Here is a 53,365-nt window from a genome sequence, read left to right on the forward strand (position 1 = left end):
ATCGTCGCCTCCGGCCTGATATCCAGACCATAGCGTGCCGCTTCAGCTTCGGCCCGACGGACCATCTCCCTGACAGAGAGCCAGATTCCGATCTCACGCCAGCCAAGTGCCAGATTTTCAGCAACAGTGAAACGCGATACCAGTTTGAAGTGCTGGTGCACCATACCGATCCCGGCAGCAATAGCGGCTTCCGGCGTGTCAAAGCAGACACCATACCCGTCCAGAATAAGTTCGCCTTCATCAGGTTGATAAAGCCCTGTGACGATATTCATCAGGTGGATTTCCCTGCCCCGTTCTCGCCAAGCAGGGCATGGATCTCGCCGGGATAGAAATCTATCGAAACATCCTTGTTGGCGACAACACCAGGGAAATATTTGGCTATGCCGGCGAGAGTCAGAAGCGGTGGTGCACCTGCGGGCAGATCAGCCGGGCGTATCTCGCCCCCCCTAAGCAGATCAGACAAGTCCTGATACTCCCTCGACCTGCCAATTCCAGTGAAAGATCTCCCAATCCGTCATGATCCGTCCTGCAGCCACGCGAACCCGACCTTCTGAATCCCGGATCGGTCCCACAAAAGGAGACCAACCCTTCAGCATCCTGTCACGTACATTATCCGCTTCCCGCCGCACGTTCAGCGGCACGCGCGCCCCCCAGGCATCACGGTCCACACCATTGCCCAAGGTCAGAAATTTTCCTGCCGGACGCCACGAGCCTGCAAGGCGTGCTGCAATGATCTCACGATAATAAGGTTCAAAATCCAGCACCACCGAGCTGACATAAGCCTCAGGCCCGAACTGGCGCATATCGGTGTTCCACATCGCTGCCCAGACCTTGCGCTCCTGTGCGACACGCAGATAGCCAGGATCATCCATGATGCCGCACAGAAATTCACAGCCACTATCGATCAGCGCCGCCCCTGCGCTGCAGCTGCTTGGGGATCGAACCAGGAATTGATGGAAATAACGCGCATTGTTGCTTTAGGGTTGATCGAGCGCGCACCGAGGAGCGTCGCATTGGCACTGGCAATGACTGAAGAGGTTGGAAAAGAGGCCACGTACCCCAGACGCCCGTTGGGGCTCAGGCGCGCCGCTGCGATCCCGATCACGTAGCTCGCATACCAATGCGTGATGTAGTACCAGCCAAGATTGCCCGTCACGGTATTGCCGTTGCATTCCAGAAAACCGACATCAGGGGCCTGATCGGCAACGTCCCTGATGAAATCGCCATAAGTCGAAGTGGCAATGACCATCTGGGCCCCCTCCGCCACAAACTGGCGGAAAAGGCGCGTTGCATCGGCAGAGTAAGGTACGCTCTCGACATAAAGCGAGCGCATTTTCGGAAAAGAGGTTTTAAGTGCCTTTATGGCCTTGTCATGCATCTGCGACCAGCCGCCATCATTGACAGGACTGGTGTGACCAAAGGCCACCAGAAGTTCTTCTTCGGCAATCGGAGGAAAGCGCGATCCGGCTCGTGCCGAAACAGGCAGAGCCGCAAGCGGCGTAGCAGCAAGAAGAGCACGCCGAGTCAGGAGCGATTGTCGCTCCGGAGATACGGGACAATCTCCGGCAGGACGGTAAAACCGGGCCATTCTTTCTCCGTTCCGACAAAGCACTCTGTAGCGGGATACAAATTCGTACCGTTAGCGCAATTATGCACCAGATCTGCGTCAGGAAAAGCGCAAAATTCGACGAAATACCTTTGAAGCGCAGGTATGTTTCTTTTACTTTTTTTTGCAAAACCGACATAATGCAACCCCGGACCGACAGACCATACGGAGCATGCTCAAACGATACGTTCTCTCTATCGAGTTCTGGACCCGTTCAGGTAGAGACCTTCAGTCGTTGTGAGTTTCCGACGCGCTACAATCAGTGATCGTTCAGAAGGGCGACAGTCACATGATCAATCATGCTGTCCCCTCTCTCTTCATTTTCCGGCAGCCTGACAGGGTCAGAAGCATTTTGCAAAAAAAAGGTAATTCTCACCAGTTTATGCTGCAAATTATTGTTTTTTTGTATTATTTTCCACGATAGAGCCGGTTTTGTCAGCTGCAAAGATTGCAATGGAAAGCCTAATCGATGATCCTTGCATGACAGTCTATTTCGCAATGCCATTACAGGACCTTGTATTCCAATGAGCCATGATACCCCCTTGATTGGCATTCTCGTTATCGGCCTCGGGCTTGCCTTCATTCTCGGGACCATAGCGCAACGGATACGAATTTCTCCTCTGGTCGGCTACCTTCTGGCAGGAATTGCTGTCGGCCCTTTCACGCCCGGTTTCGTTGCTGACCAGCCTCTTGCCTCGGAACTCTCCGAGATTGGCATCATCCTGCTGATGTTTGGTGTCGGTCTCCACTTTTCGCTCAAGGACCTTATCTCCGTTCGGGCCATCGCTGTTCCAGGAGCCCTGATGCAGGTCGTGGCGTCAGTCACGATCGGTGCCGGCGTCGGCTGGATCCTCGGCATGTCCATTGGCGCCTGTATCATTTTTGGCATTGCCCTTAGCGTGGCCAGCACGGTCGTTCTTCTCAGAACGTTGCAGGAGCAACGTCTTATCGAGACCGAACGTGGCCGGCTTTCGGTCGGATGGCTGGTAATACAGGATCTGGTTACCGTTCTCGCCCTCGTCCTGCTGCCGCTCTTCACCCCCATAATGAAAAGCGGGTCGCACGAAGCCATCAATCTCGTCAGTCTCTCTCTTACTATAGCGCTGACTCTGGGCAAGGTTGTGGCGTTCATGGCCCTGATGCTCGTCATTGGCCGCCGGGTCATTCCGGCTATCCTGCATTATGTTGCCCATACCGGATCGCGTGAGCTCTTCCGCCTCGCGTTGCTTGCCCTGGCTCTCGGCGTTGCCTTCATTGCGACGGAGTGGTTCGATGTCAGTTTCGCGCTCGGCGCTTTCGTAGCGGGTATGGTGCTCAGTGAATCCGAGCTTTCCCATCGTGCTGCCGCCGAGACCTTGCCACTGCGAGACGCCTTTGCCGTATTATTCTTCATCTCGGTCGGCATGTTGTTCAACCCTCTGGTTCTGATCAGACAACCACTACCGTTACTGCTGACATTTCTCGTCATTCTCATCGGGACACCGCTTGCCGTCATCGCCATTCTCAAACTGCTGCGCCAGCCTTGGAATACCACGCTTTTCATCGCAAGCGGCCTCGCCCAGATTGGAGAGTTCTCGTTTATTCTGGCCGCACTCGGTATAAAAATGGGTGTGCTGGACAATCGTGCGCAGGATCTGATTCTGGGGGCTTCGATCCTGTCGATTCTCAGCAACCCGTTCATTCTTATCGTCACACAACGTATTGAGGCATGGATTACGCGCCACACGGCCTCTCCAGATGCATCCAGCGAAAATGAACCGGGCATTCTGCTTCCTCCGCCCACGCCCACGCATCTGGAAAACCATGCCGTCGTGGTTGGATGTGGCCGTGTTGGTCGTCTTGTAGTCGAAGGACTGCTTCAGAATGGCTGGCCGGTCCTGGTAGTGGAAACAGGCAAGCTTGCCGATTCTCTCGCGCTTGAAGGCACGATTGAGCTTCTGGTCGGAAATGCCGCTGAAGCTCGCACCCTCAAGGCCATGGCACTCGACAAGGCACGCCTGCTTATGGTCGCCATCCCGGAGCCTTTCGAAGCAGGACAGATTATTGCTCAGGCAAAAGCCATCAAGCCGGATCTGACGATCATCGCACGCGCTCATTTTGATAGCGCCGTTGAACACCTCAAGGAACTCGGTGCTGATCATGTTATCATGGGAGAACGCGAAATGGCGCTGGCCATGTTGGCTGTTACTTCAGATGATCTGCTATTTGATTCCTGCTCTCCGATAAACGACCGTCCCGCAGAATCCGGTGTCGATCCCCTTATCGCCTGAGATAACCCAAAACCTTTACTTGCCATCACGCAAGACAAGACTAAGTAAATATGGCAAATTATGTCAACTGTGTCTTTTCTGACATAGGCTCCTGTACTCATTATTATTGGCCCAGCATTTCACATCGCTGTCATATCTTACCCGTTAGACAGACCTCAACAGCGACATAGCTAACAGTCCTGCGCCACCCAACCTCAGGAAAGAACAGCCCGTTCTTCTCCTGCAGTACGCAGAATTGTAACGATATGTTTCCTGTTTCTGTTTATTTGCTTGGAAGATCGACAACATGTTCTCACGTATGGCGCTTCTTTGCGGTACGACTGCCCTCATGGTCTCGCTTCTGCCAGATGCTCAGGCAAAGGAAGCAAGGCATACATCAGGTCGGAGCGCAGGTCAGACAGCTCAGGACAATGCCGCGCACCAGCGCTCGGCAGAAAGCTCCGCCCCTTCAATGCTCGGCGCCACGGCTCCAACAGATGAGCGCATTGAAGTAACCGGGCATACTTACGGCGATGGTGTGACAAGACGTGCCTTCGGCGGAGGACTTATGACCCCGTCTGACAGCCCCAAATCCGTCTCTGCCGTGACACGTGACTTCATAGCAAAACAAAATCCGGCACTTAATCCCATGCAACTTATTGCCCTCCTGCCTGGGGCTAATGTGGCTGATACTGATTCTCTGGGCCTGACAGGCGGGAATCTTTCAGTGCGCGGCCTGACCGAATCACAGATGGGCTTTACCCTGGAAGGATTTCCGATCAACGATATCGGCAACTTTGCTGTCTATCCTCAACAGATTGCGGATTCAGAAAATCTCAAGACGGTGCGACTGGCTCAGGGATCGGCGGATCTCGACAGCCCTCACATCAGTTCCTCTGGTGGCGTGGTCGACATGTATATGATCGATCCCAAGAACAAGATGGGTGGAATGGTCGATATGACCTACGGCTCATTCAATGCGACACGCGGTTTTCTTCGCTTTGATACAGGCCGGATTGCTGACACAAATCTGCGTGCCTATTTCTCGTATTCACAGGCTCGTGAGGATCATTGGCGTGGTCCAGGCTGGGAAAACAAGAAACACGGCGAGATGAAGATCGTCAATGACTGGGGTGAAGGCAATCGTATCTCTCTTGCCGTAGTCGGCAACAATATCCAGAACAATGCCTATCCCAATGTCAGCAAAGCGAGTTGGGATAAATGGGGAACAGGTTTCAAGAATCCGGTCGGTTCCAGCGGTCTGTCAGCGACTGATCCGGACAACACTGTGTATGATGCGAATTACTACGTTCCATCCAAAGCCGGATCGATAAATTATTACAAGACACGCCCCAACCCTTTCACAAATATCTTCTCGTCAATGCCTTCAACATTCAAACTCAACGATCATCTTGTCCTGACTGAAACCCCCTATTTCTGGTATGGTTATGGTAATGGCGGCGGCGGGCGCTACGCTGACATGTCCAAGTTCGTATGGGGCAAACAGACTCTTGCAGGGACGGTTGACGGGGTCGGCAAGGGTATGCAGATGCTTTATAATCCTTCCTTGACCGAGACATATCGACCCGGCGCTACCACAAAGCTGACTCTGACGACCGGCATCAATCGTCTTATGATCGGCTATTGGTTTGAGTATGCCAAACAGCGTCAGACCGCCCCATGGAGCTTGCTGGGAGCAGACGGTACCCCCCTGAATCAATGGGGTGATTCGAATAATGTAATTCTCAGTAACGGTGATAAGGCACAGTATCGCAATACATTGACCATGACGCAGGTGCACACACCTTTCATCGGTGACAGCCTTGCACTCATGCACGGAAAACTGACCATTGATGCCGGTCTGAAATACGCCATTGTCAAACGCTCGGGTACGAATTATCTGCCTGATGTACGCAACAAATACGTATCGACGAATTACAATCAGGCCCTGCCAACTGCAGCCGTGCGATACAAGCTCAACGAGCACAATCAGGTTTTCGTCTCTGTTGCCACCAACTTTCGCATGCCACAGAACTACGCTCTTTATGATGCGGGAAGTTTCAACCAGAAAACCGGCGTGTATTCGACCCTTGCCAATCCTGACCAGAAAGCTGAAATTTCCATTTCAGAAGAAGCTGGCTGGCGCTATCAGGATAACCTGATTTCCACATCGATTACATATTTCCATTATAATTTTACCAATCGGCTTTATACGCAGTCCATCCAGGATGAGCTTACCGGGTCATTTTATTCAACCAACATCAATGCAGGTGGTATGCATTCAGACGGATTTGACGCAGAATTCGGCACTAGGCCCATTCACAATATCCGTCCTTATGTTTCGGTTGAATATCTCCACGCAGTCACGGACAGCAACCTGCCAGCAGGATCAGGAGCGGGAGCCGATTATGTGCGAAGCAAAGGCAAAAAAGCCCCTCAGGCCCCTGACTGGCAGGTTGGTCTCGGGCTTGATTATGACGACGGCAAGCGCTTTGCCAATTTCAACCTGAAATATGTAGCGCGCCAATACGCAACATTCATGAATGATCAGAGCATTCCAGGCTATGTGAGGATGAATATTGGCGTTGGTTACCGCTTCCCGAAAGTCAGCATATTCAAAAGTCCGGTCTTGCGTCTCAACTTGCAAAACATCAGCGATAACCGCTATCTGAACTGGGTCCAGTCACCTCAGGCCAATGCCAAGACAACAACAGGTGTCTTCGGCAATACAATTTCCGGTTCGGTCCCCACCTACAAAATCGCCTCACCTTTCGCCGCACTGGCAACAATTTCAAGTGATTTCTAAGGTATATTCCGAACACGTTCTTATCTGAGCAAACATAAGGTCGGGTAATGAAAGTATAATGTAAAAAGGGATCACAGCCTGCAAGCGGAGATCCCTCTTTATTTTTCCCTTGCAGATAACGGATTGAGAGGCAGGATTCCCGAAATCTATCCGTCTTTATTCCGAGCATTAGGGCAAGATCATATTGTCGTTATATAACGTTGTTCTCATATATTTTTGGGAAAAATCATAAGTAATTACTAAAAAATATTACAATATACACATTAAAAAACAGACTAATTCTTAGAGTTTTATATTCTTTCGACCGATCATCCCGTTTTATCCGGAAATGACTTAATGCATCAACGAGGAAATACCACTGATTTTATCTGCCAGAGAAGCAATCATATGCTTGATGTCATCAGGTACTTCCAATTGATCTGCGGCGATATTCAAACGTTCTACATCATTTTTTATCTCGACAATCAGTTCACGAATTTCTGCTTGGGTTCCGTCTTCATCATCATAATGGCGCATAGTATCCTCCCTTTGTAATAAGGGTGCGCGCAATCTCATTGCTTGTCTAGGGTCAGTACCCATTGATCAGATAGCAGAAATCTGGTTCAGGTTCTGCAAGGCGACTGAAGATGAGTGATCTGTTCTGGCTGACGAATAGCAGGATGGATCGTCTGCAGCGGTTCTTTCCCAAGAGCCACGGCAAACGTGGTGTCTTTCTCCCGCCCGAAGGAGAAGGCGTCATAAGTGCGCTGGCGGCATCCGGTTGCACCTCTCCGCAACGCATGAGTGCGGAAGAAGTAAGCAGGAACATAGGATCGGCGCTTCATGCCGGTCTCGCCATAGCGCAAGGCGACAACCGCGATCTCGACGTTCAGCGTCAGCGGCTTAAGCTAGCTGCTCAGGTCATGATGCAGGTATGGCGCTACCTAGACGTATTGGAAATCTGGGAAGAGACGGAAATTCTGACGCGATTACAGAATTTAGAAAGGGTGATGAGAAACAGAAAGCGCCCTGTCGTTGCTTAATCCGATACCTGCGCCACGATGAAGGCGCAGGTATGCCCCACTCTTGTCGGCCTTACGTTTCAGTTTGATACGTGACCTTGGCAGCTTTCATCGCGATACCAATATTGGAACTGCTCAGTTTCGAGGCGAATTCTGATAAGCCACGATCGCTGCAACGGAAATTTGGATAGTAAGCCAGCCAGATGACGTGCGGTGCGTGAGGGGTAAGGCTGCGTGGCCGTTAGTCCATCGTAGGCCTGCGCCGTCGGGGATATGCCACCCATCCAGTTTTCCTCGTAGGAAATTAAGTTCAGTGGTGGCGTTTGTTGCCGGATCCAAAGCGCGTATAGCTGAGACGAAGACACCGAGATCTCGCCGATCATCCAGAAAAGGACCTACAATGTCACATGGTCTCGAACAGCGGCTGTCGATCCACACTTGTTCTCTTGCCGGCACTCGGAAGACATGCTCATGGCCATGCCGTTCACTCGGCTCTATCGTCGTATTCTTTGTTGATAATCTTAAATCGGGCTCCTCAGAGATAGATGTAATCGGGGCTTTGGCGTTCATCGGAAGCGCGCCAGCGATAGCATTCAGCTAATGAATCAGCTGAACGGATCAATATTACCTTGCCTCGTCGTACCCTTGCCCGCTTGGATAGGCACGCCAGAGAAGAAAACGAGACACGCTCAGGTATGATTGCACGTCTTGCCTTACCGCCTGACATGCAAGGTGGCTTTAACTGGCGGCAAGCTAATGTTCTACCGCCGCAGGCCGCCCAGAAATGGCGCAGTCTGACGGGTCAATAAAAAGGGAAAAGACTCGCGAAAAGTGGCACGGATTTGGCACAGCTTGACACGATATAACTTGGCTTGAAACGTATCAGAATGAACCAAAACCCGGAACGCTTAATATCAAAAAACGGCGGATTTCTGCGGGTGAGGATGGTGGGTGCGACAGGGATTGAACCTGTGACCCCTGCCGTGTGAAGGCAGTGCTCTACCGCTGAGCTACGCACCCATCCTGCGGTGAAGCGTCTCTAGCAAAGGGCGAGAGACGCGACAAGGCGCAAAACCAAAAAAACGGATCAGAACCCGAACATATGGTCGAGAGAGAAGCCACCCACAGCATTTCTTTGGCCATGATAACCGAACAGACGGCAAGACATATCCCGGATCAGCACATAGCCGCCGATACCTGCTTCTGAGAGCTTCTCGCGCCGAAAATCTCATGCGGCCATACCATGAAGGAACCTGACGGGTTGATGCTGATCTTGCGTCTTTCAAGCTCGACACCCGTATTGGAATAAAGATGAAGAATGGTGTCTGAAGAATCAGTGCCTTCCACCGAAGCCGGATGGATAAGGCAGGAAAAACTTTCATGCCCCTCCTGCCCCAGTTTTAGAAAAAGGCGCGTGGTAAGGCCCGGTGGCGGGCCAGAATAGGATTGCGGCTCGGAGCGCCATGTCATGAGCGTGTTGAAAATATGACCGCCAAAACTGGTCTCAGCGGCGTGCCCGTTCACACGACTTTCGTAGCGCATCAGAGCATGCATCCAGCCATCGCCTTCACCTCCGTCCCGAAAATCATAGACAAGATCAGCGTGGCCGGCACGATCAGTCAGTTCGTGCAGAGAGATGGCCGTCTCATGGTTGCGCGGCAGATTACCGAGGAATTTCTGGGTCACAAGCGTGCCTGATTCATCGAAAACATCCAGTCGAAGGGGGAGACTGGATATTTTCTCTGACATCGGGTTGGGCTGAACAACACTGGTGAAATGCTCAGGATCAAGAATGGGAAACGGAAGAATAAAACCGCGTCCCATCGATTTCGGCAGTTTGCGTAAAGCCGGTTCTGGTGAAAGATCACGCCGCTCCACATTCAGATGCGCAATACGCGTCAACTTCCCTTGGGTGATCTCGTAGCGGGGCCTGACAAGATGGTTTCCCGAACGCAGCTCAAGCTGCGCGGGCCACGTGATTCCTGCCGCTAGAGCACCGACATCGAGCGCGCAGGTCGAAAATGGTCCCACAGCAACCGGTACGGCAAAATGCTTTTCTTCGCCCATCTGGTTGAGCGTGATGGCGCCTGCCGGAATTGGCGTCGCATGACTGTTCTGGATCCAGAGGACCAGCTTCTCACCCTCTCTTGGTGCCGGAAGGGTTGCAAAGCGCGGCGATGGCCAGGCATTGGCATCATGGGTAACAGAAAGACTCTGTTCACTGCCTTTGCCGTATGTGTCGAGCGCATATTTCACAACATCATGTCCGCGCGCACCCAGAATATGAATGAAAAGCTGGCCACAGAATGCCGGCAGATCGAAGCACTCACGTATGACGGCGCTGTCCACGACTATACCAGCAGGCGCATCTGGCACCTCTTCCTGCCACTCCGCCAGAATCATTCCCTTGTCGTCATAAAGACGCATCCAGTAGCGCACATCGACCGCGTCGTAATTACACCAGTAATTGGCAGTTACCAGACGCGTACTAAAACGGTCATCTTCCCGGAAGAACGCAAAATTTGTCGCGAAATTCAGCTTGTCCAGATAGTTTCGCGGGTTACTGAGCATCCAGTCAGGAAGTCTGGCAGGCTCAAGTGAGAGGATCTGTTGGTCAGAATGGGTTACACGCGCCAGACGTGAAAGCATTTTTTCATGTTCGAACGAGAGCGCGAGCACGATTTTTGCGCCGCTTTCAACCAGATCGGTCAATGCCAGCTTTTCACCACCAAGACCGTCAGGTTGACCGATCTGCTCACTATCATGGGTGTAGACACCCATATCGGGCTTCAGACCCGGGTAGAGTGCGACGAGAGTACGTAACCAGTTACCAGGGTCATAAACCGCGAAAGCGCCGCCTTCTCCCAGTGTCGTTTCCAGCCTCCTCAGGGCTTCACTTGCCACCGGATGGGCAAGCGCCTTGTAGAGGATGTTTCCGCCGCCCTGAGCGTCGAAGGTGATGATATCGAGCATGGTCGTCCTGTACCCGTTTCTTCGTTGCGGACCCCGCTCCCCTTACCGGAGTGCGAAACGCCGAATCATCTCATCTGCCCTCTGCCGGTATCGTCAAGCGCCGTAACTGGCCATGGTGCCCATTCGCCCCTGAAAGGTCTCACGCGATCGGCTTGGGCCAATGCAGCCACAAAGGCTGAAATCCGGCGTGACCTGCCAGGAAGATCGATAATCATCACGGGAACATCGGTGGCCGAAGCTTCGGAGATCATCGAAACGCTGTCGGTCGTCACAGCTATCGCATCCGCACAGGCGAGCAGCCCGTGATAGGGGTTTTCCCCCTCCCCGTCCCATATTCGGACCGGACAGGATGCAAGGCGATCTTTGAGTGTCTGCAAAGCCCCGGGGTCAGTACGCCGGGATGGTGTCATGGCAACAGAGACCGGAGCATTGTTCATGATCGCAATCAGCTGTGCCGCCAGTATTTCCGCCTCTCGAACCCCGAAGCTGAAACGACCATTGGCTCCGCCGATCAGCACGCTAAGCAGGGCCTTGCCCGGCACTGAGAGACGGGCCTGCCATTGCATTCGGGCCAGATCGAGCTTCGATCTAGTCACACCATGGAGGGCCGTACGGAGCGATATGATATTATCTCCCGAGATGAAGTCATGCACATTAGCTATGATCAGATCAAAACGGTCGGCTGCCATGCGCGGATTCTGGATCTGGACGAGCCTGAGGCCCGTCTTCTTTCGCAGTGCCGCAGCGACAGCGCCACCAGTGCCTCCCACACTCACTAGCATATCGGTGCCAGAAGGCAGCATGATCGGCGACGTGGCCCGGAGGGGATCAGGGCAGAACCGTGTGGGAATACGCCGCCAGACCCCTTCGATCCGAACAGGATGAAAGTGCCAGTCAAGTCCGGCACGTTCGACCAGACCGCTCGCCTGGGCGCGCATTCCGGCAAAATCTTCAGCAATGATGGCTACACTCATAACTGAACAATTCCTTCACTCGCAGAACTTTGGCAAGAAGCAGCCATGACTGATGCTCCCTCGACCATAACCGCCAATTTTGACCCTCTGATCATCGCCGGACTAAAGCAGATCGGCATTGAGAAACCCAATGATGTGCAGAACCGCGTCTGGCCAGAGGTACTGAATGGCAAGGATGTGCTTCTGATTGCCCAGACAGGATCAGGCAAAACGGCTGCCTATGCAGCACCGGCTTTTCAGCACCTTCTGGCATCAAAGGCCTCCCGTGAACCCGGCGCACCGAGAGTGCTGATTCTCGCGCCAACACGTGAACTCGTGACACAGATCGCCGGGGTCTGTCGTCAGATAGGCCGACGCCTTGCCTTCCGAACGCGCCTGCTCTGCGGTGGCCTGCCCAAGGACGCCCAGATTGATGCTCTGGCTGAGGGGGTCGATATTGCCGTTGCCACCCCGGGCCGTCTGATCGATCTGCTTATGAGCGGTGCATGCCGGCTGGATGCCACAACCCTGCTTGTGATTGATGAAGTCGACCAGATGCTTGATGAGGATTTTCTCACAGCCATGGACGAGATCATTCCTCATCTTCCTGATCAGCGCCAGGCCATGCTCTGCTCTGCAACATTGCCACCTGCAGGACGAGCTCTGGCAAACCGTCTCCTTTACAAGCCTGTCACGCTGGAATTTGCCAGCCAGACTGTAACACCGCGCCGGATCAAACAACGCGCCATGTTCGTCGAGGCCGAAGAGAAACTGGCGACTCTCACCCAGATATGCACCGAAACAAAAGGCCGTCAGATCGTGTTTCTACGCACGAAAGCCTCAGTCGATCAGACAGGGAAACATCTTCGCAAGGCAGGGTTGTCAATAGCGGTCCTGCACGGGGATCTGGCCCAGGGCGCGAGACAGAAGGCCGTTGATTCCTTGCGGGAAGGCAGAGCCAGATCCTGCTTACAACCGATGTCGCCGCGCGCGGGCTCGATATTGATGATGTCGCATTGGTCATCAATTACGATCTTCCCGAAAAAGCTGAGACCTACGTACATCGTATCGGTCGTACCGCTCGCGCCGGAAAGAGAGGGGCTGCCCTTGCCTTCTGCACACGGGACGAGCGCGTTTTGCTAAGGGCGATAGAGAAAGAGATTGGCTACCGTATCAGCGTTGTTTCCTGAGCGGATCGGGCCTTGAGATTTGTCATAACAGGGGTCTAAACTCCTCGTTATGATCCTTTCCAAGGCCGAACAGATGGATACCGTCGCGATACTGGAGAAACTCGTTTCGTTCGATACAACAAGCCGCAACGCAAATGTGGCGCTGGTCGAGTGGATCGAGTCCTGGCTTGATATGCATGGCGTATCCCACACACGCAGTCATGGTCCCGAAGACGGCAAGTGAACCTGCACGCCATTCTCGGGCCACAGGAAAGAGGTGGACTGGCTTTGTCTGGCCACATGGATTGTGTCCCCGTTGAAGGACAGGAGTGGTCACGTAATCCTTTCACCCTGACCGAGTTCAATGGGAAGCTGTATGCTCGTGGTGCTGCCGATATGAAAGGTTTTGTCGCGGCAATGCTGGCGGCCATTCCTTCTGTCAAGGCACAGACGCTGCAAAAGCCGCTGCACCTCTTTTTCACCTTTGATGAGGAAATTACCTGCAATGGGGCACGCTATCTGATCGAGGATGTAAAATCGCGTCAGCTGATGCCCGATATGTGCGTTATCGGTGAACCAACGCAGCTCTCTCCGGTCATAGCCCATAAGGGGCGGTTCACCATCCGTGTCGATATCAGGGGGCGGCCCGCGCATTCATCGCAACCTGCGCTTGGCGCCAATGCGCTGCATGCCATGGGCCGCGCTATTTCTGCTCTTGCAGACATGGCTGACGAATTCGAACGCAAAGGTCCTTATGTCAGCGGTTTTCAGCCAGAACATACAACTCTTCAGGTTGGACTGGCTCAAGGGGGCAGCATTCTCAACATCGTACCGGAGCAGGCAAGTTTCGAGGTGGAATGGCGTGCTGTCCCGGGCGAGAACAACGAGACCATTTTTGCAGGTATACGCCACCGCCTCGCCCCTATTGATGAGGCATTGCGTGCATCAGGAGCAGAATGCGGCCTGAGCTACTCAGCACTTGTCGATCTTCCTCCCCTCGCCCTTGATGCGCAATCGCCACTCGTTTCCCTGCTCCAGCAGATTACCGGCAAGAACAGCTCGGGCTATGTTTCCTACGGTACAGAGGCCGGAATCTATCAACAGGCTGGACTGCCGACGATCGTTTGCGGTCCAGGTGATATTGCCCAGGCTCATAAGCCGGATGAGTGGATCGAACGCGACCAGCTGGAACGCTGCGATACCATGATCAAACGTCTTATCCGTCAGGTGTGCCTTGCCTCATGAGCTGTGGGGCTTCACCACGCGATCATCACCCGATACGCAAGAAACGACAGCGTCTATCGCCTGTTCTTGCCTCACCCCGCCGTTTACCTGATTTTCCTGTTTTTATCGACCCTCCCGATCTCACTCCATGGGAGAATGGCAATAACGGTATTGCCGGGGTTATCGAACGCGATAGCGGTCGGCCGGGGCCGGAAATTACGGTTGTATCACTGATCCACGGGAATGAGTTCGCAGGTGCCTTGGCCATGGACCGGCTTCTGCGGGAAGATATTCGTCCAATTTGCGGCGTGATGCGATTTGTATTCGCCAACATAAACGCCTTCAGGCATTTTCAGCCGAATAATCCGACAGCGTCACGTTTTATCAGCGAAGACCTTAACCGGGTCTGGTCAGCAGACCGTCTCCATCAGCCATCCGGTTCCAGCGAGATGGAACGCGCTCTGGAACTGTTGCCGATCATCCAGCGTACCGACCTGCTGCTCGATCTGCACTCCATGCTATGGGATTCGACGCCGCTTTATATCTCGCCTTCAACCAGAAGCAGCATTGCGCTCGCAGAGATGCTCTCCTCACGTGAGGACACACAATTCCTGACTCTGACCGATTTGGGACATATGGGAGGATCGCGACTGATCGAACATGAACGTTTCATCAGTCCTGGCAAAAGCCGGGGAAGCGTTCTTCTTGAAGCAGGACAGCACTGGCAGCAGGAAACAGTCGAGACCAGCATCAGAGTGATCAGGCTGTTTGTTGAAAAAGCAGCCCATCTCTATTTCGATACCTCACGAGCAGAGCATGGCCTGACCTGTCATGCCACAGTGACAGACAATATTGTTGCGCGCAGTGCCAGCTTTGCCTTCACCAGACCGTACAAGGGAGGACATATTATCGAATCAGCCGGTACCGTCATCGCCACGGATGGCGATGACGAAATCTTTACGCCTTACGATCACTGCGTTCTCATCATGCCCAATCTCTGCGTCAGACGGGGTCAGCTCGCCGTGCGTCTGGCACGGCGTCTGTAAGAAGAACGCCTGTGATTTACCCTGTTTTTCAGGCGCCCGGATAGGCGACATCATAGATCGGAAAACGACGGCAGAGTGTCTTGACCTCTTCGTGCACGCGTTCTTCGACTGCATCCTGCTGATCCGTACCGAATGCACTCAGAACCTCATCGATCATGCGCGCAATCGTACGGAATTCTTCCTTGCCAAAGCCACGTGACGTCGCTGCCGGGCTGCCGAGACGAATACCGGAAGTAACGAAAGGCTTCTCGGGATCAAAGGGAATGGCATTCTTGTTGGCGGTGATACCGGCCCGTTCGAGAGCCGCTTCGGCAATCTTGCCGGTAACCTTTTTCGGACGCAGATCGACGAGTACGAGATGGCAATCGGTACCGCCGGTCACAATGTCGAAACCACGGGCAACGAGTTCTTCAGCCAGAACGCGCGCATTTTCTGCAACGGCTGTCTGGTAGGCCCTGAATTTTTCTCCCTGAGCTTCGCCAAAGGCAACAGCCTTTCCTGCAATGACATGCATGAGCGGACCACCCTGAAGACCAGGGAACACAGCCGAGTTTACTTTCCTGGCAATGTCCGGATCATTGGTCAGTACAATTCCGCCGCGTGGGCCGCGCAGGGTTTTGTGGGTGGTGCTGGTCACGATATGGGCGTGAGGCACAGGACTCGGAAACAGACCTGCAGCAACCAGTCCGGCAAAATGGGCCATATCGACCATGAGATAGGCCCCAACCTCGTCAGCGATGCGACGGAAGCGCGCAAAGTCGATATGACGTGGATAGGCAGAGCCACCGGCAACGATGATCGTCGGTTTATGCTCGCGTGCAAGACGCTCCATTTCCTCATAATCCAGTGTGCCATCCTCAGCGCGCACACCGTATTGAACAGCATTGAACCATTTGCCCGAATAGTTCGGAGCTGCGCCATGAGTCAGATGACCACCAGCAGCAAGGCTCATACCGAGCACGGTATCACCCGGCTTGCCAAGCGCCATGAAGGCGGCCTGATTGGCGTTTGCGCCTGAATGCGGCTGTACATTGGCAAACTCGACACCAAACAGTGCCTTGATGCGCTCAATCGCAAGATTTTCGACACGGTCCACATCGACGCAGCCGCCATAATAGCGCTTGCCCGGCAGGCCTTCAGCATATTTGTTGGTCAGGACCGAGCCCTGAGCTTCGAGTACGGCGAAAGACGTGATGTTTTCGGACGCGATCAGTTCAATCCCGTCCTGCTGACGTATCAGCTCTGCATTGAGGATTGCTGCAACCTCGGGATCGGCCTCGTTCAGACCGCGATGAAAGAAATTGTGCTGGGCAGACATGTTCTCGCGAATTGACATTCTTTTCTCTCCCAGAGGGGGCGCGCGGACGCATAAAATGGCGTATCACGAACGCCAATATCCCAGATTTCCCCCCACCGCCAACCCGTTTAGCACGGATAACCCCGTTTTAGAGGAAGACTGAATGGCCCAGCCCCTCGCCGCTCTGTGGCGGCGTAAACCGATTGCCAGTATCTCCGACACCTCCGCCGAACAGGGTATGAAGCGTGTGATCGGCCCGTTCTCTCTGATTGCATTAGGTGTCGGAACGACTGTCGGGGCCGGGCTCTTTTCATTGACTGGCATCGCCGCCGCCCATAATGCGGGGCCTGCGGTCATTCTCGCTTTCATTGTAGCTGCAATTGCCTGCGGATTTGCAGCCTTCTGCTATGCCGAGCTGGCAAGCATGATTCCAACGGCAGGCTCGGCGTATTCCTATGCCTATGCAACGCTTGGAGAGCTTGTTGCCTGGACAATCGGCTGGGATCTCGTTCTGGAATACACAGTCGGAGCCGCAGCCGTGGCATCGAGCTGGTCGAGCTATCTGGCTTCCATCCTTGGACAATGGAATCTTCATCCCGATCCAAGGTGGATGGCTTCACCCATGACAATGGTGACGTTAGCAGACGGCACCACGGCTCATGGCTGGATCAATCTGCCCGCCATGGCGGCAATCGTCTTCATTGTCATGCTCCTGTTGCGAGGAATCACCGAATCCACGCGTATCAACGCTGTTGTGGTGGTGCTCAAACTCGCCGTGGTCGGTGCTTTCATCCTGTTCTGCACCCCCTATATACAGAGTGCGCATTACACGCCTTTCATCCCTCCCAATACCGGGGAGTTCGGTCATTTCGGATTATCCGGGATCATGCGAGCTGCGGGGATGATCTTCTTTGCCTATCTTGGCTTTGATATCATTGCGACAACGGCACAGGAGGCCAAACAGCCCGAGCGCACAATGCCCATTGGCATATTGGGCAGTCTCGTGATCTGCACGATCATCTATATCGCCTTTGCCTTCGTCCTGACGGGTGTGGTGGATTATCGCCAGATGGAAAACGATGGCAGCCCTGTTGCGACCGCCATCGACGTTACCCATCTGTTCTGGCTCCAGGGAGCCCTGAAATTCAGCATCCTGTTCGGATATATCTCGGTGTTGATGGGCCTCATGATGGGCCAGGTGCGTGTTTTCTACGCTATGTCGCGTGACGGGCTCCTTCCCTCGGTTTTCGGCCGATTGAGCCCACGCACCCGGGCCCCTGCTTTTTCTCATCTGATCTTTCTTGTCGTCACATGCCTTCTCGCCGGGCTGGTGCCAATCTCGGTACTGGGCAACATGACCTCGATCGGTACGCTGCTGGCTTTCGTGCTTGTCTGTGTGGGTGTGCTGATCCTTCGTCTGCGTGAACCGGATCGTCCCAGGGCATTCAAGGCGCCAGGTGGCCTACTCATGCCAGTCTGCGGCATCATCAGCTGTGGTCTGGTCATGATGTCCCTCGATAACCTGACCTGGTTACGCCTGATCGTGTGGCTTGCAGCCGGGCTGGTTGTCTATGCCACCTATGGATACAAGAGAAGCAAACTCACAACAGGGGATATCTCTCGATGATCACCGGTGCTTATCCGCTCAGCCGTCCGCGCCGAAACCGCTTTGACGGGTTCACTCGCCGGCTGGTCGCTGAAACCACTCTGACAGTCGATAATCTTATCTGGCCCACCTTTGTCTGTGACGGCTCGAAGATACGTACCCAGGTCGGCTCCATGCCAGGCGTGGAACGAGTCAGTGTCGATCTGCTCGAGGATCATCTTGCTGAGGCTGTTTCACTGGGCATTCCGGCCGTAGCGATTTTCCCGATCACACCACCTGCCATACGCGATGCAAGAGGCAGCGAAGCCACAAACCCCGACAATCTGATGTGCCGTGCGACAAGAGAGATCAAACGACTCTATCCTGATCTCGGCGTGATCGGCGATGTAGCGCTTGATCCCTATACAGATCATGGTCACGACGGTCTGATAGAAAACGACTATGTCGTCAATGATGCCTCGGTTCAGCTTCTGGCTCGTCAGGCAGTCAATCAGGCGGCTGCAGGTGTCGATATCATCGCTCCTTCCGACATGATGGATGGACGCATTGGCGCCATCAGAGTGGCACTCGACGAGGCGGGATACGAAAACACCCGGATCATGTCCTATGCTGCCAAATACGCATCCGCGTTCTACGGACCATTCCGGGATGCGCTCGGTTCAGGCGGTTTGCTCAAAGGCGACAAAAAAACCTACCAGATGGATCCGGCAAACACCGACGAAGCCTTGAGAGAGGTCGCTCAGGACCTTCAGGAAGGTGCCGACATGGTCATGGTCAAGCCCGGCATGCCCTATCTTGATATCATCAGACGGGTTCGGGACAGCTTTGCCGTACCGACCTTTGCCTATCAGGTTTCCGGTGAATATGCGATGCTCATGGCAGCCATCCAGAATGGCTGGCTTGATCGCGACCGGGCCATTCTTGAAAGTCTTCTCGCCTTCAGACGCGCCGGATGCAACGGTGTACTGAGCTATTTTGCCGTAGACGCGGCACGACTTCTGTCACGAAGCGCATGATTTTCACCCGGCGGGATAAAGGCCGAAGCGCCTATGCTGCCGGGCTGGAAGCTGAACAGAAAAGCTGCGATTATCTTGTAGATAAAGGCTGTATCATTCTGGCCAGACGGTGCAGGACACCCTGCGGCGAGATCGATATCGTCGCCACATCGGCGACACGCCTGATTTTCGTTGAAGTAAAGCAGCGTCGCACTCTTGATGACGCGGCTTTTGCGCTCACGCCTGCGCAACAGAGACGGCTGGTGAGCGCTGCAGATTACCTTGTCCAGACCAGAGTTTCATGGCGGCGAAACGAAACACGCTTCGACGTCGCTCTTCATGATTCATCAGGACATATGCGTTGGCTGGCAGACGTGCTGCGAGCTCTTTAGATGCTTCAGAAAACGCGGGATTTCTCCTCGTTTCCGGAAGACCGGCAACGAGTGAGACAGGAAGAAAATTTCTCTCCCCCCCAAGAACCAGGGAGGCGCTTTTGATCAGCCGTGGCGACGAACGTGATGAGCCTTGCTGCTGACAGGAGCCTTTGCATGGTACACGACTGTATGAACCAGAGAATGACGTGAGGGCATAGCTGCATGATGGGCAGCAGCCTGATGGATTGTGACGCTGCGATGCGTATGGCTTGCTGCCGGACGATGATAAACAGGCGTAGCGGTCAGGGCATCAAGGGTAAGCTTTGAGGCTTCCCAGTCGGTGATCTCTCTCGCACTTGCACTGTGTGAAGCAAAGGAGGCTCCAGCAGCAACGACAGAAGTAACGAGCTTGAGAACCGAAAGACGCCGCATTTTTTATTCCCTCTGGATGTTCCGAGGGAGGTTAGGCAGGAGACACGCACCGCAACAAGAGGCCTAAAGCAGATTTTTTCAGTCGAAAATCCCGCGTTGCAATCCTGCCACAGTTTAGGTCAAAACGATGGCAGAACGCATTATTTATGGCGCGATTAAGGCAGAATCAGGCCACTTTTTTGGTGATATTCTTCTCTTCGAAGAGAGACTCCAGTTCACCGCTCTGGAACATGTCAGTTACAATATCGCAACCGCCAATAAACTCGCCCTTGACATAAAGCTGCGGCACTGTCGGCCACTGGGAAAAATCCTTGATACCCTGACGGATTTCGGGGCTGGCCAGAACATTGGCTGTTTCGAAATCAACGCCCATATGGCCGAGGATCTGAACAACTCGAGCCGAAAAACCGCATTGCGGGAACAGCTTGTCACCCTTCATGAAAAGCATGACAGGATTTGCATCAATAAGCTGCTGAATTTGCTGGAAAATGACTTCGGCCATGGTTCGCTCCTGTTCGCGAGAGTCGTACTGGGTCTATAATGCTTGATTATAGACCCAGCAAGTCTGGATTGTCAGGGAATTTGTGTCTTGAGAGCCAAAGCGTGAAGCTCTGTTCCCATACGCCCGCCAAACGCGTCATAAACCAGCTTGTGCTGACGCACTCGTGGCAGCCCCGCAAAGGCGGTGCTGGTCACGGTTGCTGCGTAATGATCGCCGTCTCCGGCAAGGTCCTGTATCTCGATCACAGCATCAGGCAGGGCTGCCTTGATTGTGCGTTCGATTTCCTCTGCACTCATGGGCATAAATCAGCGCTCCATCAGCTTGGGGAAAAATTCAGCATTCACTTCGCGCATACGTTCAGCTGAAAGCGACATACCATCCTTGAGTACCAGACTGGTACCACCGGTACGACCCAGATGACGCACAGGAACATGCGCCTTTTCCGCCGCATCGATCAGGGCGGCAGCATGCTTCGTGGCGATCACGTAGCATGCCTGGTCCTCACCGAAGTAATAGGCATGGAGCTCGTCCCGTAATGCGGCTTGTCGAGATGGCAGCCAACTCCGCTCGCCATGACCATTTCGGCAACAGCCACAAGCAGGCCACCATCGGCAATGTCGTGGCAGGCCTCGACACAGCCTTTCGCGATCATACTCCGCACAAAATCGCCGTTACGGCGCTCGGCATGGAGATCGACGATCGGAGGCGCACCCTCTTCACGATGGCAGATTTCGCGCAGCCAGAGTGACTGGCCGAGTTCACCGCGGATCTCACCAATCAGAACCAGCTCGGCATGGTCAGGCATACCAAGACCAATGGCCCTGGTTACGTCCTCGATCACACCGATCGCGCCTATTGCCGGAGTAGGCAGGATGGGCTGGCTCAGTCCGCTCGGATGGCTTGTCTGGTTGTAGAGTGACACATTCCCGCTCACGACCGGGAAATCAAGCGCACGGCAGGCTTCACCCATGCCCTTGATAGCATCAGCGAACTGACCCATGATTTCCGGCTTCTCGGGATTGCCGAAATTCAGGTTATCCGTCACGGCCAGAGGCAGAGCTCCTGTTGCCGTGATGTTACGCCATGCTTCAGCGACTGCCTGCGCACCACCGGCACGCGGATCAGCCTGACAGTAACGTGGCGTACAATCTGTCGTCATGGCCAGACCGCGCTTCGTTCCCTCCACACGTACAATGGCCGCATCGGCAGCACCGGGACGACGCGCCGTCTGACCACCGACACCACTGTCATACTGGTTCCATACCCAGGCGCGCGAGGCGAGATCGGGGCAACCCAGCAGAGTAAGCAGTGCATGTTCGATACCGGCCGGATCAGCTACCGTACCGAGACGTGCCGGTGGTTCGGCATGGGTCATCGGGCGATGATAAAGCGGTGCCTCATCAGCCAGCGGTGCAAGAGGAATATCCGCCTCGACCTTGCCAGATGCTTGACCGTGATATGCGCCGTGTCGGTAAGCACGCCTACGATCGCGAAATCGAGGTCCCATTTCTCGAAAATGGCACGTGCCACATCGGTACGGTCGGGCTTGAGCACCATGAGCATACGCTCCTGGCTCTCGGACAGCATCATTTCATAGGCGGTCATGCCGGTTTCGCGCTGCGGCACATGGTCGAGATCAAGCTCGATACCCACACCGCCCTTACCAGCCATTTCAACCGCTGACGAAGTCAGACCGGCAGCACCCATGTCCTGGATGGCCACGATCGCGTCGGTTGCCATCAGTTCGAGACAGGCCTCGATCAGCAGCTTCTCGGTGAACGGGTCACCTACCTGCACCGTCGGGCGCTTGGAGGCGGCATGTTCGTCGAATTCTGCCGAGGACATGGTGGCGCCATGAATGCCGTCACGACCGGTCTTGGAGCCGACATAGACCACCGGATTACCAATACCGGCAGCTGCGGAGAGAAAGATCTTGTCCTGAGAGGCAATGCCAACCGTCATGGCATTGACCAGAGGGTTACCGTTATAAGCCGGATGGAAATTGATCTCACCACCGACCGTCGGCACGCCCACGCAGTTACCGTAGCCGCCAATACCACGCACAACACCATCGATCACGCGCTGCGTAACGGGTAGCGACGGGTCGCCGAAGCGGAGTGCGTTCAGATTGGCGACCGGACGGGCCCCCATGGTGAACACATCACGCAGAATACCACCGACCCCGGTCGCTGCACCCTGATAGGGTTCGATGAAAGACGGATGGTTGTGGCTCTCCATCTTGAAGACAGCAGCAAGCCCGTCTCCGATATCAACCACACCGGCATTTTCGCCGGGACCGTGGATGACCCAGGGAGCCTTTGTCGGCAGCGTCTTGAGATGGACCCGTGACGATTTGTAGGAGCAATGCTCAGACCACATGACCGAAAAAATGCCAAGCTCGGTCAGGCTTGGCACACGGCCCATGATGTCGAGAACCTTCTGGTATTCCTCAGCGGAAAGACCGAAGCGCGCGGCGAGTTCAGCGTTGACGATCATGCTCATGCGACGAGACTCTTCACCAGACCCGAGAACAGTGGCACGCCATCTGTTGCACCAAGGTCGGGATCAACCAGGTTTTCAGGGTGCGGCATCAGCCCGCAGACACGCTTATTGGCACTCAGAACACCGGCAATGGAGCGCTGGCTGCCATTCGGGTTGCTGATACGGCTTTTTGCATCCAGCCCCCCCTTCGCGCAGACATAGCGAAAGGCCACGCGGCCCTCGCCCTCAAGACGATCAAGTTCGTCTTCCGCTGCCGTGTAGTTGCCATCACCATGAGCAAGCGGTGCCCGAAAGACATCGCCCTTTGCCCAGTCACGGGTAAAAGCCGTGTCGTTGTTCTCAACGCGGAGATAGCCATCCTGCGAGAGGAAGCGCATACCCGCATTGCGCAAAAGCGCGCCGGGCAGAAGCTGCGCTTCGGTCAAAATCTGGAAGCCATTACAAACGCCCAGCACATAACCGCCACGTTCGGCGAAAGCGCGCACCTCGCGCAAAATCGGCGAATGAGCTCCCATGGCGCCTGAACGCAGATAATCGCCAAAACTGAACCCGCCGGGAAGCACGATCAGATCGAGGTCAGGCAAAAACGTGTCGCGATGCCATAGCATGGTCGGCGCTTTGCCACTGACCAGACGCAGGGCCTGCTCCATATCGCGCTCACGGTTTGTACCCGGAAAGACGACAATACCGGCTTTCATCATTTACCCCCCTGCCCCGAGCATGGATAAGCTTCATGCAGCGCGGCAAAGACTGACTTGCCCACCGGGTATTTCAGAACATCCTGATGAGCTTTGAGCCAGGAGAGAACCTTGCCTCGCATGGCATCTGTCGTCTCGGCATCCGGAACACAGAAACCTGCCGTCGATGCTGCGTCGCCATTGCTTTTCGCATTCAGTGCGGAAAGCGCTCCAGAATCCGCCATGCCAGTGATATAGGCATCACACACCGCCTTGCCCTGCGGCTTGGAGCAGATCTGACCGAAACGCCCCGCCTGCATGGAAGAGAGACGATGCTCATCGGCCTGCGCCACACCGGCAAACGCGCCCATAGGCAATGCAAGTGCCATTGCCGTCAGGAGGGCTTTTTTCGGGCTCATCCAACAACCTCGACTGCAAAATCCTCGATAACAAGATTTGCCAGCAATTCACGAGCCATAGCCTCGCCCTGTGAAAGAGCCGCTGCACGATCGTCTGTCGCCAGATCGAGTTCAATGGTCTTGCCGACGCGCACTTCACCGACATTGGCAAAACCGAGCACATCGAGAGCATGGCCGATGGCCTTACCTTGGGGATCGAGCACGCCTTCCTTCAGCATGACATTGACGCGAATTTTCATTGCATGACCTCCGGTCCTTTAAGATCGCCATTCCCTGCTTCGGGCAGGATGCCCAGGCGGCGAGCCACTTCCTGATAGGCTTCCTCGACACGTCCCATATCCCGGCGGAAACGGTCCTTGTCGAGCTTCTCGCTCGTCTTGGTGTCCCACAGGCGACAGTTATCGGGAGAAATTTCATCGGCCAGAACGATGCGCATCTCATCATTTTCCCACAGCCGGCCAAACTCGAGCTTGAAATCAACAAGCTGGATGCCAATACCCTGGAACATGCCTGTGAGAAAATCGTTGGTACGCAGCGCATAAGCGTTGATCTCGTCGAGATCCTGCGCATTGGCCCAACCGAAAGCCGTAACGTGCTCTTCCGATACCATCGGGTCGTTGAGCGCATCGTTCTTGTAGTAATATTCCAGGATCGAGCGCGGCAGACGCGTGCCTTCCGCAAGGCCAAGGCGCTTGGCGATCGAACCCGCAGCTACATTGCGCACCACCACTTCGAGCGGAATGATCTCGACTTCACGGATCAGCTGTTCACGCATGTTGAGGCGACGGACAAAATGGGTTGGAATACCGATTTCATGCAGGCGCAGCATGAGGTGTTCGCTGATACGATTGTTCAGCACGCCCTTGCCGGTGATGATGCCCTTCTTCACGCCGTTTCCGGCAGAAGCATCGTCCTTGAAATACTGAACGAGTGTCCCTGGTTCAGGTCCCTCGAACAGGATCTTGGCTTTTCCTTCATAGAGCTGACGACGGCGTGCCATGACGATCTTTCAAAAAAGGTAAAACGGCGTTGCGACGCATATAGCAGCGCAGCCCCGCCGTTCATACCCATGATCGATCCGATCTGCCTCCGCAAAAGGAGGCGGTTTGTCTAGCGTGTCGAGACCTGCGCCTTGGCGTGGGCCACTGGCGCAAAAGTTCCGTCACGCAAGGAGGCTTCAAGCTGCTCCAATGAACGACCACGCGTTTCGGGCACATAACGTAGCACAAAGAAGAAGGAGAGAGCATTGACAGCAGCGAACAGCCAGAACGTTCCACCTGCACCCAGCGCCTTCACCATGCTGAGCGTGGTCAGCGAGATGATCAGATCAGCCCCCCAATGGCTGGCGGCGACAAGGCTCATACCCGTACCACGGCAGGAAAGGGGAAATACTTCAGCGCCAACCAGCCAGATCGCGACCGAAAGACTGCCGACATTGAACACGACATAGCCAACAACCGCAGCGGCCGTAACAAAAGCGCCCCAGCCATGGGTCTGCCCCGTAAAGAACATGAAACCGAGCAGGACGAGCGACACAACCGCCCCCGGGATCATACGGAGCATCAGGGTGCGACGCCCCCAGGCATCCACTGCCCAGCCACCGAATGCCACTGTACCGACCATGGAAACACCAACAGCGACAGAAGTCAGCAGTGCTGAAGACTGACCGAACCCGGCATCGGCAAAGATGGTCGGCGCATAATACATGACCGCATTGATACCGGTGAGCTGGCAAAGCAGCGCGATACCAACAGCAGCAATCGTCGCCGGACGGACCCAGGGCTTGAACACCTCGGAAAGCGGAGCTTTCTCGTCATGCTGGTCCTGGATGTCCTGCAGCTCACGATCTGCTTCGGCATCTGTCTTGCGAACGCTGCGCAGCACTTCGCGGGCACGCTCGAACTCACCCTGCATGGCCAGCCAGCGGGGGCTGTTGGGCAGGAAGAGCATGCCAACGAACAGGATAACCGCAGGAATAACACCGAGACCGAACATCAGGCGCCAGGAATAATCCTGCAGAAGATAGCCGGTGATAAAGGAAATTAACTGGCCAAAAGCAATCGCAAACTGGAAAGCGACCACAAGCGAACCACGACGTTCCGGCGGCGCAATCTCAGCGATGTAGATTGGCACGATCTGCGATGATGCGCCGATAGCCAGACCAAGAATGAGACGTGCAAAAGTCAGAACAGAGACAGTATGCGCGAAAGTGACGATAACTGTTCCGATCAGAAACAGCGTTGCCGCTGCGATAATCGTCCGGCGGCGACCAAGCCTGTCAGAGAGAGGGGCTGCCGAGATACAGCCAATCAGCGCGCCGAGAATAACCGCTGAAGTGACAATTTCGGCGCTCTCCGTCGTCAGCTGGAACTGTGGTGTGAGTTGCAGCAGGGCGGCGGAGATAATACCGGTATCATAACCAAACAGTAGGCCGCCAGTGGCGGCGATCACGGCAATAAAGTTGGTAAGGGCATGCCCTCGGGGACGTGATGTGGAAGCCATTACAGAGCCTTGGTTTTAGAACTCACCAGATATTCATCTGAGATTACAACCAGGTTACTTCCACACGACACTGGGACAACGTCAACACCCAATATGTGATCTTAACCAAAAATCTTGTTGAAAATGCGGTCTACGGCAACAAGATGGCGTGTGCAGTCCATTGCCTCATCCAGAATCTTGCCATCGACACGCCCCGCAACCTCCGGATCCTGATCAAGATTTTCGCGGAAACTCCGTCCGTCGGGCTCACCAAGCTTCGTCCAGGTCTCCATCGCATTCCGTTGCACGATACGATAGGCATCCTCACGTGAGATGCCCGAACGGGCCAGGGCAAGCAGCACCTCACCAGAATGGACCACGCCTCCAAGCGATTCGAGATTGGCCATCATGCGCTCGGGATAGACCACCAGCTTGTCCATCATGCCGGCAAGACGCATCAGCGCGAAATCGAGCCCAATCGTCGCATCAGGTCCGATATTACGCTCGACAGAAGAATGACTGATATCGCGCTCATGCCACAATGCCACGTTCTCAAGCGCAGGCACCACATGAGAGCGAACCAGACGCGCAAGACCCGTCAGATTTTCGGACAGAACCGGATTGCGCTTGTGAGGCATCGCCGAGCTGCCTTTCTGGCCCGGATGGAAGAATTCTTCCGCCTCGCGCACTTCGGAGCGCTGAAGATGACGCACTTCAACCGAAAGGCGCTCAATCCCGCTGGCGATCACACCAAGAGCACAGAAAAAGGCTGCATGACGATCACGCGGAATAACCTGTGTGGACACATCCTCTGCCACAAGCCCGAGACGCTCCGCCACAAATTCTTCCACACGCGGATCAACATGGGCATAGGTGCCGACCGCACCGGAAATCGCACAGATGGCAATCTCCTTGCGTGCGGCCAGAAGACGCTCGCGATTGCGGGCAAATTCTGCATAGTGCCCGGCAATTTTCAGTCCAAAGCTCGTAGGCTCGGCATGAATGGCATGGGAACGACCAATCGTGATGGTATTCTTGTGCGCATAAGCCTGCTTCTTGAGCGCGGCGAGAACATCGTCGATATCCTTCAGCAGCAGATCGGACGCCTGAACGAGCTGGACCGAAAAGCAGGTATCGAGAACGTCGGATGATGTCATGCCGAGATGAACGAAACGACTCTCAGGTCCGATCTTTTCGGCAAGCCATGTAAGAAACGCGATGACATCGTGACGGGTCACAGCTTCGATTTCGTCAATGCGCGCCACATCAGCATCCGAGAACGCTGCCATGGCAGCATCGCCACGCTCACGAATGACTTTGGCAGCCTCTTTTGGCATGTCGCCCAGTTCTGCCATCGCCTCACATGCCAGCGCCTCGATCTCGAACCAGATGCGATAGCGATTGGTGGGAGACCAGATGGCGGTCATTTCGGGACGGCTGTAACGAGGCACCATGGGCGTGCAAACTCCTTGATATGATCGACGCAACTCACAAGGACGGGTCGAGAGGAGGCCCCTCTTACCGCAAGATGAGCGCGCAGGACACTCTAGATCTGGATGGTATCTCCAGGCTGTGCGTGCTGCATGGCGAATTGCGCTTGGTCTGGGCTTTGACTAGCATCGGCCCTGCACGAAAAAACTGGAGGTTGATGTGGCGCCTGATCTTACCTGGCACGCCCTGATTGCGCTCGCACAGGTTATACTGATCGACATCACCCTCGCCGGGGATAACGCCGTTGTGATCGGCATGGTCGTGCGGGGACTGCCAGCCCAGCAAAGACGCAAGGCCATCATGGTTGGCGTTGTTGCGGCCGCACTCATACGTATTGTTCTGGCCCTTGTTGCCTCGCGCCTGCTCGCCGTTCTGGGTCTCACCCTCGCTGGTGGATTTTTGCTGCTCTGGGTTTGCTGGAAGATGTATCAGGAGCTACGCCACCCTGAGGAAATGACAGATGACGCCCAGAGTGGTTCTTTGTCGAAGGCGATTTTCCGTATCATCATAGCCGATCTCTCCATGAGCCTCGACAATGTGCTTGCCGTTGCCGGTGCCGCACTTGGTCACCCTTACGTGCTTGTGACTGGCCTGGCTTTCTCGGTCGTGCTGATGGGAGCAGCTGCGACGCTGGTGGCCAATCTGTTGAACCGTTACCAGTGGATCGCCTGGCTCGGCCTCGCCATCGTTGCTTTTGTTGCGTGCGAGCTGATTTACAAAGGCAGTATGGAGGTTGTGCATCATGTCGCGGGTTAAATCCTTTCTCCTGACCGGATCACTCATCCTGTTGGCCGGATGCAGCTCACAGGCCCAGGAGCAGAGCCAGCCTCCGGCATCTGAAGCCCTGAACCAGAATGACGCGGTACCCGAGACTCCTGGTGCCATCTCCAGGCCAGCTTCGGGTGATGTTGCCTCACGACTGGATCAGTGGCTTGCGCTCGTTCAGGCAGGGGCATCGCCAGGCGCACGCGCCTATGCCGATTTTCTTGATCAGACACCGAACTGGCCCGAGCGCGCGGTCATGATCGCGCGCTACCAGCAGGCCCTCGCTACCCGCACAAGCGATGCCGAGCTCCCGGAACTCTGCCCGAGAGAACCACTGACCAGCGTTCAGGCATTTATTCGCTGCGCCACGTTACTACCCGACGCATCCAGTCAGGCCAGACGCATCTGGCGCAATGGTGCCGACCGTGAAACGGATTCCAGCCTGATTCTTGCTGAGTACAGCACGTCTCTCACTCCTGAAGATCACTGGGCGCGTTTTCAGCGTCAGATCCGCACCCGCCAGTTCACGGCAGCCTCCCGGCAGGTTTCACTTCTTGCGCCACAACGTCAGGCGTTGGGTCGCGCACTGATCGCACTCCAGTCGAACGCACCCGATGCAGCTGCTCAGTTCGCCGCCCTGCCCCCATCACAGCGCGCAGAACCGCAGGTCATGATTGCGCGCCTCAGACAGCTGCGCCGCATCCCTGACCTCGAGACAGCCTATGCTCTCTGGCAGGAGGAAGGTTTCGCAGGACAGAAACGCGCACCATCTTCGGACTGGACGAATGAAAGGCTGGGTCTTGCGCGGGCCTTTCTTGTCCAGGGGTCTGTATCGCAGGCACGTATGCTTGCCGATGATACGACGCTAGCCACAAGTGCGACGCCACGCCTTGAAGCGTCGTTCCTGAGGGGCTGGATTGATCTGCGTTTTCTGAAAAATGCACCACAGGCCCGCAATGCATTCAGTGAATTGTCACGGCAAACCAGCCTGATCACAAAAAGCCGCGGGTACTACTGGCTGGGCAGAAGCTTTGCCGATACGGGCAACAGGGCGCAGGCGGATGAGGCCTATCGTCATGCAGGCTCAATGCCGACGACCTATTACGGGCAAATCGCCCTTGCTGCTCTGGCAGGCCGCGACGACACGCTTCTCCCTGGCGGAGGCGATATCCCCGGACTTGCTGCTGCACTGAGCCATATTCCTGTCCTGCAAAGCGGTCCTGTTTCTCGTGCTGACCTGATCGAGGCGGGCCGTCTCCTTCATGAGCGCGGTGATGACGACCATGCGCGCGAATTCCTGATGCTCGCCTATAGCGCCGTTCAGGACGCCCCCGGTCAGGCTGCCCTGGCCCGTTTTGCCCTTTCGATCAATTCGTTCGAACCGGCGGTTTTCGCTGCACGTCGCACAGGCAGGCTTGGCGCAGCACTCTATCCCGAAGGCTGGCCGGTCCTTGATGCTGCACAGGCCGAGGGTGATTCCCTGCCCCGAGGTCTCGCTCTTGGTGTTGCACGTCAGGAAAGCAGTTTCAACGCGCATATAAGCAGCCCTGCCCGCGCCATAGCTGATGCAGCTTCAGACCGGTACTGCCCAGGACGTGGCACGCCGGGCCGGACTCAGAGGCATCGATACAAGTATCAGTGGTCTGCGTGATCCGGCAACCAATCTGACACTGGGACGGACCTACCTCTCGCAGCTCATGACGCGTTTCAACAATGTCGTACCGCTTGTTCTCTCCGCATATAATGCCGGGCCGCATCGCACGGATCTCTGGCTGGCCAGTCTGCCACTCCCTCAACCCCTTACCCAGATCGGCCTGATCGACTGGATTGAGAGCATTCCTTACGAGGAAACCCGCTCCTATATCCAGCGCGTAGAGGAAAATATGGCACTTTATCGTGTTCTGGAGAATGGCGCTCATGGCTGATCAGGTAACCGCGGCCCTGAACGAGAAAGCCGCCCGTGTCCTGCATATCCTGCGGCAACAAGGTGAGCGTCTTGTCACGGCGGAAAGTTGTACCGGTGGCTGATTGCCGCTTTTCTGACCGCGCAGGCCGGATCTTCAGACGTTGTGGAAGGCGGCCTGGTTACCTATTCAAACAGTCTGAAAACAAGCGTGCTTGAAGTCTCATCACGTACCCTCGCTTCGCAGGGCGCCGTCAGCGAAGCCGTTGCTGTGGAAATGGCCATGGGTGCGCTGGATTGTGCCGAAGAAGCAACAATTGCGATTGCCGTGACGGGTATAGCCGGACCGGGTGGCGGAACAGAAGCAAAGCCGGTCGGAACGGTCTGTCTCTGCGTCATGCATGGCGCAAAAACTCCGATACATGAGACAGTATATTTTACCGGTGATCGGGAAACGGTACGTCTCGCCACGGTTGATCGTGCCTTTGACCTTGTTCTGGCGACACTGAGCTGAGCCATTTACGCCCTGGACCGGGGCGTAAATGGCAGGTGGAGCGGCTGTATCAGTTTTCGATGTGCTGAACCACTTCAAACCCTTCGAATACCGGCGGGCCAAGCGTCAGGGGCTTGTTACCACCAGCCCCTGCATGGGCCTTGCGAAACTGTTCGGACTGTGTCCAGGCCGTGAATGCTTCCTTGCTTTCCCAGAGCGTATGGGAAGACCAGAGAATATGGTCGTCCTTCACAGGACCACGAAGCAATGCGAAAGACTTGAATCCAGAGACTGTGGTCAGCAGCACTTCCCGGTCCAGCCAGCGTTGGCGAAAAGCGTCTTCACTCTCGGGCAGAACCTGAAACCTGTTCATTGCGATATACATTGATGAACCCTTTTACTTCATGATGAACCGGGCAGCATGAGATCGTGCGGCAGCAGAAAAGGCCGCCCCGTCTCATGATGATGCCCCAGAACGGTATCGGACAGACCGAACACGTCAAAGAGCATTCTGGATGTGATAACCTTCCCGACTGGGCCGGAATCATAGATCCGCCCTTTGTCCAGCACCACAATCCGGTCAGCAAAAGCGGCTGCCCAGTTCAGGTCGTGCAGAATTGCCAGACACGCCCCGCCTTTGCCTGTATGCGCCCGCGCCAAGGACAGTATGAGCCCCTGATGGGCAATATCCTGTGCCGAAACAGGCTCGTCCAGCAGCAGGTATCCATTATCTCCATGCCAGCGCAGCTGTACCAGCACACGGGACAGATGAGCGCGCTGACGTTCCCCGCCTGAGAGAGTGGTTACGTCGCGTTCAATGAACCTGCCCAGCCCAACCTCATCCAGTGTCTGTCCGACAAGCTGTGCCAGACGTTCGCGCTCTTCCGACCGGTGACATTCCGGCACACCAAACCGGGCGAGCTCCCTGACAGAAAAACGCGCCTCAAGGGTCTGGTCCTGTGTCAGCATGGCTCTCACCGATGCAAGTTTGCGCGGCGTATATCTGTCGAGTGGCAACGAATTGATTTCGACCAGACCATTACATGGTGTCAGCAGACCTGCTGCAACACGCATCAATGTACTTTTCCCAGCTCCATTGGGGCCTATTACAGCAACGAGTTCTCCCGGAGACAGACTCAGGGAGACCTTGTCGAGCAGAAAACGACCCTGATACATCACACTGATATCCGTGAGGGCCAGTGTCATGACGGGATTTCCTGGTCACTTCTGCGCATCAGCAACCAGATGAAAGCCGGGGCCCCATACCTGCAGTGATGATTCCCACCGGAACATCGGAGGGAATGGCAATCAGGCGGGCCAGTGTATCTGAAAGCACCAGCAGCAGAGCACCGAGCAATGCGCTGCAAGGAACGAGAAAACGGTGGTCCGGCCCACTCACCAGCCTGACCAGATGCGGCACAATAACGCCCACAAAACCGATCACCCCCGAAAACGCCACACCCGAACCGACCGATAATGTCACAGCCAGCAGGCAGAGAAACTTCACACGGCCGACACGACACCCCATGAGAGCTGCATTCTCCTCGCCCAGGAGAAGAAGATTGAGCGGCCGGGACAGCGCCATAAGAAGGGTCAGCGACAAAAGCGTGAATGGCGCCAGAATCTCGATTTCACGCCAGCGTACACCGGCGAGACTGCCCATGGTCCAGAATGTCAGATCACGCAGAGCCGCGTCATTCGCCCGGTAAAGCAGAATTCCTGTTGCTGCCGATGCCAAAGCACCGAGAGCCACCCCTGCAAGCACAAGGCGGGAAGTTGATACCTTTCCTGACGGGATGAAAAGCGCTGCAGGATAGTGGTCATGATACAGGCGCCAATCATACCACCCGCCGGTATCCCCCAGCGTGCCATTATACCGGGGCCAAACCAGCTCACGCCTTCAATGATCATCACTGTGGCTCCCAGAGCTGCACCGGAGGAGACACCGATAAGCCCCGGATCTGCCAGAGGATTACGAAACAGACCCTGCATGACAGCGCCCGCCGCCCCAAGCCCGGCCCCGACCAGAACGGCCAGAACAATGCGCGGAAGACGGATACCCATGATGATCAGTCGGGTTACAGCGGGATCGTCTATCCCTTCGGGATGAAAACCGAAACCCGTCGCTCCTGAGGCAAGAGAGAGCAGTATGCTTCCCAAAAGGGCCAGAACCAGAAACGTGAATGCCGGGATTATGGAAAGGCGCGAGACATTCATGCGGGATGAGTATGGTTCACAACCTGCTGGGCAAGTTCGAGGGCGGCTTCAGCAGTACGGGGACCAAACCCGAGAAGCTTTTCACCCTCCATATCGACAATCGCCTTGTGCTGCCCTGCCGGAGTAAGCATGACAGCCTCATCCGCAAGAAGCGCGTCACGCATTGCCTGTCCGCCCTGACTCATCATTAGGATCACATCGGGCTTGAGCGCAATCAGGGCTTCTCGTTCAAGCGCCTTGTAACCGCTCATACCAGCACCGGCATTGGTCGCACCGGCCAGATTGATAATGGCATCGGCTGCTGTCCCTGTACCCGCAGCCATGGGCCGTCCATTGACTACACGCATGACGAAAAGAACGCGCGCCTTTTCGGGATGGAGTTCCTTCCATGCCTTGAGTGTACGCAGCTGGTTGTCCAGACGCACAACCATCCCCGCGCCTTTTTCTTCCTCACCAATGATGCGCGACAGGGTCAGAATCCGGTTACGCACACCATCCAGTGAAGGGGTGGAGTCGATCATGACGATAGGCGTGGAGGATTCCATGACCTGATCAATGGCATTGGCCGGGCCGGAATCATTCATAGCCAGAACGAGATCGGGCTTGAGAGACAGAATGCCTTCAGAAGAGAGCTGACGCATATAGCCGACGGATTTTTTTTCACGCAAAGCGGCAACAGGATAAGTCGAGGTAATATCGACCCCGACAATCCTGTCAGAAGCGCCAAGAGCATAAAGCGTTTCAGTAATCGTACCACCGATCGAAACGATGCGTGCCATCGAACCCAGCTTTATGCGTCGTCCACGGCAATCCTCGATCTGGACACTGCGTGTTTCACCGGCGCGCGCTGCACGGGCCGCAGCACCTGTAACGCCCGTAGCGAGGGCCGAAAGCCCGAACTGACGTCGGCTGAACAATCTGATGCTCATGACCCCTCCCCTTGTTACCGATGGTACGAGACCGAAGCTGTTGCTTCTTTTCCTCACTCGATGCGGCGGAGCTTTAAAGGAAGTTTTTACACCTTGCAAGTGAGAGTCATTCTCAATAAGCACTCGCAGCGTTCCATTAACGTGTCGTAAGGCCGAACCGATGATCTCAACACGTCAGGTGCTTTCTCTGTCCTCCGCTCTCGCCCTGATCACCCTACTTCCAGGGCCGACACAGGCCCAGGATCGTGACACGAACGAGAAAAGCCAGGGAAAACAGGGACAACGAAGCCTGTCTGCGACAAGCCATACTTCCACCTCCGGCGCGCCCCTTTCATCACACAGACAACCTGCCAGCACCGCCAGAGCAAGCTCGGGTGAGATTGTTCTCCCCAGTGTCAAGGTTCACGGCGCTACGGATCTTGTTGTACCCCAGGCAACCACCACACTGACCCGTCAGGACATGCTGCGGGTTCAGCCGACTGAGCCCTACATGATCCTGACCGGTTTACCGGGGGTCTACTTCCAGAATGATGGCTCCCCTTCTCTCGCCATCTCTATCCGCGGCATGCAGGATTTCGGGCGGGTAAACGTCATGGTCGATGGCGCGAGACAGGACTTCCAGACCAGCAGTCATGGTGCCAATGGCAGTGTCTATGTTGATCCGGCTCTTCTGGCGGGGCTCGATGTCTCTCGTGGAACAGTGGCTACAGCAGATGGTTCGGGTGCCATCGCCGGTGTGGTCAATATGCATACACTGGGTGTCGATGACATCGTGGAATCAGGAAAACATTACGGCGTGATGGCGAGAGCGCTAGGCGGATCCAACAACTATGACGGATCGGGCATGGTTGGCGCGGGTATTCACATCCGCCCATGGCTCGGTATCGCAGCTGCATTCAGCATGCGCAGTTCAGGCAATTATGAGGATGGCGACGGTACACGTATTCCCCAATCCTATCAGCGCATGCAGTCGGGTCTGTTCAAGATCGATATCAAACCCGGTATTGATCAAAGCCTGACTCTCGGTACGGTAATCTATCATAACCAGTTCGGTCAGGGGACAGAGAGCATCCCCGGCTCCAACAAGATCCAGAATAATCAGGGCAACATCGAATACCGATTCACCCCTCACGACAACAAACTCGTAGCCTTGCATGTAAAGGGCTATGTGGTCTCCACAGGGCTGGATAACGCCATGCCTGCCTATCGCGCCATGACGATAGCTGCAGCCAATATGACGAAATACAATCTGACCACACTGGGTTTTGAAGCCGATAATACCTCGCAGTTTTCCCTTGGGCCGGTTCTGGCCTCGCTCAACTATGGAGGCGAGTATTATCATGACTCGGTCGATACCAAGGACCAGACCGGCTATACCGGTTCTACACCTACGGGCAATCGCGGTGTGGGCAGCGCCTTCACGCAGCTGGCGCTGAACTGGAAGATCGTGCAGCTCACCGGTGCGCTGCGCTATGACAGCTACCACTCGTCAGGCAGTGGCGTTAATTTGGCGTCCGGTTTCACCCAGGTTCCTGCCGGTGCCTTCCACGCCTCCGGCAGTTCGGATGCCGTAAATCCCAAGGTGACACTTGCCGTCACGCCCGTTCGTGGATTGCAGCTTTATGGCAGCTACGGGCTCGGCTTCCGTCCACCCGCCATCACCGAAATGTTCATGGCAAGCTCTCATCCAGGTCTGAGCTTCCTCAAATTCGTCCCCAATCCCAATCTTGCTCCCGAGCAGACCTATGGGTGGGAGCTGGGTGCCAAGCTGCATTATCGTGACGTATTGATGGATGGCGACAAGGTCGAGTTCGACGGTGACTATTTTGACACGCGCATCAAGAACTATATTGCCCAGACGCGCGTCACCGGTCGGCCTGACAAGGGTTCTTTCATTCCCAATCTGGGTTATTTCTACCAGAACATGGCGGGCAACACCTATACTCGCGGTTTTGAGGGGCAGGCCAAATACGATAACCGTTTTGTCTTCGCGACCCTCTCCTACACCAACACCAGTACCAAACTGCCCTACCCCGACTATACCGGATTTGGCGCACTCCTCACCACGCCTCCACGCTCGGTTCTGGCAGGAACGGTCGGCCTGCACCTGCTTGATAACAAACTGTCGATCGGCGGACGTATCCGTGCTGCGACACAAACACTGGGTCAGCCTTCAAGCAGTTCGGCCCTTTATCCGAAGCAGGGCGGTTATGTCGTGTTCGATCTGTTCAGCTCCTACCAGCTGACCAGGCAGATCCAGATGTTCGTCAATGCTGATAACGTCACGAACCGCCGCTATTATACAAATGCCATCTCCACCATTCCCAATCAGGGACTCACCGTCATGGGCGGGCTAAGCTTCGCGCTGTCCCGCTAGGTCTTCGGACACGCTTCGTACACCCTTGCATCAGGGCGTATGTTGCGGCAGGTGCGGATCAAAAACAGGGACCGCACCATGCACGCTCCAAAACCACCGGATACCGAAACCCGGCTTGAATACCGGCTCGGCCAGTGGGCCAGACGTTATCTGCATGGCTTTCCCGGGATGTTCCTGCTTTTTGTGCTCAAGCAGGGTTGGGCATGTCTGTTTGGTGGTCTCATGCTGGGGGCCATACTGGTCACCCATTTCATCTGGTCGTCGCACTGGTCAGTTCATCGTTACGACGCGCTTTTCGTCTTTGCGATAGTGACACAAGCCCTGTTTCTCCGGTTTCGCCTTGAAACGAAACAGGAGGCGATGATCATTCTGGTCTTTCACATTACCGGCACCGCAATGGAATGGTTCAAGGTGTCAGCTGGCTCATGGGCTTATCCGGAGCCGGGTTTTTTCAAGATCATGCATGTCCCTCTTTTCTCCGGTTTCATGTACGCTTCTGTTGGCAGCTATATTGCCCGGGTGATCAGATTATTCAGCATGCATTTTCATCCCTATCCCAGCTTCACCCTGTCCCTTTTACTGGCAACAGGCATCTACGCCAATTTCTTTACTCATCACTACATACCCGATCTTCGATGGATACTCGTTCTGGCCACGCTTCTGGTTTATGGCCGATGCTGGATAAGCTACCGTATTATTGAAACAAGGTGGCGTATGCCCCTGCCGCTCGCGGCATTTCTGGCCAGTATAGCGCTCTGGATTGCGGAAAACATAGGAACGTTCACCGGTACATGGCTCTATGCCCATCGACATTTCACTTGGGTTGTTCATCCGCAGAAACTCGTTTCCTGGTATCTGTTGCTCTATGTCGCGTTCATTACCGTAACACTGCTGCTTCGGCCTGATAGGGCTGTAAAACCCCAGTCGTGATGACCCGGAACCATATCCTGCCCGGAAAACGGTCTCGCCGTCTTCTTGTTATCCTGGCTTTTATCATCCTGGCTGGCCTGGCCTGTCGCCTTGCACCGCTCGGGCTCACCCCCTGGATCAGAAAATGGGGCGGCTCATTTTTGTGGGGGTGTCTTTTCGACTGCATGGCAGCCCTGCTCACGCACCCTTCCCACCGCCTGCGGCGCCTTGCCATCGCTTTTATCGGAGCGTCAGCCAGTGAAGCACTGAAGCTGCTTCATCCGACTGTACTTGAGACCATACGCCAGACTCAGACTGGCCGCTTTCTGCTTGGGAGTCATTTCGACTGGCGTGATATTGCGGTATATGCTCTGGGTATTCTTGTCATAGACATATTCATCAGTCGCACAGAAAAAAGCAGATCCACCAGGCGCTAGCACTGCTCTTTCATTTTTGTTCAGTTCTGTCGTCAGATCGGACAGGGCTTTCGCAAAACCCCGTTCGATCAGAAGCCCATCCGATCAGAGCGATATTCTGGTGCGAAACCCGAACACTACGGCATCGCGAATATTACGCTGTGCATTGGGATGAATGATATACTGGAAATCCGGGGCCAGATTGAGACCAGTCATGACATGCATATCGTAAAAAAGAGAAAAGACAGTCTCTGATTTCTGAACGCCGGTTGCACCGTTCGAAAATGGGCGGTGATTTTTCAGCTGAAGGCGCTGGGTTTCGTTCAGAGCTCCCGTAACAGCGACATTGGCATAGAGGATGCCGATTGTATCGCCCGGTCGGCTCCTGATGAAACCACGATCAAGAAGCCCGACATAATGTTCGTCTCCGTAGGTGGAGACAGAAGGCTGATTATGGGCATATCCTCCCATCAGGATCAGCCTGAATCTATCCCTTTGCCGTGCCGGAGAAGCATCTGGTCAAACAATATCCATGCTTTCAGACGGCCATTCATGTGGCGTGGGGTACGGCCTGTCACGCCGAGCGCTGAGCCGTCAGCAGCTTCGGAAACATGATTCAATGGGGCATGAATGGAAGCCATACCGATCTTGTAATGACCGATAAGCCTGTGTGGCCCGAAGCTTGGAATATATCCTATTTCACCAACGCTTGTCGTGCCAGTCAGACGTGACGAGTTCAGTTGCCAGCCTGTATGATTGAATTTCGGACCGGCATCAGATCCGGGGTCATAGGCAAAAAGGCCTGCCTGTACGTAGAGATTGCGCAAAGGGTAGGCAATGATACGCCCTGCCCAGGTCGAATTCGGATAAACGCTGAAACCGGGGTCTCTTCCGGTCAGTACTTTGGGGTTGCCGCAAATGGCATTGGTCATAAACGCACAATTCAGGGGGGATGCCGCAAAATTGAGGGCGACCGGTTCACGCCCCAGCTGAATGGCAAGTCTGCCATGGGCAATTTTTTCTTCCGCATAGGCAAGCACCAGATGAGCGGCAGCCCCACCGCTTGAAGAACGCAGAATATCCTGCGATCGCACGAAAGAATCACCGAAATTCGGACTTGTATTGGCGCCGGATCGATTGACGACCACGACCGAGGTCGAAAGACCGGGAATACGGGCCAGCCGGTTCCAGTCAATATCCGTCTCAAGACCAAGCTGATTCACCATAGACGAGGTACGGCGCGTTCCGCCCGTCGCATTTGCACTGAATTCGTTACGCATATCCAGCAGCACATCGATACCCCGATCCCTCAGCCTGTTCCTCAAATGCCAGGGATCGCCGTAGATAGGATGTACTACTGGCATCATGATACCAGGAAAGAACGGCAGATCCGGCGCGAGCGGTGTGGCCAGAGCCAGACTTGGACTAAGGGCCAGCCCCCCATTGATGGCCTGCGCCTGCGCCTGACGAGGCTGGAAACTGCCTGTAATACCCAGGATCAGAATCAGCAGGACCAGATGGCTGACGCTCCTGCTTTTCCGGGGAATGGCCAACAGACTGATAAGAGCGGCCACAGACATCCATAATCCCGGAATAGCCCTGTTGCCGGTATGGTGGATCAGCAGGGTACACAAGGCAGGCGTAAAACCGCCAACACAGGTGGCCAGGCTGTAGACGACCGAAAAACCGGCCGTTCTGATTTCTTTGGGAACATATTCCGTAAGGAATACCACAAGCGCACCGTTATACAGTCCATAGAGACAGGAGAGCCATAGAAGTGTCACAAGCATGCGGGTGAAGGATGGTGCAGCTGTGAGCCAGCACAGTGCAGGATAGACTGTCAGTATGCTGGCAATCGTCGCACCTGCCATGATCGGACGACGGCCTATCCTGTCTGACAGGGCTCCGGAGACAAGGAGCCAGACAAGGTTGGAAAGACCAACAAAAAAAGTAACTGTAAGCCCGGTTGTGGATGACAGATGCAGAACAGCGCTTCCGTAAGACGGCGTGTAGGCAGTAATCATGTAGAATGATACTGTTGTCATGAAAACCATGAGACAACCGCTGACTGCCAGACGCCAGTTCCGGAGAAGCTTGACAAAGGTTACCGCTACCCCGTGTCCGGTTCTTGCATGCGCCCCCGAAGCCTCTGGTTCTGCAAGCGAACGACGCAGAAGAAAGAGAAGCGGCACAATGACACAACCGATCAACAGGGGAACACGCCAGCCCCATTGATCCATCTGTTCGGATGTCAGATGTCCGGAAAGCACAACGCCAACCAATGCCGCAAACATCACGGCCACCTGCTGTGATGCCGACTGGAAGGCGACGAGTAATCCGCGCCACCGAGGTGGCGCAAGCGCGCTCAGATAAACTGATGTGGAACCGACCTCGGCGCCGGCTGAGAACCCCTGCACGAGCCGCCCGAACAAGACAAGCAATGGCGCCAGCAGGCCAATCCGCCTGTAGGAGGGCGTCAATGCCAGCATCAATGTGCCAAAGGCCATAAGGGACAGGGTCAGTATCAGGCCACGGCGCACACCTATCCGGTCAACATAGGTTCCCAGCACGAGAGCGCCCAATGGCCGCATCAGGAAAGCAGCCCCAAATGTCGCAAACACCATCATCAGCGAAGCCGCCGGGCTGGCACCGGGAAAAAAGGCGTGTGCAATATATTCGGCATAATAACCGAAGACTGAAAAATCATACATTTCGAGAAAATTGCCTGAGGCCGCACGCAGGGCATTGGTCAGGATGGACCGGCGGGAGACATTCTCCACTGGAAAATCGGTCTCAGTCATGGATCGGACCCCAAGCACGGGTCTGCACCGGATCGAGCCCCGTGGCACGGATCTCGTCAGCGTTCTGTGCTGAGGACAAATAGTGTATCAGTGCCTTGCCTCCCTCCGGATTGGGGGAATCACGACAAAGCGCTGCGGAAAAATGAGTGATTTTCTGGAGGTCTTCGGGAATCGGCCCGACAAGTGAGGCCCCGGCCACCGGGATAATCTCGCTGATCTGCTGGAGGCCCAGAGCCGCATCGCCCCTGGCGACAATCTCCGCAACAGGCGTTTCCTGTATCTGTCTGGCTTTTGACGCCATCTGACGCGCAATACCGAGACGGTCAAACAGCGTATGAGAGACATAAACACCACTTGCACTGTCAGAAAATGCGACTGATGGCGCTGCCAGCAGGGTTTTACGAAGCGCGGCATCAGAGGAGATATCCGGATGCACGGTTCCTGCTTTGACCACCAGGCCGATACGGGAATCTGCCAGTATCTTTGTCTCCCCGGTCAAACCCCTGGCATGGAGGGCATCAAGCGCTGAGCCGACCATGATCAGAACATCGCATTTCTCACCACGGGCGAGACGCGCTGGTATGGCATCGTGGGTTGTGCCCATGGATGGGCCACGAATAACGACAAGATGACTGCCATTTTTTCAAAGACCGGAGCCAGACGCTGAAGAGCGGCGGAAAAGCCACCCGAACACATGACACGTGTTTCATGAGCATCGGCAGCCAGGCTGGATATGACAGGGATGGCATGAAAGGCGAAAATAACTGCCAGACCTGTCCTGATCGGAGCGAACATAGGACAAATTCCTCCAGATTTCGGGCGGCATCTTTCTGGTACGGTCGATGCCCTGCACACAGCAGCCATCTAGTCCGGGTTAACATTACATGTCATTAATGTAATCTATACCGAACAGGTATGGATCTGAAGAATGATTGAACTGCGTCTCCTGAGAACATTTCTTGCCGTGGCGAATGAAGGTAACATCAGTAAGGCCGCAAGCCTGCTCGGCATGGCACAACCCCCCGTAACGAGACAGATCGCCGCTCTTGAGACCGCACTCGGCGCACGTCTTTTTGAACGATTACCCAGAGGGGTGCGCCTGACAGATGCGGGGATGGCCATGGCAAAGGAGGCACAGACCTTGCTTGATCACCATGACGCCATGCTGGACAAGGTCGCACGTACCTCAAGAGGCGAACTCGGTCACCTCGCCGTCGGCTTTACGCCATCGGCCATCAGCCATTCTATGGTCGCCCCCATGCTTCGGGCTTTTCAGCAGACATGGCCGGGTGCCGAGCTGACATTTCGTGAAAACAATACGAGCCCGCTTCTGTCGGAGGTTGCCACCGGCCGACTGGATGTTGCCTTTGTCAGAACACCTGGTGAATTGCCTCTGGGCGTGAAAACCGAACTGCTTTTCGACGAGCCCATGATCGTGGCCTTCCCCCGCGATCATGTCCTTGCCACCACATCGGCAGATCAAGCCGTCTCTCTGGCGATGCTGAAGGACGCCGATTTCGTCATGTACCGGAATCCGCATAACCCGGGATTTCATGCCAGAGTACTGGAAGCATGCCGGGTCGAGGGGTATGAACCCCGTGAGGCACATGTCGTGCCGCAAATGATCTCAGCCCTCAATCTGATTGAAGCGGGTATGGGTCTTTCCGTTTTTCCTGCCTCAATGGCCCGGTTTACAAGCGATCAGAGTGCTATTCGCCCGCTTGCCCCCATCCATGGTCTGACCGCCCCGCTTCTTATCGCTTTCACACGGTTACCTATGGGCCAGTGCAAGAAGAATTTTATCACGCTTGCGCGCAATCTCATCCGACAGGCACCAGGATCGCATTATCCTGTTTTATAAAACGTACAAGAAACAATTTCCACTATGCCATAAAAGACAATTATGTGACTACGAAATGACTGTTTTGTTTCAGTAACTATTTAATAAAATCATAATACAGTCTGCTGCCTTATGCCGATATTGACGGACCGTCATTCGTTCACGAAAAAACGGCCTCTTCGATGAAATTCAGACACAGTCTCGTTCTTTCTGCCAGCCTTTCGGCATTGGTCATTGCTGCGCAATTACCAAAGACGCGTATGCCCAGGAAGTTCCTGCCGCTCCGGTGCCCGGTTCAGCTCCTGTGCATCAGAAACAGAAATCAGCGACAAAAGGCCCATCCAGCCGGGGCAGTAAGCCCCGTTCAAGGGAAATAGAAAGCAAGTCCCCTGAGTCGATCATTGTTCTTGGTGCCGGTCAGGCGCGTGAGACCCAGACTATCTCGCGCACGGCGATACAGGAATACACACCGGGAACCAGCCCCTTCAAGGCACTCTCGAAACTGCCAGGCGTGATGTTTACCTCGTCCGATCCACTCGGTTCCTATGAATGGTCACAGCAGATCATCATTCGCGGGTTTGATCAGAGCCGTCTCGGCTTTACCTTTGATGGCGTGCCACTCGGCAATCTGGCCTATGGCAACGATAACGGCCTTTCGATCGGACGCGCTCTCCAGACAGAGAATAATGGGCCTGCCACACTGACCCAGGGCGCGGGTGCCGTAGGCGTTGCCGCCTCGAATGACCTCGGCGGCGCGCTGCAATTCACCTCTATTGATCCCTCCGATAAATTCGGGGCGGATGTGAGTGGTACCATTGGTTCGGCCTCGACGTGGCGTACCTTTGCCCGCATCAATAGCGGCTTGCTCAAGACTGGCGGGAAGTTCTACGTCTCATACAACCATCAGGACGCTAACAAGTGGAAGGGCGACGGCGTTCAGAGACAGGATCAGGCCAATGCCAAATTCGTCCAGCCGCTGGGCGAACATCTCAAGCTCACGGTATTCGGTGACTGGTCCAAGCGCGCCGAAAACGACTATCAGGATCTGTCCCTCTCCCAGATCAGGAACTACGGCTACAATCTCGACAATATCACCGGCAATTATGCACTGGCGAAGCAGATCGCCTATGCCTACCAGAATAGCACGGCCTTTCCCAAAGGGATCCAGAACCAAGACACAGTCTATTATAATGCGGGTGGTCTGCGCGAAGACGCGCTGGGTTACGGCAAGCTCGATTTCCGGGTCAATAACCGGCTCTCTGGTTATGTCATGGGCTATGGACACACCAATTCGGGCGAAGGCGTCTGGGTAACACCCTATACAGCCACCCCGGCCCAGCTAGGCGGCTCGCCACTCTCGACCCGTACAACCGAGTATGACATCCATCGTGCCGGTTTCATTGGCAGCCTGACGTACAAGATCGCCAACCACGCCATCGAAGGTGGCTTCTGGTTCGAAAACAACAATTTCAATCAGGCGCGCCGCTTCTACCCGCTCGCGCTGGACGGCTCACCGTCTTCGACCCACTGGTACAAGAACAATGCTTTCGCAACACAGTGGCAGAGCGCCTTCAATACCAAGACCTATCAGGTGCATCTGGGCGACACCTGGAAAATCACGCCGAAACTCAAGGTCAATTACGGATTCAAATCGCTGATTGTCGACAATACGGCACGCGCCATGGACGGCAGTTATCTCGGCACGGCAGTTCCAACAGCCTATCCGTCAGGGTCGCTTAATGCCTCGAACGGTTTCCTGCCACAGGTTGGCGCGAATTACCGCTTCAACCATAATCACGAGATCTTCCTTGATTACAGCCGCAACATGGCGGCCTTTGACAGCGCCCAGACTTCGGGGCCGTTCTCGACCACTGTGGCAGGCTTCCAGGCGCTTCAGGGACGCCTGAAGCCTGAAATGTCGAATACCGAAGAACTTGGCTATCGTTACCATACCAAGACTTTCCAGGCGACGGTAACCGGCTACTATGTACAGTTCGAAAACCGCCTTCTCTCGGTCACGCAGGGCGTAGGCATTCAGGGAAATGCCTCTGTACTTTCGAATGTCGGTGGGGTGATTTCACGCGGCATCGATACAGCCGTGAACTGGCAGTTCGCCCCGAACTGGTCGATTTTCGCCTCCTACGCTTTCAACAACTCGTTTTATCAGGACGACGTGATGGCGAATGGTACGGTCTCTGCTGCCATCAAGGGCAAGAATGTGGTCGGCATGCCGCGCAATCTCGCCAACCTGCAGGTAGGCTATGATGACGGTCAGATCTGGGGCAATGTCCTCATGCAGATCCAGGATCGTCGTTATTACACCTATACCAATGACGCGTACGTTCCGGCAAATGACGTCTTCAACCTGAATGTCGGTTACCGCTTCAAGAGCCAGAATTTCTGGCTGCGCGGCCTGGATACGCAGATCAACGTCACCAACCTCTTCGACAAACGCTATATCGCAACGGTCGGGAGCAACGGCTTTATCAATTCGGATCCGTCCAGGACATTCCAGACGTTGCAGGCGGCTGCACCACGCATGGTCTTCTTCACGATCCGCAAGCACTTCAACTAAGAAAACGGAGCAACCGTCATGAAACCCAGCCGTCGGCATTTCCTCGGTCTTGGTGCTGCTACTCTGGCTGGGGCCATGCTCCCTGAAAATCTGAGACAGGCACTGGCTATTCCTGCCCATCGTGAAACGGGCACAATCATGGATGTAAAACACGTCGTGATCCTGATGCAGGAAAACCGTGCTTTTGATCATTACTTCGGCTCTCTGCGTGGCGTACGTGGATATGGTGACCCGCACGCCGAAATTCAGGCTGATGGCAGCTCGGTTTTCGCACAGAAGGACGGAAACGGCCGCGCTATCTGGCCATTTCTTTTCGACACCGTTCACACATCAGCAGCCTGTCTGAAAAGTCTCGATCATAGCTGGAAAGGCACACAGGCAGCGTGGAACGAATGGGATAGCTGGGTGCCCCATAAAACACCCATGACCATGGGCTATTTCACCCGCAAGGAAATACCGTATTACTATGCGCTGGCAGACGCATTCACCATCTGTGACGCCTATCATGCCTCACTCTTCGGGCCGACCAACCCGAACCGCCTCTATTTCTTCACCGGTACGAGCGGGCTTTCGGTCGGTGCAACTGGCAAACAGGCTGTCGATAATGTCGATGACGGCAACTGGTCGGCCGACATGGCGCATGACAATCCCAAATTCATCCCGTTTGACTGGACGACCTATCCCGAACGATTGCAGGAAGCCGGGGTAAGCTGGAAATTCTACCAGGAATACGACAATTTCGGTGATAACCCCCTCGCCTCGTTCCGCCAGTTCCGTAATCTCGACCATAAGGACTGGCGCTATCAGAACGCCCGCTCCATTGTTCCCGGTTCGAACAAGGAGAACATGCACGAACTTGAAGGCCGCTATCTGCTCGATGCGTTCGAGCATGACATTACCAGTGGCACCCTGCCTCAAGTCTCCTGGATTGTACCCCCGGCTGCCTTGTCAGAACACCCTGAAGCACCGCCCGGATTTGGCGAACATCTGATCTCGAAGCTGATCGATATCTTTGTCCGTCACCCCGAGACCTGGGCGAAAACCGTCTTCATCCTCAATTACGACGAGAATGACGGCTTCTTTGACCACGTGCCGCCACCGGTACCATCACTGGCCAATCAGGGAGGTCAGACAGTCCCGACAACAGGCGAGGATTATCATGGTGAACCCGTGGGGCTTGGCCCGCGTGTGCCTGCCCTGATCATTTCGCCCTGGACAAAAGGCGGCTGGGTCAATTCGCAGGTTTTCGACCATACTTCGGTGATCCGGTTTCTGGAGAAGCGGTTTGGTGTCATGTGTCCGACCATCACACCCTGGAGACGCGCTGTTTGCGGCGATCTCACTTCAGCTTTTGATTTCGAAAATCCCGATGCCGCATGGACTGCCGAGCTTCCCAATACCGATGACTACCTACCGCAGACACGCCTGTCCTGCGCTCACCCACCCCCGCTCGTACCGGAAAAAGGGAGCCTGCCAGTACAGGAAGCAGGACAGAGACCAAGCCGTGCCCTGCCCTATCGTTTCGATGTCGAAGTCCGTCCCGATGAGCCTGCAAAACTCCGCTTCATCAATACCGGAACTCAGGGTGTGGTGTTCCGTATCCGCCAGACCGGCAAGGCCAGCGAGCATCTCACCGTTGCAGCAGGGCAATCCAGCGCGTTTCCCTGCATAAGCAGGGGCATCGTTGAAGTTTATGGACCAGATGGCTTCTACCGTTTTTTCCGACCAGAAACCGGCATCGGTTTTTCTCTTGAGACACCTCTCAAGACATCAAGGCTAGTTCTCTCCTGTACTGCGCCATCAGCCGTCAAAGCGCAGGTTCTGAATCATTATAGCGGGAAGATTGATGAACAAGTCATCGACAGGAACCCGGGCCTTTTTGAAATCAGCAATCTCACTACCAGCCATCACTGGTATCATCTCGAACTGAAAGATGAATCAGGAAAAACCCTCCTTGCACTTGCAGGCCATGTACAGACCGGCCAACCAAGCCACTCTGATCCGCACATGGGTCAGGCACCACCTGCGCGCAGATAATGTCTGCTCGTCGGTGACAGGTGCGCGACATAAAACAGGCCGGAATCCATTTTTTGGGCGGAGAGTATTAGCGCAGCGTGCCACCGGGGTAAGGAATGAACCGTTGCTGCCTCATGGTGTAACAAATATGATGAGATTGATCCCTGTCGTGAATTGACAGAGCAGATACTGACGCTAGGGTCGCGGGCGATGGTTCCCGCCTGCCGGGATGAAAAGGGAACATGGTCCAAGGCCATGACTGCCCCCGCAACTGTAGGTGTCGAGAATGATAACGCGGGTCATACCGACCCAGCCACTGGATTATCCCTCCGGGAAGGCCTGTTATCAGTCAGTGACGCACAAGTCAGGAGACCTGCCATCACGCATGGTCACGGACGAGAACCAACGGGCGGGGTGTCCCGAAGGTGGCAGGTGCAAACCCGCCCATCGTAGTGATGTGAAACCGGGATAGATCCACCATCATGCGCCCTTTGCGCCCCTTCAGATCGCTTCTCCTTGCAGGGTTGCCCCTTCTCTCTTTCTCTCAGGCAGCCGCACAGGACCAGAACACGGCCGATGAATACATTACAGCCCACGGCCAGAGCACCGCTGAATGCCCGACCGGCCATTGGCGGTAAACTCGGCTGAGTCTGCAACATAACCCCGCATCGATCGCCGTGATCGACCGGAAGATCATATCCCAGCGCGGCTATGCCCAGGCCGAGCAGGCTGCTGACGCGGCCCCCGGGGTAACGTCAGGCGGCTCACCAGGCAATCCGGCGCAACTCATGATGCGTGGCTTCAGCGGGAACCAGATCCTTATCCTACGCGACGGCTTCTATTTCGGTCCTACGACCATGGTCAACCGCCCGCTCAATGCCTTTAATCTTGAAGCGGTCGAAGTACTCAAAGGCCCTTCTTCCGTTCTCTATGGGCAAGGCGCCGTGGGCGGCACGGTCGATATGCGGACACGTAGTCCCGATCCTGATCATGCCCATCTGGATACGTTGGTATCCTACGGCAGCTTCAACAGCTGGAACGCCGGAATAGGCGGTTCCATTCCGTTATCTCCCAGTCTTGCACTACGCAGCGACTTCAGCCGCACCTCGTCAGACGGTTACGTGAAGGGCGCCAATCCCCATAGCAACGACTGGACGACAACCCTCCTTTGGCATCCGGTCAGGAATTTCTCTGTGCGGCTGGGGATGGATTACCTGACAGACGAACTCTCGACCTATTACGGTGCGCCCCTCATCCCCGGCACTGCCGTTCAGGATGCAACTGGCGGGCTTCTCCACTCGTCAAACGGTCTCGTCATCAGCAAGTCATCCCTTTGGCGCAACTACAATGTCGCCAATCCGCGCGCCAGTTCGGTCAACGCCACTCCGACCCTGCATATTAACTGGATCCTCAACGATCGCATCACCCTCCATGACAAGGCTTATTTCACCTATGCAAAAAGACGATGGGACAATGCAGAAACCTACAGCTATGTCTCAGGTCTGAACGCTGTTGATGCTCATGGGAACCAGATCCTGCCTGGACGAATTGGCCGGGACCGCTTCTATGTCTATCAAAACCAGCATCAGGTCGGTGATACAGTCGATGCCCGGTTCGACAGCAGACTGTTCGGGCTGAAAAACCGTCTGGTGATTGGCGGAGACGCTATTACATACGGTTTATCCGCAATCGTGGTTTTCCCGATGCCAGTTATGCCGATAGTGTCTCACTGGTCAGCCCTGAGCGCGGAGTTCTGGGTGCCTTCGAGGGTGAGTACCCCTACCGGAAATCTCCGACAACCATGATCGATGCAGGCATGTTCCTCGAAGACATGCTCTCGCTCACACCCAAACTTCGTCTGGTCGGTGGCTTTCGCTATGACTGGCTTTCTCTCGACAGGCAGAATTACAACCAGAGTGGTCAGTTCAGTACCTCTACAAGCTTCAAGGGTCATTATAATCCTGCCAATTTCCGCCTGGGGCCGGTTTACGATCTTTTCCCTTCAGTAAGCCTTTACGGCGTCTATACGACAGCGGAAGATCCGCCAGGTTCCAATCTGTTCATCGCCAATCGGGGTCAGTTCAGCGGCCTGAGTCATTCACGCCAAGGTGAAATCGGTATCAAGGCCAAAACGTTCTCCGGGCATGTCATTGCCACACTCTCGCTTTTCGATATCCGCCGTACCAGAATTCTGGTTCAGACTGGCCAGGACACCATATCAACAGCCGGAAGCCAGCACTCACGTGGCGTTGAGGCGCAAATAGACTGGCATCTGAACAAATATTGGTATTTCTCGAGTAATGTTGCATATACAGACGCGCATTACGGTACTTTCTATCCAGATGCCACAATCAACGCCTCTGGTAATCAGATACCAAACATCCCTGCAGTAACAGCCAATCTCTGGGCAGTATGGTCTTCTGCATTTGACCTGCCTGTCGATCTGGGTACAGGCATGCGCTATGTTTCGGCACGTAAAGGCGATTTCGCCAATACGCTCTCACTCAAGGATTATGCCTTGGTGAACGTCTTTACAGCATGGCATATCCGCAAAAACTTCACGCTTTATGGCCGCATTGACAACATCGGCAACAAGCATTTTGTCCAGTGGGCTGACACGAGTTATCCATCCGAAGTCCTGATTGGTGCGCCGCGATCATTCTCGGTCAGCATGCAGGCTGGATTTTAATCCCAATAGAACGCAGGACAATATGACTTACCTCAGGGGCAGAAAACCTCTCCGCCCCTGAGACCGTACACGGTAGAACTTCTGAACTGGCGGTTGTCGAGCCAGTTCATCCTGTTACGCACGCGGCTCTTTACCTTCGGGAAAAAGAGAAATCAGCCGATTTACACGACGTGTCATTCTCGGATGAGTCATCAGGATCTCGCGACAGAAACCGGCAAAACCGGGCACATGCCTCTCCTGTGCGACAAAAGCAGCGGGATTCATGCTGTGATTCAGCCTTTTTGCGCCACAAGCAATCATCTGCAACGCAGTCTGTGCATCTCTCTTGTTGTCGACCAGTGACGCACCGACAGCGTCACAGCTGTATTCGCGCGCGCGGGAATAAGCCGGATAAAGAAAGGGAACGAAGCTTGCCGGCATACGCACAAACTCCTTGAGCGAGTTAAGATGACCCAGAACATGATGGGCAATCTCATGGCCCATCACGAACCGGAGCTGTGCATCCTCTTCGGCTTCAACGATCGCGGAGGTCAGCAGAACATAGCGCCCTCGCGAAAGACGCAAGGCAAGCGCATTCATTACGCCATGAGAATTATAGATAAATGCTTGAGGAATCTCAGATAACCCCAGTTTCTGGCTCACTTCTACGAAAACCGTATAAAGTTCTGGAAACTGCTCATCAGTCAGAGCAACCATATTGCCAAACATATGCGCCCGAAACAATGCTGCAAGAAATTTGAGTAAAACCCAGGCTATAACGCCATAGATAACAGCGAAAATCAGGAACACGATTCCGCGCGGCTGAATAAGAAAGCTCAGGATCAGCAATAGCCATATCATAGCCCCGATGACAGTCAGAGCTGCACCGTAACGACCCTCTTTCGGATGCCTGTATATTTTTATATCTGGTGCATGATTGCCCCTGTCAGAAAATTTCCACTATCAGTCATGTATATTAAATATTGAGTCAATATATGTCGTAATTATTCAATATCTATATTTAATGTGTTTCTGATCAGAAAGAAAACTGCTGAGCAGTATAGGGCACTGGTCCATGGTTTCTGACGCCTGGTTTGCGCTCCCATCCACAACCAAGCTATCCTGAGGCAAAACATCGGAAGGGTGGGTATGAACGATCTGACTGCGGTCCTGGCAGATATTGGTATTTTTGTCTGCGTCCCCTGGATGCTGTGGCGCCTGCTTGGACGTATCATACCCATTGCCGTTATACCGATCCTGATTGGTATCATGGCAGCTGTATGGCATCTGCCACTGCAGAAAATCGGTATCCCGTCCTTTTATGGTGATACGATCGGGTGGATTGCCGTACTTGTTCTGGCCTTCACCGCCGGCATGGAAATGTGGCAGCATCCGGAAGGAGAACCCTCAGCAAATACCCTTCCCAAACCGGGCCTGCTTCGCTTGCTGGGTGGCGCCGCTATCGCCCTCGGCGGTCCGTTTCTGATTGGTTCCCTGCTTGTCTATTTCTTCTTTCTGCCTCTTCCCGGATGGCATGCACCTTCCGTAACACCTTTTATCGCTGCGGCCTCCATCGGTCTTTGCATCGCTGTCAGCGCACTTCCCGTACTCATCGGCATTGTCCGTGAGCTTCCTGTTGCAGACAAACCCATCGGCCAGCTTGCTCTGAAACTCGCTGTTATTGATGACGCCACATTATGGATCGGTCTGGCCGTTTTACAGATTGCCGCAGAACGTCAGGCTGCCATGCATAGCTGGGGAGTAAGGGAAGCAGGCGCAGTGATTCTACTGATACTTCTGGCTGCCGGTGGATCATTGGCATCCCGACACTTTCGAAATCCGCCACGCTTTCTGGTCTGGGCTGTCGTTCCACTTTATCTGAGCCTGGGTTCCTGGGCGAGCATGACGCTCGGGTTGCATGAACTGATCGGGGCTTATTTCGCCGGGGCGTTCATGCCACCTTCATGGGTGAGACGTCTGCCCTTCGAGCTATCTCGACCTCTGCACTCGTATGGGTAGCCCCGCTCTTCTTCGGCCATAGCGGCCTGCATATCAATGGTGATGCCCTCACCTGGCCTTCAGTGCTGGCTTCTCTTTCACTTGTGGCCATTTCGATCGTGGTCAAAATGGGTTCAATATACATCTTTCCGCCCTCCCAGGGTCTGTCACGTCGTCAGACACTCGGCTTGGGAGCCTTGCTGCAGTGTAAAGGACTGATGGAGATTGTGGCTGCAACCATTCTGCACGAACAGGGTATGTTGTCAGAATTTGCCTTTGCCTCCCTGATGGTCCTGGCCGTCATTTCTACCCTCCTGACTGGGCCTTTGTTTCACTGGCTCAAACCAAAAACGACCTCTCCTGCCTGAAAGAGAGGTCGCTTCTCAAAACCATAAACTATATCGGAATTACCGATTTTTCGCAGTATTTGACACGCTGAGACAAATGTAACTCCTGAATATTGGGGCATCAGGAGAGAGATTTTGAAAACAATATTTCTTCTCTCCCTGTATCAGCCCTCATAGACAAGGCTATACTGCTGATTTTTTCGTTCAATGCGTCCAAAACCATCTTTGCGGAGATGCATTCCAGCAATCAGCACCCGTTCAGAACTAACGAGGTCGAGCAGCCGTGCTCGTGTCTCAGCTGCAAGGCTCGGGTCCAGGTCGAAAGCAATTGACACATCAGGGCGTGGGATCTGGATCTCTGGGAAATGAACGATGTCCCCCCAGATCAGAAGGCTTCGACCATCGGATTCAACACGATAGCCGGTATGCCCCGCCGTATGTCCCGGAAGAGGCACGGCTGTCAGGCCGGGGGATACCTCGCCACCTTCAAAAAGACGTAACCTGTTCCGGTAATTCTCGAATATCTGACGCGCCATGAAAAAGTTCCCACGCGCCCGCTCACTTGCGCGGCTCAGATTGCCATCATCCTGCCAGAACTCGATTTCTCGCCTGTGGACGACAAGCTCGGCATTCGGAAAGACGACCTCCCCGTTTTTATCCAAAAGCCCAGCAACATGATCTGGATGAGCATGCGTCAGCAGAATTGTGTCGACCCCAGAAAACTGCACTCCGGCCTGCGGAAGATTGGACGCCAAAAGACCTCCCCATTGCCTGAAACCACCAGCCCCGGCGTCAATCAGGACCGTGCGACCACCTCCGCGTACCAGAAAGCAGTTTATATGAATGGAGGAGGTATCCTTCACCCCCGCTTCATCTTCCATCCGCGCGGCATCCGAGGGCTCGATATTCGAGAGGAGATCAAGACTGGCGCTCAGAGTGCCGTCGCTGATCGCCGTGACTGTGAAATCTCCGACCTGCTGGGAGGGGAATTGTGTAGTCGGCATTATTCTTTCCTGAGTTCTCTGCCTAGCGGTCATTCAGTTACGGGCGTGAATGTCTCTGGTCGGATATCAAAGGCAAAGATTACGGATGGAAAAGTCCATGTTGCGCTTAATGCTGTCACCGATCTCCTCCATGAATTCTCCTACGAAAGAAGCTGTTCGAAACAATGCCAGCAAAATTGAACGTCGGCAAAGACCGGATATCCACGACCGTGTCGGACAGCTTTTACCGAACGGAGAGCGTTATTACGCTCAAGATCACGAGGCACTCGACCGCTTGGAACGAGACAGTCAGGTGCTGAGTTTT

General features: G+C 54.8%; 42 protein-coding genes, 1 tRNA gene, 9 pseudogenes and 1 riboswitch (1 of these 53 running past the window's edge). Of the genes and pseudogenes, 25 read left to right on the forward strand and 27 right to left on the reverse strand.

What is annotated here, in order from left to right; translation table 11 throughout:
• Positions 1-463: pseudogene (locus JCM25354_RS18555) on the reverse strand (ABC transporter ATP-binding protein); it reaches 1,117 nt to the left of the window's first position.
• Positions 456-1,588: pseudogene (locus tag JCM25354_RS18560) on the reverse strand (BMP family ABC transporter substrate-binding protein). Before JCM25354_RS18560 ends, JCM25354_RS18555 begins: the two co-directional pseudogenes overlap by 8 nt.
• A gap of 542 nt (positions 1,589-2,130) precedes the next feature.
• Here JCM25354_RS18560 and ybaL point away from each other — a divergent pair.
• Both ybaL and JCM25354_RS11700 read left to right on the forward strand, forming a co-directional pair.
• Positions 2,131-3,876, forward strand: coding sequence for a YbaL family putative K(+) efflux transporter (gene ybaL / locus JCM25354_RS11695; protein WP_025886149.1), 1,746 nt, complete (start codon positions 2,131-2,133; stop codon positions 3,874-3,876).
• A gap of 286 nt (positions 3,877-4,162) precedes the next feature.
• Positions 4,163-6,661, forward strand: a complete 2,499-nt coding sequence (locus JCM25354_RS11700; RefSeq protein WP_025886150.1) for a TonB-dependent receptor — start codon at positions 4,163-4,165, stop codon at positions 6,659-6,661.
• A 333-nt stretch (positions 6,662-6,994) separates the two neighbouring features.
• Here JCM25354_RS11700 and JCM25354_RS11705 read toward each other — a convergent pair whose 3' ends face one another.
• Entirely contained in the window at positions 6,995-7,177 is a 183-nt protein-coding gene (locus tag JCM25354_RS11705) for a hypothetical protein (RefSeq protein ID WP_025886151.1), read from the reverse strand.
• A gap of 110 nt (positions 7,178-7,287) precedes the next feature.
• On the opposite strand from JCM25354_RS11705, the gene JCM25354_RS11710 reads away from it, so the two are divergent.
• Together JCM25354_RS11710 and JCM25354_RS20775 are read left to right on the forward strand one after the other, a co-directional pair.
• Positions 7,288-7,683, forward strand: coding sequence for a hypothetical protein (locus JCM25354_RS11710; RefSeq protein WP_025886152.1), 396 nt, complete (start codon positions 7,288-7,290; stop codon positions 7,681-7,683).
• Positions 7,684-8,273: 590 nt separating this feature from the next.
• Positions 8,274-8,471 (forward strand): annotated as a pseudogene (locus JCM25354_RS20775) (type II toxin-antitoxin system HicB family antitoxin); the annotation flags it as partial.
• 136 nt (positions 8,472-8,607) lie between these two features.
• Here the strand turns inward: JCM25354_RS20775 and JCM25354_RS11715 are convergent.
• The 3 genes and pseudogenes from JCM25354_RS11715 to JCM25354_RS11725 all read right to left on the reverse strand — a co-directional run bounded on the left by JCM25354_RS11715 (position 8,608) and on the right by JCM25354_RS11725 (position 11,609).
• A tRNA-Val gene (locus JCM25354_RS11715) sits at positions 8,608-8,682 on the reverse strand.
• Between the two features lie 67 nt (positions 8,683-8,749).
• A pseudogene (locus JCM25354_RS18565) lies at positions 8,750-10,635 on the reverse strand (hypothetical protein).
• A gap of 65 nt (positions 10,636-10,700) precedes the next feature.
• A complete protein-coding gene (locus JCM25354_RS11725; RefSeq protein WP_025886153.1) occupies positions 10,701-11,609 on the reverse strand; it encodes a mitochondrial fission ELM1 family protein in 909 nt (302 codons plus the stop codon).
• Positions 11,610-11,654: 45 nt separating this feature from the next.
• Here JCM25354_RS11725 and JCM25354_RS18570 point away from each other — a divergent pair.
• From JCM25354_RS18570 to JCM25354_RS11740, 4 genes and pseudogenes are all read left to right on the forward strand, one after another.
• Positions 11,655-12,778 (forward strand): annotated as a pseudogene (locus JCM25354_RS18570) (DEAD/DEAH box helicase).
• A gap of 73 nt (positions 12,779-12,851) precedes the next feature.
• On the forward strand, positions 12,852-13,001 hold the full coding sequence (locus JCM25354_RS22645; protein ID WP_243444046.1) for a hypothetical protein: 150 nt from the start codon (positions 12,852-12,854) through the stop codon (positions 12,999-13,001).
• Positions 12,998-14,002, forward strand: a complete 1,005-nt coding sequence (argE, locus tag JCM25354_RS18575; protein WP_243444047.1) for an acetylornithine deacetylase — start codon at positions 12,998-13,000, stop codon at positions 14,000-14,002. The genes JCM25354_RS22645 and argE overlap by 4 nt, the downstream gene beginning before the upstream one ends.
• Positions 13,999-15,027 carry a M14 family metallopeptidase gene (locus tag JCM25354_RS11740; RefSeq protein ID WP_025886154.1) on the forward strand — a complete coding sequence of 343 codons (1,029 nt, stop codon included), beginning with the start codon at positions 13,999-14,001 and terminating at the stop codon, positions 15,025-15,027. Before argE ends, JCM25354_RS11740 begins: the two co-directional genes overlap by 4 nt.
• A 28-nt stretch (positions 15,028-15,055) precedes the next feature.
• On the opposite strand, the gene glyA is transcribed toward JCM25354_RS11740, so the two are convergent.
• Positions 15,056-16,363: a serine hydroxymethyltransferase gene (glyA, locus tag JCM25354_RS11745; protein ID WP_025886155.1), complete on the reverse strand. Its 1,308-nt coding sequence runs from the start codon at positions 16,361-16,363 to the stop codon at positions 15,056-15,058.
• 124 nt (positions 16,364-16,487) lie between these two features.
• Between glyA and JCM25354_RS11750 the strand changes: the two genes are divergently transcribed.
• The 3 genes from JCM25354_RS11750 to JCM25354_RS11760 are packed head-to-tail and all read left to right on the forward strand — an operon-like array spanning position 16,488 to position 19,317.
• Positions 16,488-17,951 (forward strand): APC family permease, encoded by a 1,464-nt coding sequence (locus JCM25354_RS11750; RefSeq protein ID WP_025886156.1) that lies wholly within the window; start codon positions 16,488-16,490, stop codon positions 17,949-17,951.
• Complete coding sequence (gene hemB, locus JCM25354_RS11755; RefSeq protein WP_025886157.1) at positions 17,948-18,946, forward strand: porphobilinogen synthase; 999 nt, start codon at positions 17,948-17,950, stop codon at positions 18,944-18,946. Before JCM25354_RS11750 ends, hemB begins: the two co-directional genes overlap by 4 nt.
• The gene (locus JCM25354_RS11760; RefSeq protein WP_025886158.1) at positions 18,943-19,317 is read left to right on the forward strand and encodes a YraN family protein; all 375 of its coding nucleotides are present in this window, start codon (positions 18,943-18,945) and stop codon (positions 19,315-19,317) included. The genes hemB and JCM25354_RS11760 overlap by 4 nt, the downstream gene beginning before the upstream one ends.
• Before the next feature lie 105 nt (positions 19,318-19,422).
• Here the strand turns inward: JCM25354_RS11760 and JCM25354_RS18580 are convergent, their stop codons facing one another.
• The 10 genes and pseudogenes from JCM25354_RS18580 to purB all read right to left on the reverse strand — a co-directional run bounded on the left by JCM25354_RS18580 (position 19,423) and on the right by purB (position 27,766).
• Complete coding sequence (locus tag JCM25354_RS18580) at positions 19,423-19,731, reverse strand: hypothetical protein (protein ID WP_025886159.1); 309 nt, start codon at positions 19,729-19,731, stop codon at positions 19,423-19,425.
• Positions 19,732-19,897: 166 nt separating this feature from the next.
• Positions 19,898-20,233, reverse strand: coding sequence for a Grx4 family monothiol glutaredoxin (grxD, locus tag JCM25354_RS11770; protein ID WP_025886160.1), 336 nt, complete (start codon positions 20,231-20,233; stop codon positions 19,898-19,900).
• A gap of 71 nt (positions 20,234-20,304) precedes the next feature.
• Positions 20,305-20,535 (reverse strand): BolA/IbaG family iron-sulfur metabolism protein, encoded by a 231-nt coding sequence (locus JCM25354_RS11775; protein WP_025886161.1) that lies wholly within the window; start codon positions 20,533-20,535, stop codon positions 20,305-20,307.
• Positions 20,536-20,538: 3 nt separating this feature from the next.
• A pseudogene (gene purL / locus JCM25354_RS18585) lies at positions 20,539-22,735 on the reverse strand (phosphoribosylformylglycinamidine synthase subunit PurL).
• Positions 22,732-23,433 carry a phosphoribosylformylglycinamidine synthase subunit PurQ gene (gene purQ, locus JCM25354_RS11785; protein WP_025886162.1) on the reverse strand — a complete coding sequence of 234 codons (702 nt, stop codon included), beginning with the start codon at positions 23,431-23,433 and terminating at the stop codon, positions 22,732-22,734. The pseudogene purL and the gene purQ overlap by 4 nt, the downstream one beginning before the upstream one ends.
• Entirely contained in the window at positions 23,433-23,831 is a 399-nt protein-coding gene (locus tag JCM25354_RS11790) for a Rap1a/Tai family immunity protein (RefSeq protein ID WP_025886163.1), read from the reverse strand. Before JCM25354_RS11790 ends, purQ begins: the two co-directional genes overlap by 1 nt.
• Positions 23,828-24,070, reverse strand: coding sequence for a phosphoribosylformylglycinamidine synthase subunit PurS (gene purS, locus JCM25354_RS11795; protein ID WP_025886164.1), 243 nt, complete (start codon positions 24,068-24,070; stop codon positions 23,828-23,830). The genes JCM25354_RS11790 and purS overlap by 4 nt, the downstream gene beginning before the upstream one ends.
• Positions 24,067-24,831 (reverse strand): phosphoribosylaminoimidazolesuccinocarboxamide synthase, encoded by a 765-nt coding sequence (purC, locus tag JCM25354_RS11800; RefSeq protein WP_025886165.1) that lies wholly within the window; start codon positions 24,829-24,831, stop codon positions 24,067-24,069. The genes purS and purC overlap by 4 nt, the downstream gene beginning before the upstream one ends.
• A gap of 110 nt (positions 24,832-24,941) precedes the next feature.
• Positions 24,942-26,333: a sugar porter family MFS transporter gene (locus tag JCM25354_RS11805; RefSeq protein ID WP_025886166.1), complete on the reverse strand. Its 1,392-nt coding sequence runs from the start codon at positions 26,331-26,333 to the stop codon at positions 24,942-24,944.
• A gap of 101 nt (positions 26,334-26,434) precedes the next feature.
• Positions 26,435-27,766, reverse strand: a complete 1,332-nt coding sequence (gene purB, locus JCM25354_RS11810) for an adenylosuccinate lyase (protein ID WP_025886167.1) — start codon at positions 27,764-27,766, stop codon at positions 26,435-26,437.
• A 196-nt stretch (positions 27,767-27,962) separates the two neighbouring features.
• On the opposite strand from purB, the gene JCM25354_RS11815 reads away from it, so the two are divergent.
• From JCM25354_RS11815 to JCM25354_RS18595, 4 genes are all read left to right on the forward strand, one after another.
• Entirely contained in the window at positions 27,963-28,559 is a 597-nt protein-coding gene (locus JCM25354_RS11815) for a TerC family protein (RefSeq protein WP_025886168.1), read from the forward strand.
• The gene (locus tag JCM25354_RS18590) at positions 28,546-30,219 is read left to right on the forward strand and encodes a lysozyme family protein (RefSeq protein WP_051537380.1); all 1,674 of its coding nucleotides are present in this window, start codon (positions 28,546-28,548) and stop codon (positions 30,217-30,219) included. Before JCM25354_RS11815 ends, JCM25354_RS18590 begins: the two co-directional genes overlap by 14 nt.
• Positions 30,164-30,493, forward strand: coding sequence for a transglycosylase SLT domain-containing protein (locus JCM25354_RS20255; protein WP_051537381.1), 330 nt, complete (start codon positions 30,164-30,166; stop codon positions 30,491-30,493). Before JCM25354_RS18590 ends, JCM25354_RS20255 begins: the two co-directional genes overlap by 56 nt.
• Positions 30,494-30,580: 87 nt before the next feature.
• A complete protein-coding gene (locus JCM25354_RS18595) occupies positions 30,581-30,985 on the forward strand; it encodes a CinA family protein (protein WP_369345775.1) in 405 nt (134 codons plus the stop codon).
• A 49-nt stretch (positions 30,986-31,034) separates the two neighbouring features.
• Here the strand turns inward: JCM25354_RS18595 and JCM25354_RS11830 are convergent, their stop codons facing one another.
• The 4 genes and pseudogenes from JCM25354_RS11830 to JCM25354_RS11845 all read right to left on the reverse strand — a co-directional run bounded on the left by JCM25354_RS11830 (position 31,035) and on the right by JCM25354_RS11845 (position 34,110).
• Positions 31,035-31,349: an antibiotic biosynthesis monooxygenase family protein gene (locus tag JCM25354_RS11830; RefSeq protein WP_025886169.1), complete on the reverse strand. Its 315-nt coding sequence runs from the start codon at positions 31,347-31,349 to the stop codon at positions 31,035-31,037.
• 17 nt (positions 31,350-31,366) lie between these two features.
• The gene (locus tag JCM25354_RS11835) at positions 31,367-32,170 is read right to left on the reverse strand and encodes an ATP-binding cassette domain-containing protein (RefSeq protein ID WP_025886170.1); all 804 of its coding nucleotides are present in this window, start codon (positions 32,168-32,170) and stop codon (positions 31,367-31,369) included.
• A 28-nt stretch (positions 32,171-32,198) separates the two neighbouring features.
• Positions 32,199-33,181: pseudogene (locus JCM25354_RS23510) on the reverse strand (FecCD family ABC transporter permease).
• Positions 33,178-34,110 carry a heme/hemin ABC transporter substrate-binding protein gene (locus JCM25354_RS11845; RefSeq protein ID WP_025886171.1) on the reverse strand — a complete coding sequence of 311 codons (933 nt, stop codon included), beginning with the start codon at positions 34,108-34,110 and terminating at the stop codon, positions 33,178-33,180. The pseudogene JCM25354_RS23510 and the gene JCM25354_RS11845 overlap by 4 nt, the downstream one beginning before the upstream one ends.
• A gap of 160 nt (positions 34,111-34,270) precedes the next feature.
• Between JCM25354_RS11845 and JCM25354_RS11850 the strand changes: the two genes are divergently transcribed.
• The 3 genes from JCM25354_RS11850 (at position 34,271) to JCM25354_RS20260 (ending at position 37,833) form a co-directional block, all read left to right on the forward strand.
• Positions 34,271-36,487: a TonB-dependent receptor domain-containing protein gene (locus JCM25354_RS11850; RefSeq protein ID WP_025886172.1), complete on the forward strand. Its 2,217-nt coding sequence runs from the start codon at positions 34,271-34,273 to the stop codon at positions 36,485-36,487.
• Positions 36,488-36,565: 78 nt separating this feature from the next.
• Positions 36,566-37,417, forward strand: a complete 852-nt coding sequence (locus tag JCM25354_RS11855; protein ID WP_025886173.1) for a DUF817 domain-containing protein — start codon at positions 36,566-36,568, stop codon at positions 37,415-37,417.
• The gene (locus JCM25354_RS20260; RefSeq protein ID WP_025886174.1) at positions 37,417-37,833 is read left to right on the forward strand and encodes a ribosomal maturation YjgA family protein; all 417 of its coding nucleotides are present in this window, start codon (positions 37,417-37,419) and stop codon (positions 37,831-37,833) included. The genes JCM25354_RS11855 and JCM25354_RS20260 overlap by 1 nt, the downstream gene beginning before the upstream one ends.
• A gap of 84 nt (positions 37,834-37,917) precedes the next feature.
• Here the strand turns inward: JCM25354_RS20260 and JCM25354_RS23105 are convergent, their stop codons facing one another.
• From JCM25354_RS23105 to JCM25354_RS21730, 4 genes are read right to left on the reverse strand one after another with little or no spacing between them, the layout of a single operon-like run.
• Positions 37,918-38,283, reverse strand: coding sequence for a carbohydrate porin (locus JCM25354_RS23105; RefSeq protein WP_025886175.1), 366 nt, complete (start codon positions 38,281-38,283; stop codon positions 37,918-37,920).
• 5 nt (positions 38,284-38,288) lie between these two features.
• Positions 38,289-40,613, reverse strand: a complete 2,325-nt coding sequence (gene tcuC / locus JCM25354_RS20780; RefSeq protein WP_025886176.1) for a tricarballylate/proton symporter TcuC — start codon at positions 40,611-40,613, stop codon at positions 38,289-38,291.
• Complete coding sequence (locus tag JCM25354_RS18615) at positions 40,606-41,217, reverse strand: substrate-binding domain-containing protein (RefSeq protein ID WP_199899952.1); 612 nt, start codon at positions 41,215-41,217, stop codon at positions 40,606-40,608. The genes tcuC and JCM25354_RS18615 overlap by 8 nt, the downstream gene beginning before the upstream one ends.
• On the reverse strand, positions 41,154-41,408 hold the full coding sequence (locus tag JCM25354_RS21730) for a hypothetical protein (protein WP_199899953.1): 255 nt from the start codon (positions 41,406-41,408) through the stop codon (positions 41,154-41,156). The genes JCM25354_RS18615 and JCM25354_RS21730 overlap by 64 nt, the downstream gene beginning before the upstream one ends.
• A gap of 133 nt (positions 41,409-41,541) precedes the next feature.
• On the opposite strand from JCM25354_RS21730, the gene JCM25354_RS11880 reads away from it, so the two are divergent.
• The 5 genes from JCM25354_RS11880 (at position 41,542) to JCM25354_RS22665 (ending at position 49,733) form a co-directional block, all read left to right on the forward strand.
• Entirely contained in the window at positions 41,542-42,474 is a 933-nt protein-coding gene (locus tag JCM25354_RS11880; RefSeq protein WP_025886177.1) for a LysR family transcriptional regulator, read from the forward strand.
• A 283-nt stretch (positions 42,475-42,757) separates the two neighbouring features.
• Positions 42,758-45,028 (forward strand): TonB-dependent receptor, encoded by a 2,271-nt coding sequence (locus tag JCM25354_RS18620; protein WP_243444050.1) that lies wholly within the window; start codon positions 42,758-42,760, stop codon positions 45,026-45,028.
• 18 nt (positions 45,029-45,046) lie between these two features.
• Complete coding sequence (locus JCM25354_RS11890; RefSeq protein WP_025886178.1) at positions 45,047-47,065, forward strand: phosphocholine-specific phospholipase C; 2,019 nt, start codon at positions 45,047-45,049, stop codon at positions 47,063-47,065.
• A gap of 173 nt (positions 47,066-47,238) precedes the next feature.
• Positions 47,239-47,439: riboswitch (cobalamin riboswitch) on the forward strand.
• A 282-nt stretch (positions 47,440-47,721) separates the two neighbouring features.
• A complete protein-coding gene (locus tag JCM25354_RS22660; RefSeq protein WP_051537382.1) occupies positions 47,722-48,849 on the forward strand; it encodes a TonB-dependent receptor plug domain-containing protein in 1,128 nt (375 codons plus the stop codon).
• Positions 48,846-49,733 carry a TonB-dependent receptor gene (locus tag JCM25354_RS22665; protein ID WP_051537383.1) on the forward strand — a complete coding sequence of 296 codons (888 nt, stop codon included), beginning with the start codon at positions 48,846-48,848 and terminating at the stop codon, positions 49,731-49,733. Before JCM25354_RS22660 ends, JCM25354_RS22665 begins: the two co-directional genes overlap by 4 nt.
• Positions 49,734-49,847: 114 nt before the next feature.
• On the opposite strand, the gene JCM25354_RS11900 is transcribed toward JCM25354_RS22665, so the two are convergent.
• Entirely contained in the window at positions 49,848-50,522 is a 675-nt protein-coding gene (locus tag JCM25354_RS11900) for a M48 family metallopeptidase (protein ID WP_159103494.1), read from the reverse strand.
• 339 nt (positions 50,523-50,861) lie between these two features.
• On the opposite strand from JCM25354_RS11900, the pseudogene JCM25354_RS18630 reads away from it, so the two are divergent.
• A pseudogene (locus JCM25354_RS18630) lies at positions 50,862-52,078 on the forward strand (cation:proton antiporter).
• Positions 52,079-52,221: 143 nt separating this feature from the next.
• Here JCM25354_RS18630 and JCM25354_RS11910 read toward each other — a convergent pair.
• A complete protein-coding gene (locus tag JCM25354_RS11910; RefSeq protein ID WP_025886180.1) occupies positions 52,222-53,061 on the reverse strand; it encodes an MBL fold metallo-hydrolase in 840 nt (279 codons plus the stop codon).
• An 85-nt stretch (positions 53,062-53,146) separates the two neighbouring features.
• Here JCM25354_RS11910 and JCM25354_RS22670 point away from each other — a divergent pair.
• A pseudogene (locus JCM25354_RS22670) lies at positions 53,147-53,365 on the forward strand (hypothetical protein); the annotation flags it as partial.

Origin of the sequence: Asaia prunellae JCM 25354 (genome assembly GCF_000613885.1) — a bacterium.
Classification (GTDB): domain Bacteria; phylum Pseudomonadota; class Alphaproteobacteria; order Acetobacterales; family Acetobacteraceae; genus Asaia; species Asaia prunellae.

Excerpts from the sequence above, each read along its gene's own strand:
- ybaL (WP_025886149.1), top strand. The coding sequence starts at position 2,131 with ATGAGCCATGATACCCCCTTGATTGGCATTCTCGTTATCGGCCTCGGG.
- JCM25354_RS11700 (WP_025886150.1), top strand. The coding sequence starts at position 4,163 with ATGTTCTCACGTATGGCGCTTCTTTGCGGTACGACTGCCCTCATGGTC.
- JCM25354_RS11705 (WP_025886151.1), bottom strand. The coding sequence starts at position 7,177 with ATGCGCCATTATGATGATGAAGACGGAACCCAAGCAGAAATTCGTGAA.
- JCM25354_RS11710 (WP_025886152.1), top strand. The coding sequence starts at position 7,288 with ATGAGTGATCTGTTCTGGCTGACGAATAGCAGGATGGATCGTCTGCAG.
- JCM25354_RS11725 (WP_025886153.1), bottom strand. The coding sequence starts at position 11,609 with ATGAGTGTAGCCATCATTGCTGAAGATTTTGCCGGAATGCGCGCCCAG.
- JCM25354_RS22645 (WP_243444046.1), top strand. The coding sequence starts at position 12,852 with ATGGATACCGTCGCGATACTGGAGAAACTCGTTTCGTTCGATACAACA.
- JCM25354_RS11740 (WP_025886154.1), top strand. The coding sequence starts at position 13,999 with ATGAGCTGTGGGGCTTCACCACGCGATCATCACCCGATACGCAAGAAA.
- glyA (WP_025886155.1), bottom strand. The coding sequence starts at position 16,363 with ATGTCAATTCGCGAGAACATGTCTGCCCAGCACAATTTCTTTCATCGC.
- JCM25354_RS11750 (WP_025886156.1), top strand. The coding sequence starts at position 16,488 with ATGGCCCAGCCCCTCGCCGCTCTGTGGCGGCGTAAACCGATTGCCAGT.
- hemB (WP_025886157.1), top strand. The coding sequence starts at position 17,948 with ATGATCACCGGTGCTTATCCGCTCAGCCGTCCGCGCCGAAACCGCTTT.
- JCM25354_RS11760 (WP_025886158.1), top strand. The coding sequence starts at position 18,943 with ATGATTTTCACCCGGCGGGATAAAGGCCGAAGCGCCTATGCTGCCGGG.
- JCM25354_RS18580 (WP_025886159.1), bottom strand. The coding sequence starts at position 19,731 with ATGCGGCGTCTTTCGGTTCTCAAGCTCGTTACTTCTGTCGTTGCTGCT.
- grxD (WP_025886160.1), bottom strand. The coding sequence starts at position 20,233 with ATGGCCGAAGTCATTTTCCAGCAAATTCAGCAGCTTATTGATGCAAAT.
- JCM25354_RS11775 (WP_025886161.1), bottom strand. The coding sequence starts at position 20,535 with ATGCCCATGAGTGCAGAGGAAATCGAACGCACAATCAAGGCAGCCCTG.
- purQ (WP_025886162.1), bottom strand. The coding sequence starts at position 23,433 with ATGAAAGCCGGTATTGTCGTCTTTCCGGGTACAAACCGTGAGCGCGAT.
- JCM25354_RS11790 (WP_025886163.1), bottom strand. The coding sequence starts at position 23,831 with ATGAGCCCGAAAAAAGCCCTCCTGACGGCAATGGCACTTGCATTGCCT.
- purS (WP_025886164.1), bottom strand. The coding sequence starts at position 24,070 with ATGAAAATTCGCGTCAATGTCATGCTGAAGGAAGGCGTGCTCGATCCC.
- purC (WP_025886165.1), bottom strand. The coding sequence starts at position 24,831 with ATGGCACGCCGTCGTCAGCTCTATGAAGGAAAAGCCAAGATCCTGTTC.
- JCM25354_RS11805 (WP_025886166.1), bottom strand. The coding sequence starts at position 26,333 with ATGGCTTCCACATCACGTCCCCGAGGGCATGCCCTTACCAACTTTATT.
- purB (WP_025886167.1), bottom strand. The coding sequence starts at position 27,766 with ATGGTGCCTCGTTACAGCCGTCCCGAAATGACCGCCATCTGGTCTCCC.
- JCM25354_RS18590 (WP_051537380.1), top strand. The coding sequence starts at position 28,546 with ATGTCGCGGGTTAAATCCTTTCTCCTGACCGGATCACTCATCCTGTTG.
- JCM25354_RS11830 (WP_025886169.1), bottom strand. The coding sequence starts at position 31,349 with ATGTATATCGCAATGAACAGGTTTCAGGTTCTGCCCGAGAGTGAAGAC.
- JCM25354_RS11835 (WP_025886170.1), bottom strand. The coding sequence starts at position 32,170 with ATGACACTGGCCCTCACGGATATCAGTGTGATGTATCAGGGTCGTTTT.
- JCM25354_RS11845 (WP_025886171.1), bottom strand. The coding sequence starts at position 34,110 with ATGAGCATCAGATTGTTCAGCCGACGTCAGTTCGGGCTTTCGGCCCTC.
- JCM25354_RS11850 (WP_025886172.1), top strand. The coding sequence starts at position 34,271 with ATGATCTCAACACGTCAGGTGCTTTCTCTGTCCTCCGCTCTCGCCCTG.
- JCM25354_RS11855 (WP_025886173.1), top strand. The coding sequence starts at position 36,566 with ATGCACGCTCCAAAACCACCGGATACCGAAACCCGGCTTGAATACCGG.
- JCM25354_RS20260 (WP_025886174.1), top strand. The coding sequence starts at position 37,417 with ATGACCCGGAACCATATCCTGCCCGGAAAACGGTCTCGCCGTCTTCTT.
- JCM25354_RS23105 (WP_025886175.1), bottom strand. The coding sequence starts at position 38,283 with ATGGGAGGATATGCCCATAATCAGCCTTCTGTCTCCACCTACGGAGAC.
- tcuC (WP_025886176.1), bottom strand. The coding sequence starts at position 40,613 with ATGACTGAGACCGATTTTCCAGTGGAGAATGTCTCCCGCCGGTCCATC.
- JCM25354_RS18615 (WP_199899952.1), bottom strand. The coding sequence starts at position 41,217 with ATGGGCACAACCCACGATGCCATACCAGCGCGTCTCGCCCGTGGTGAG.
- JCM25354_RS21730 (WP_199899953.1), bottom strand. The coding sequence starts at position 41,408 with ATGTTCGCTCCGATCAGGACAGGTCTGGCAGTTATTTTCGCCTTTCAT.
- JCM25354_RS11880 (WP_025886177.1), top strand. The coding sequence starts at position 41,542 with ATGATTGAACTGCGTCTCCTGAGAACATTTCTTGCCGTGGCGAATGAA.
- JCM25354_RS11890 (WP_025886178.1), top strand. The coding sequence starts at position 45,047 with ATGAAACCCAGCCGTCGGCATTTCCTCGGTCTTGGTGCTGCTACTCTG.
- JCM25354_RS22665 (WP_051537383.1), top strand. The coding sequence starts at position 48,846 with ATGATCGATGCAGGCATGTTCCTCGAAGACATGCTCTCGCTCACACCC.
- JCM25354_RS11910 (WP_025886180.1), bottom strand. The coding sequence starts at position 53,061 with ATGCCGACTACACAATTCCCCTCCCAGCAGGTCGGAGATTTCACAGTC.